Here is a 55609-nt window from a genome sequence, read left to right as displayed (position 1 = left end):
TTAGCGCACACCGGACGTTCATCCAGTGGTAGTCGGGGGTATGCCTGGATGACTCCCCGATGTTGCCCGCGAATGCCTCGATCGGGTTTGACCCGGACCACGCTCCGGGTTGCACGATCGGGTGCATGACACGACTGGACGACTACCGGGCACTCGGCCGCTCCGGGCTGCGGGTTTCCCCGCTGGCCCTGGGCGCGATGACCTTCGGCACCGGCCCCTTCTGCGCGGACGACGACACGGCGCGCAAGATCTTCCACGCCTACGTCGAGGGCGGCGGCAACTTCGTCGACACGGCCGACAACTACAGCGCCGGCCGCAGCGAGGAGCTGATCGGGGAGTTCCTCCGCGACGTCGATCGCGACGACTTCGTGCTCGCCACCAAGTACTCCGGGCCCGAATTCTCGGGCGGTGGCCCGTATTCGGACCCGCGGCGTCGCAGCAACGGCCGCAAGAACATGGTCGCCTCGCTGGAGGCGTCGCTGCGGCGGCTGCGGGTCGACCACGTCGACCTGTACTGGCTGCACGTCTGGGACGGCTGCACCCCGGCCGAGGAGGTCGTGGACGCGTTCGGCGACCTCGTGCGCGCGGGCAAGATCCGGGCCGTGGGGCTCAGCGACGTCCCCGCCTGGTACGCGACGAAGGCGGCGATGCTCGGCGGCCCGCCGGTGACCGCCCTGCAGCTGGAGCACTCGCTGCTCGAGCGGGCGATCGAAGCCGAATACGTGCCGCTCGCCCGCGAATTCGGCATCGCGATCCAGCCGTGGGGCGCCATCGGTGGCGGGTTCCTGTCCGACAAGTACCACCGCGACGGCGCCGGCACCGGCCGGCTCACCGGCGGCGCGGCCTTCCGCGCCCTGCCCGAGGTGCGCTGGGCGATCCTCGACGTCGTCCGCGAGGTCGCCGCCGAGGCCGGCGCGACGCCCGCCCAGGTGGCCCTGCACTGGGTGACCCGCCGGCCGGGGATGCCCGCGCCGCTGATCGGCGCGCGGTCACCCGAGCAGCTCGCCGAGACGCTCGGCGCGCTCGACCTCGACCTGACCGAGGCTCAGCTCGACCGGCTGAGCGCGGTCAGCGCGCCGGAACTGCCGTTCCCGCACGGCATCCTGGCGCGGCTGAACGCGGGACTGCCGAGCTAGCCGCGGCCGCGGTGGCCGCCGCCGCTGTCGTCGGCCACGGTTTCGGCGTGCGGCTCGCCGTCCCGGCAGGTCACCACGACCACGTTCTCCGTCCCGCCGTTCTTGAACTTGACCGACGCCGTGTCGGCGGGACCGCGCGAGTACCCGTCGACGCGGTAACCCGGGGCCGGGCTCCAGGAGTTCAGCGTGACCTGGCCCCCGGCGCAGGTCGCGACGATGCTGCCACCGGGGACCGTCAGCCCGCGCGGCGCCGGGGCGCTCGACGGCGAAGTCGTGGGCGGCGGCGTCGACGCGGTGCTCGAGGGGACGGTCTCCAGCGCGCGGGCGACGTCGTCGGCGGACAACGGCTGGTTCTGCGGGCCGAGGATGCCGGCGCCGACGACGTCGAGGGCCACCGTGCCGGCGCCCGCGGTCACGGCCGCGGCCAGCAGCCAGCCCGCCGCCATCAGCACTCCGCGTCTGTTCACCGGTCCACTGTCCCATCCGGGCGGGTTAAAGCGCGGCTAAGACGTCCCTAGCGTTCGCCGGGAGCCCGGCGAAGCGGCGTCGCGTGTGTAGCCTCCCGAGCATGGCGACCGTGCTGCTCGTCGAGGACGACCCGACCATCCGCACGGCCGTGCTGCGCGCGCTGGGCGAGCGCGGGCACGCGGTGACGTCCGCGCCGACCGCGATGGCCGGGCTGCAGGCGGCCGTCACCGACCGGCCCGACGTCGTGCTGCTCGACCTGGGGCTGCCCGACCTCGACGGCCGCGAGGTGCTGCGGATGGTGCGGGCGGTCAGCGCGGTGCCGATCATCGTCGTCACCGCCCGCGGCGCGGAGGAGGAGATCGTCCGGCTGCTCGACGCGGGCGCCGACGACTACGTGGTCAAGCCGTTCGGCGGGGCCCAGCTCGACGCGCGGATCCGCGCGGTGCTGCGGCGCGCCGAGCCGGAGGAGACGGCGGCGCCGGTGGTCGTCGGCGGCCTGTCGGTCGACGCGCGGACGCGGCAGGCGTCCCTCGACGGCGCGCCGCTGGACCTCACGCCGCGCGAGTTCGACCTCCTGCACTACCTCGCGAGCCGGGCCGGGACGGTGGTGAGCAAGCGCGAGCTGCTCGCCGACGTCTGGAAGCTGCCCTACGCCGGGGCGGACAAGACCGTGGACGTGCACCTGTCGTGGCTGCGGCGCAAGCTCGGCGAGACCGCGCAGGAGCCGCGGTACCTGCACACGGTCCGGCGCGTCGGCGTCCGGCTGGCCGAACCGGGGGCCGGGGCGTGAGGAAGCGGCTCGCGGTGCTGGTCGCGGCCGCGATGTGCCTGGTGCTCGTGGCGTTCCTCGTGCCGCTGGCGATCCTGCTGCGGTCGGTCACCGCGGACCGCGCGGTCACCGCCGCGACGGCGAAGGCGCAGTCCCTGACGTCCCTGGTCGCGACGTCCGACGCGGCGGCGCTGCGGCCGGCGGTCGACCAGCTCAACACGACCGCCGGCCACCCCGTGACGGTGTTCCTGCCGGACGGCACCGTGCTCGGCGCGCCGACCCCGCGCACCCCCGGTGTCACGCTGGCCGCCGCGCAGGGCGGCAGCCTCACCGTCGACGACGCCGCCGGGCGCGAAATCCTCGTCGCGGTGCAGGGGCTGCCGCGCGGGACCGCCGTGGTGCGGGCCTTCGTCGACCGCGCCGAGCTGACGCGCGGGCTGGGCTCGGCGTGGCTGGTGCTGGCCGGGCTCGGGCTGGTGCTGCTGGCGCTCGGGGTGGTCGTCGCCGACCGGCTGGCCCGCTCGATCGTGCGGCCGGTGCACGAGCTCGCGGCGGTGTCGCGGCGGCTGGCCGAGGGCGATCTGGACGCGCGGGCCGTCCCCGGCGGGCCGGGGGAGGTGCGGTCGGTGGCGGCGGCGCTCAACCTCCTCGCCGCGCGGATCCGGGACCTGGTGCGCCAGGAACGCGAGGCGGTGGCCGACATCTCGCACCGGCTGCGGACGCCGCTGACCGTGCTGCGGCTGGACGCCGAGTCGTTGCGCGACGCGGGCGAAGCCGAGCGGATCACCGGCCACGCGGAGAGCCTGGAACGCCAGGTCACGGCGTTGATCGACCAGGCCCGGGCGCGGGACTCGGCACCCGGCTCGTGCGACGCGGCTTCGGTGGTGGGCGAGCGGGCGGAGTTCTGGTCGGTGCTGGCGCAGGACCAGGACCGCGCGGTGACGGTCGAGGTCGCGCCGGGCCCGCTGCCGGTCGCGGCCGGGCCCGCCGAGCTGGCCGCGTGCCTGGACGCGTTGCTGGGCAACGTCTTCGCGCACACGCCGGAGGGAACGGGGTACGCGATCCGGTTGACGGGGACGTCCGAGGGAGCCCGCCTGGAGGTCTCCGACGAGGGGCCGGGGTTCGACTTCGACGACGTCTCACGCGGGGCGAGCGGTGCGGGGTCGACCGGGCTCGGCCTGGACATCGCGCGGCAGACGGCCCGCGCGTCCGGCGGGACGTTCACCGTGACCCGGGAGCCGGGCGCGCGGATCGTGCTGGAGCTCGGGAAGCCGTTAGGGATGCCTTAAGCCGCACGCAGTGCGCCGCTATCGGGCGGTGCGTGAAGCTTCTTTCGTTGACAGGGAACGAAAAGGAGCAGACATGCGCAAGATTCTGGTGATCGCGGCGGCCGGCGCGGCGCTCGCGGTGGGCGGGACGACGGCGGCCCTCGCGCAGTCCGGCGCGGACGACGGCACGCGGGTGCCGGCGAGCGGGCCCTCGGCGGTCACGGAAGCCCCGAGCAGCAGCAGCGAGGTCACGGAAACGAGCCTGCCGGCGCCGAGCACGTACTCGACCGCACCCGCGCCGAGCACGTACGCGACGCGCACGCACGACCTCGGCGACGACCACGGTGGCCGCCGCGCGGAGCCGGGCGATGACCGCGGGAGCCGGCACGCGGAGCCGGGCGATGACCGCGGGGGCCGGGGGACCGAAACGGGCGACGACCACGGCGGTCACGGGAACGAGCCGGGTGACGACCACGGCGGTCACCACGAGGGCGGCGACGACCACGGCGGCCGCCGCTGACCCACTGTCCACCCGGGACCGGACGGAACTTTCCCCATGAAAGTTCCGCCCGGGACCGGGCGCGGAACTTTCATAGGGAAAGTTCCGCGAGAGCCGGGGCGGCACTTTCACGTGAAAGTGCCGCACCGGGTCTCAGGAGCGGGCGGCTTGCGCGACGCGCTCGATCTCCGCGCACCGCTCGGTCCAGAACTCGCGGTCGCGGACCGGCGCGCTGGTCGCCCCGTCGAGCTGCTCCCGCAGGATGTCGGCGTGCCCGGCGTGCCGGGTGGTCTCGGTGAGCACGTGCACCATCACGTTGAACAACATGACGTCCGGCCGGGGCCACCACGGCACGTGCCCGGGGGCGTCAACCGGCAGTGCCTCGATCGTCGCGTCGGCGTGCGCCGCAGCGCGGTGGAACCGGTCGATCACCTCCGCACGCGTCTCTTCCGAGGTCGCCCAGAAGTCCCGGCCGCGCGCCTCGGGGTCGTCCCAGCGGGGCAGCGGCTCGGGGAACGGCCGGCCGAACACCTCGCCCAGGTACCGGGTTTCCCACAGGGCCAGGTGTTTCACCAGGCCGAGCAGGTTGGTCCCGGTTGCGGTCAGCGGCCGCCGGACGTCGTACTCGCTCAGCCCCTCCAGCTTTTCCAGCACGGCCTCACGGGCCTCGCGCAGATCGTCGTGCAGGTACCGCTTCGCGAAGTCGTCGATCACCCGACCAGTTTGCCGGATCAGCCCACGGGCACTCCGCGCACCGCGACCGGCCCCCGCGTCGGGTCCAGCTCGACGGCCTGGTCCACTCCGGACGGCGTCAGCACATCCAGGGCCTTCGGGGCCGTAGCCGGGTCCGCCGCGCAGACCGGCGCCGTCCCGCCCGCCGCGCACAGGCCGAACGTGTACTGCCCCGCCGTCGGCGTGAACGGCCGCGCCTGGTCGGGGGAGTTGCCGTCCTGGCCAGTCAGCACCACCGCGAACGTCCAGCCGGCCGCCGGGGTCCCGAACGCCGACTTCGCGACGCTCACCGTGATGTACCGCGTCGCCTGCGAACCCTGCACCGACGGCGTCGCGAGCGTCGCGCCCGAAGCGTCGACGAGCGCCGGATCGGCGAAGCCCTGGACCTCGATCCGACGGCTCCACGCGTCTTGGGCCGCGATCGTGTAGGCCCGGCTCGGGAACGGCGCGGCGGTCGACGTCGCCGTCGCGGCCGGGTCGTGCGCGTAGATCGTCAGCAGCTGCGCGCCGAGCGGCGAGCCGAACGTCGGCGTCAGGTCGCGGACCTGGGCACGGAACACGAGGTTCGGGCCCGAGTCGATGACCTGGAACCGCTGCAGGTCGAACGCGCCGGCGTGGAAGTCCCCGGCCGTCGGGTAGGTGTACGTACCCGGGCCGTTGTCGTCGCCGTCCGGGTCGGCCGCGTCGAGCAGGACCGTGCCGGTGACGAAGTCCGAGCTGATCGTCTTCTGCGCGTACCCCGTGCCGCCGCCGGAAGTGGCGGCCGCCGTGACGACGTTCGCGCCCAGCGGGGTCGGCACCGTCGCGCCGAACCTCCCGTCCGCCGCGGCCCGGACCGACAGCACCGACGTGGTACCGGTGTCGGTGTTCGAGACGGCCAGGTCGACCTGGCTGCCCGCGGGCGCGGTCCCGGTGACCGCCGCGGTCGCGGTGGACACCGATGCCGGCACGTCGAGCGTGACCGCCAGCGCCGCCGGCGGGGCGTGCGTGACGTACCGGGCGCGGACGTCGGCGGGCTGCTCGGGCAGGCGGCCGTCGTCGAGGGCCCGGGCCAGCCGGACCGACTGCGACTGCGCCCAGCTCAGCGGCGCGACCGAACCGGCGGGCTGCCCCGGCGCGAAGCCGATCGACGCCGTGCGCGGGTCGGAGCCGTAGGGCGACGCGGGCACGGCCGGATTTTCCCACGCCTGCTCGGGAATCAGCCCGGTGCCGCCGGTCTGGGCCCGCATGGCGCGCAGCAACGCCGCCGCGCCGGCGCGGTCGCCGGTCTGCACGGCCTGCTCGCCGCGTTCACCCGCGAGCACCGGCCAGAGGTGGCCGGACCCGGTGTTCGGTCCGGGCCAGGGCGCCCCGGTCGGCGCGCAGTTCGTCGGGTCCGGCTCGTAGCAGTCGCCGTAGCCGTCTTCGCTGCCCGCCGCGGAAGTCCCGTAGCGGTACCAGCCCGGTCCGGTCGGCGTGTCCCGCTTGATCACCCGGTCGACGACGCCGAGCGACGCGGCGACGTCCGGGTCGTTCGCCGGCAGCACGCCGAGGCGCGTCAGCTCGAGGAACCCGGCGTCGACGACCGCGCGCTGATCGGCGTCCACCGAACCGTTGCCGAGGTTGTAGATCCACTCGGAGTTCGGGTCGCCGTTCTTGGTCAGGCGCAGGAAGTACCGGCCGCCGTACGGACCGTTCTGCGTCACGGTCCAGCCCTTGATGCTGCGCTGGAAGTGGTCGGCGGTCGCGCGGTAGACGCGGGCGCGCGCCGAGTCGCCGTTGCGGTCGGCGATCACCCCGGCCGCGACGAGCCCGGCGATCTCGGCGGCGATCGTCGAGGGGGAGTAGCCGCCCTGTTCCTCCCAGCGTTCGGAGCCGAACGCCGGGCCGTGCGCGACGACGAAGTCCGCGGCCGCCCGGATGTGTCCGGTGTAGAGCGTCCGGTCGCGATCGAGCCCGGCCTGCAGTGCCATCAGGATCGGGTACGCGCTCTCGTCGAGCTGGTCGCCGCCGGAGTCGGGCGCCTTCTTGCCGTTCAGCATGGAGTTGCGCGGGAAGCGCCCGTCCGGCTGCTGCTGGCGGGCGAACAACCACCGCACGCTGGCCCGCGCGGTTTCGCGGTCGCCGGCCGCCAAGAGCCCCGAGAAGCTTTCGTAGAGGTCGCGGGCGAAGATCTCGCGGTACGAGCCGAAGTAGACGGGCTTGCCGCCGGGCGCGTCGCCCGCGGAGACGGCCTGCCCCCACGGGCTGCCGAGCGACGCGATCACCGCGCCGGGGAACGTCTTGTCCTCGCTCGCTTTCAGCACGTTGACCGACTGGAAGTACGCGTCGGAATCCTTGCCGTGCACGGGAATCAGCCCGTTGTCGTAGTCGCGCCAGCCGCGCGCGTACTCGCGGTAGCTCTGGTCGAACGGCGTCCGCAGGCTCGCACCCGCGGTCTGCACGGCCGCGCGCGCGTCCGAGCCGAAGCCGAGCGCCAGGGTGACCGGGCGACGCGGCTGCAGGTCCAGCTGCGCGGTCTGCACGACGTTGCCGTTCACCGCCGACGGCGTCCGGTCGGTCAGCCGGTGGTCGCGGTCGAGCTGGGCCAGCCCGTCGCCGGCCGTGCCGGCGAACCCGCTGGACGTGTTCAGGAACCGGCGGTCGGCCCGCAGCGCGGCGGCCAGCGGCGTCCCGTAGTCGCGGGCCGGTGCGCTGGACACCGTGTTCGCGTCGGCGCTGACCAGCGCGGACGTCGCCGCGTCCACCGAAGCCGTGTCCCCGCCGCCGTTGACCGGGCCACCACCGCCGTTGCCGTTGACGCTCGCGTCGAACCGGACGTAGACCTTGAGGTCGTTCCCGGAACCGCGCAGCGGGTCCAGCCGGGTCCGGATCAGCACGCCGGTGCGGGCGGGGTCGGTCAGGTAGTCGGTGACCAGCCGGTACTTGCCGCTGCGCGGGGTCGACGTCACCTCGCACGCCATCCCGCCCGCGCTGGTGCGGACGGTGTAGGTCATGTCCCGCGCCTGCAGGTCGGTGAACGTCCGGCCGTCGGTGACGGCGAACTGCAGCGTCTCGACGTTCGTGTTGTCGATCACCGGCGCGTAGACGTCGGACAGCACGCCGCCCGCGATCGTGAACCACGCCTTGCTGGTGGTGTTCCGGGCGGTGCCCAGGCAGTCCTTGCGGGCCAGGCCGAAGTGCGAGAGCGCGCCCGGTCCCGGGTCCGGGGCCGCCGCGGCGGCGGCCGGGACGGGGAGGAGGGCGGCGGCCAGCACCGCGCACAGCACGAACGACGACGTCGACCGGGTCATCGGCTCATCCGATCACGCCCGCCCGCGGCGCACCAGGTCCGAAAGCAGCAGGGTGGCCGTTACCCGTGATTGAGATATCGAACCGGTGGGTAGCAAACCCACAGTCCCCCGGGGAGGTGAACGTGGAAGAGCACGGAACGGACGGCTGGCGGTACCGCGGCACGATTTCGCCACGGACGCTGCCGAGCTTGCGACGGCACCTGGTTTCGTGGCTGCGCAGACGCGCCGGTGACGAGGTCGGGCGCCAGGCCGACGACGTCGTCCTGGCCTGCTGGGAAGCGATGGCCAACGTGCTGGACCACGCTTACCACGGCCGGCCGGGGCTGATCGACGTCCGCGCGCGGGTCGACGAGGACGTCCTGATCGTCACGGTCGCCGACCAGGGCCGCTGGACGTCGGTGACCGAGCAGTCCGACCGCGGCCGCGGCTTGCGGCTGATCCAGGCGCTGGTGGACGGGCTCGACATGCGTTCGACCGACGACGGCACGGTGATCACGCTGACCTGGCCGTTCCCGGCCCGCCGCACCGCCTGAGCGTCAGTCCCCCGAGGACAGTCCCTCGACGAACCGGGTCGCCACGTCCCGCAGCTTCACGTTGGTGTGCTGGGACTCCGCGATCAGGCGCTTCATCGCGTCGTCGGCGGTGATCCGGTGGGCGGCCATCAAGATGCCCTTGGCCTGCTCGATCACCGCCCGCGAGCTCATCGCCGTCTCGAGCTCGGCGACGCGGCGGCGGGCGTTCAGGTAGCGGCGCGTCGAACGCAGGCCGAACGAGACGATCGTCGTGTAGAGCGCCAGCAGGCGGGAGTCGGTCTCGGCGAAGCCGTGGTCGCCGTAGCCGAAGAGGTTCAGCGCGCCGCCCAGGGTTTCGTCCACGCGCAGTGGTGCCGCGAGGTAACTGCCGACGCCGGCTCCCCGGGCATACGACGTGAACTCGGGCCAGACCGCCCCGGCCGTCGCCAGCGGCAGCCGGACGATCTCACCGGTCTCGGCCGCCCGCAGGCACGGGCCCTCGCCCGCCGCGTACTGGACCCGGTCGATGTCCACGGCTCGGTCGTCGGTGGAGGCGGCCGTTTCCGGCTTGCCGTCGCGGATCGCGGTGATGCTGGCCATGTCGGCACCCGGCACGGCCCGGACGGCTTCGGCGCAGACGGTCTCGAGGATCTCCGTCTCGGACGGCTGGGTCTCGAGCGCGCTCGTGAGGTCCGCCATCGCCGCGGTCAGCTCGTCGAGCTGCTCGGGCGGGATCGGCTCGCCGGTCACTGCGATCACCTCCGTCCGGCTCCTGCGCGAACGATACCCGCGCCGGCGGATCGGGTCGGTGCGGTGGCTCCCGGCCCGGCGCTCGCTGCTGAACGTCGTGGGTCGGACGCCGGGGCCACCTCGCGACGGACGGCAGCACAACCCACCCGACGACCGCCGCTGCCGCAGGCTTACCCCGTCGGCCGGTGGCCAACCCCTCAGCGGATGGTCACTTTCGCGACCTGGGTGAGGCCGGACACGCGCAGGACGCGGTCGAGCAGGCGCGGCGCGGTCAGGCGCAGCTCGTGGTCGGCGGCCTGGTCGAACAGGGCGGCGATGCCGGCGCTGTCGAGGTAGGTCACCCCGGTCAGGTCGACGGTCAGCGCGGCCCCGGCGGCCAGCTCGCGCGCCAACGCCGCGCTGAACTCCGCGGCGTTGCCCATGTCGACCTCGCCGGTCACGGTCAGGATCCGGTCTCCGTCGTCGCCCGCGGAGGCGACCAGCGTGAGTGCCGTGGTCACGAACCGATTCTCCATTCGAGCGTGACGGTGGTGCCGGTCGTGTCGTGCCGGACGGCGACGGCGTCGGCGAGCGCCTCCATCATCGGCATCCCGCGGCCGCGCAGCACGTGGTTGTCCGGGGACGCTTGCTTCCAGTGCCCGCGATCGGTCACCGTGACGACCAGGTGCGTGCCGGCGAAGCGGGCCGACAGGTGCGCGGTCCCCTCGGCACCGGGATAGGCGTGCTCGACGGCGTTCGCGCAGGCTTCGCCCGCGGCGACGAGCACGTCCTGCGCGAGCTCCTCGCCGAGCGAAGCGGTGCCCAGCCACGCGCGCAGCCAGTGGCGGGTCGAGGCGAGGCTGTCCGGGTGCGCCGGGAAGTCCAGCTCCAGCGGCGGCACCGACCGGCGGTATAGCAGCAGCGCGACGTCGTCCTCGTAGCCCTCCGCCGGGCGCAGCCGGCCCATCAGCGTGGCCGCCAGGTCGGCGAGGTCGGCGTCGAGCGCGCCGTGGGCGACCGAGGTGGCCCGGTCGATGCCGTCGTCCAGGGCTTCGCGGCGGCGCTCGACGAGGCCGTCGGTGTAGAGCATCAGCAGTGATCCGATCGGGACGACCGCCGTGGCCTCCGGGCGCTCGGCGGGAACGCGGACCGCGAGCGGCACGCTGCCGCCCGCGTCGAGGAACTCCGCCGAGCCGTCCTGGTGCACCAGGGTGGCGGGCGGGTGCCCGGCGCTGCTGTAGGTGAGCGCGCCGGTCGCGGGGTCGAGGACCCCGCAGAAGACGGTGGTGCACAAGGCACCCGGCAGCCGGTCGGCGAAGCGGTCGAGCGTGGCCAGGGTGTGCGCCGGGCCGTTGGCCTCCAGCAGCAGCGCGCGGCACGCGCTGCGCAGCTGGCCCATCACCGCGGCCGCGGCGAGCCCCCGGCCGACGCAGTCGCCGACGACGATGCCGATCCGGTCGCCGGACAGCGGGACGACGTCGTACCAGTCGCCGCCCACCTCCAGCGGCGGGTTCGCCGGTTCGTAGCGCACCGCGAAGCCGTCGGGCAGCAGGGCCGGGCCGAGGATCGAGCGCTGCAGGGCGATGGCGACCTCGCGCTGGCGGTCGTCGCGGTGGGCGCGGCGCAACGCGTGCGCCAGCGTCCCGGCCAGCAACGCCAGCAGCGTCCGGTCCTCGACGCCGAGCGGGCGGCGCGGATCCGGCTCCACCCAGAGCGTCAGCCGGCCGCCGGGGTGGTCGAGCGTCGCGCCCGCCCCGCCTTCCGCCGGTGTGGCGTGCAACGCGGGGAGGGACCGGACTTCGCCGAGCTTCTCGCGCAGCGGCGCGGCCAGGTCGGTCCAGCGCCGGTCGCCGGTGTCGGTGGACGCCAGTTCCGGTTCGCCGTCGCGCACCCAGGTCACCGCGAGCACGCGCTCGGCCTGCCACAGTTCGCGCAGCAGCTCCAGCGCCGTGCGGATCACCTCGGGCACGCCGCTGACCCCGGTCAGGCGCTGGTTCATCGCGGCCAGCGCGTTCTCCCGCTGCACGGCGTAGCGCTCGGCCGTGACGTCGCGGATCGTACCGACCAACCGGCGGCGGCCCTCGTCGTCGTGCAGCTCGTTGTAGGCGATGGCGGCCCACACCCGGTGGCCGTCGCGGTGGCGCAGCGGCAGCACGAAGCTCCCGGACGGGTCGGTCCGCGACCGCTCGACCGCCTCGGTGACCTGCTGGTGGGCGGCCGGGTCGTCGGCCGGGTCCGGCGCCCACGGGAACGGCGGGGAGTAGGGCAGCCCGGCGGGCCCGTAGCCGATCAGGTCGGTGCACGCGGCGTTCATCTCCACGACCTGCCCGTCGGCGTCGCAGACGAAGAAGCCCTCCTGCATCGACTCGATCATCGCCGCGCGCCAGCGCGAGTGCTGCGTCCGCAGGCGGGCCAGCCGGATGGTCGTGCGGACGCGGGCGAGCAGCTCCCGCGCGGAGAACGGCTTGACCAGGTAGTCGTCGGCGCCCGCGGCCAGCCCGTCGACGGCGGCCTCCTGCCCGGCGCGGGCGGAGAGCAGCAGCACGGGCACCGCGGCGGTGCGCGGGTCGCGCCGCAGCTCGGCGAGCAGGCCGAGGCCGTCCAGCCGCGGCATCATCACGTCGCTGATGATCAGCTCGGGCGGTTCGGCGGACGCGGCGGCGAACGCCTCGACGCCGTCGCGGACCGCGGTGACCGCGTAGTCCTCGCGCAGCAGCCGGGCGAGGTAGTCGCGCATGTCGGCGTTGTCGTCGGCGATCAGCACCCGGGCGCCGGCGGCCGGGGCTTCCCCGGCGGCGGGTTCGGGATCCCCGCCGGGCAGCCAGCGCAGGGTCTCCTGGACGTACGGCTCGACGGTGTCCGCGGCGAGCCCGCCCGCCGACGGCGCCGAGGCGACGTGCTCGGCGGGCAGGTGCCGGGTGCCCAGCGGCAGCCGGATCCGGAACGTCGTGCCCTCTTCCGGCGTGCTTTCGGCGGCGACCGTGCCACCGTGCATGCCGACGAGCTCGCGCACCAGGGCCAGGCCGATCCCGCTGCCCTCGTTCGAGCGCGACCGCGCCGACGGGATCCGGTGGAACCGCTCGAACAGCCGGGGCAGCTCCTCGCCGGCGATCCCGATGCCGGTGTCGGCCACGGTGACCTCGGCGTGCTCGCCGTCGAGGGCAGTGCGCACCCGGACCTCGCCGTCGAAGGTGTACTTCACCGCGTTGGACAGCAGGTTGAGGACGACCTTCTCCCACATCCCGCGGTCGACGTGCACCGGTGTGCCCAGCGGCGGGCAGTCCACGTCGAACCGCAACCCGGCCCGTTCGACGGCGGCGCGGAACACGCTGGCCAGCTCCGCCGTGAACGCCGAGAGGTCCACCGGTTCGAAGCGCGCCTGCATCCGGCCGGCCTCGATCCGCGAGAAGTCGAGCAGGTTGTTCACCAGCCGGCCCAGCCGCAGCGCGTTGCGGTGGATGACGGCGACTTCTTCGCGGACGCGCTCGTCGGCGTCTTCCAGCGTCTTGTCCAGCTCGGCGACCGGCCCGAGGATCAGCGTGAGCGGGGTGCGGAACTCGTGGCTGATGTTGGCGAAGAACGTCGTCTTCGCCGCGTCCAGCGCGGCCAGCTCCTCGGCGCGCCGCTGCTGGGCCTGGTAGGCGAGCGCGCCGTTGACCAGTGCGGCCGTCTGGTGGGCGACCAGCCCGAGGAACGTCCGGTAGGACTCGTCGAGCGCGCGCCCGGCGCTCGCCGCCAGGACGATCACGCCGGTGGCCGCGGTGCCCGGGGCGCCGGGCAGCGGCAGGACCATCGCCTCGGTGGGTGGGGTGGACCAGTCGCCCGCGGGCAGCTCGCCGAACGTCGTCGTCAGGTTGGCGACGGTCCGCGGGGTGCCGTCGGCGAGCACCTCTTCGAGCGGCCAGCCGCCGGTGTGCCGGGCACCGGCGGTCAGTTCGCCGTCTTCCTGGCGGACGTGGATCTCGGAGTAGGGCACGTCCGCGCCGGCCCGCTCGAGCACGCCGGCGACCAGCTCGCAGGCCTCGCCGACCGTGCGGGCGATACCGGCCTGGGCGCCGAGCTCGCGCAGCGTGGCCATCCGGCGTTCGCCGATCACGCGCTCGGTCGTGTCGGTGACCGCGGTGAACACCGCGCGCACGGTGCCTTCGTCGTCGTGGACCGGGCTGTACGAGTAGGTCCAGTAGGTCTCTTCCCAATAGCCGTGCCGGTTCATCGGCAGCAGCAGGTCCTCCGACCAGGTCGCCTCGCCGGTGGCCATCACGCTGTCGAGCATCGGGCCGATGATGTGCCAGATCTCGTCCCAGACCCGCGCGCCGGGCTTGTCCAGCGCGGGGTGCTTGGTGCCGAGCAGCGGCAGGTAGGCGTCGTTGTAGAGGAACCGCAGATCCGGTCCCCACCAGACGATCATCGGGAAGCGCGAGGTGAGGCAGATGCGCACGGCCGTGGTCAGGCTCGCCGGCCACGCCGACGGTTCGCCGAGGGGCGACGACGCCCAGTCGAACTCCCGCATCCGGGCGGCCATCTGGCTGGTGCCCGGGAAGACGGCCCGCTGGCCGGATTCCTCGCCGACGGTCATCACACTCCCGATCACGCGGCCCCGGCCGAGCCTACCCGCCCGGGGAGGGCCCCGCCGCGCGCGCGATCGGGGCACGTCCGGGTGACGCGGCTGAAGGGCACCTTGAGTGCATGTGACGCGCTGAAGGGCACTTTCAGTGCATGTGACGCAAGGAAGGTGCCCTTCAGCCGAGCCAGGTCATCGTGACCGTCGTGCCGTCCTCGCGGTGCACCTGCGCGCTCTGGTCGGCCAGGGTGTCGATGAGCAGCAGGCCGCGGCCGCGCAGCCCGTTCGTCGCGGCGGGCGGGCGCCAGTCGCCGTAGTCGGTGACCGTCACCGTCAGCCGCCCGTTCAGCGCTTCGGCCCGGACGTCGACCGGGCCCGGATCGCCGTTGCGGTAGGCGTGCTCGGCCGAGTTGGCCATCGCCTCGTAACCGGCCAGGACGACGTCCTCGCGGCGTTCTTCGCTGAGGCTGAGCGTGCCCAGCCAGTCCGCCAGGGCTTCGCGCAGTTCCGGCAGCCGGTCGGCCACCGCGGCGATCCGCCGGTGGAACGACGCCGGGGGCGCGGGCGCGCCCGGGGGGAGGGGGTCCGTCATGCTGGGTCCTCTCCGCGGTGGCGCACGTGGATCAGTGCGATGTCGTCGTCGTGCCGGCCGAGGGTCAGCTCGGCGACGAGCTTGTCCCACGCCGTGCCGAGATCGGCCGCGGCGAGCAGCGAGGGGATGCCGGCCAGCAGCCATTCCACGCCGAGGGTGAGGTCGCGGGTGCGGCTTTCGACCAGCCCGTCGGTGTAGAGCACCAGATCCGCGCCGGGCGGGAAGCCGGTGCTGCGCTGCGGGAACTCCGCCCCGACGCCGAGTGGCTGCGCGAGCGCCTCGCCGATCTGCTCCGGCCCGCCGTCCGGGCGGACCAGGATCGCCGGCAGGTGGCCGGCGTTGGCGAAGGTCAGCGTGCCGTCGGCGGGCCGGTGGACCGCGTAGAAGCACGTCACGAAGCTTTCGCCGAACAGCCCGCCGGTCAGCGCGGAGACGTTGCGCAGCACCTCCGACGGCGGCAGTTCGAGCAGGGCGTAGCAGCGGATCGCCGTGCGGACCTGGGCCATCACCGTCGCGGCCGTGACGCCGTGGCCGACGACGTCGCCGATGACGAACGCGGTCGCGCCGGACGGGAGCGCGATGACGTCGAACCAGTCGCCGCCCACCTTGCTCCCGGTCGCCGCGGGCAGGTACCGGGTGACGACGTCGAGGCCGGGCGTCGGCGGCGCGACCGGCAGCATGCTGCGGGACAGCTCCGAGGCCATGGTGCGTTCGCGCTCGTACAGGCGGGCGTTGTCCAGCGCGATGGCCGAGTAGGCGGCGATGCCCTCGGCGAGGTACTCGTGCCGCGCGGTGAACCGGTCCGGCGCGGAGTGGCCGAAGAAGAACCCGCCCAGCACTTCTTCGCTGGTCGGGCTGATCACCGAGACGGCCAGGTAGCTGCACACCGGCAGGTGCCCCTCCGGCATCCCGTGGTACGGCGCGTTCCGCCCGAACCGCGGGTCCTTCGTGATGTCGGGGCTGCGCACGGTGCCGGCGCCGTCGAAGGTCGGCGCGAACACGTCGGTGTTGCGCGGCATGGGAAACCGCTCGAACGCCTCCCGCGGCACGCCCGAAATCGTGTACAGCGTGTAGGACTCGCCGAGCTCGTTCACCAGGTTGTAGAAGAACGCGCCGAACTCGGCACCGGTCGCCTTCGTGGCGGCGTCGGTGGCGTCCTGCACGATCCGGTCGATGTCCAGCTGCGCGGTCAGCTCGCGGCCGGTGGAGTGCAGCGCGTCGAGCACCGCCGCTTCGCCGCGCAGCCGCCGCAGGGCGGCCGCCAGGTGCGCGGTGGCGGCTTCGACCGCCGCGGCGACGGCCGCCGGTGCCCCGGCGACCTCGGCGGTGGTGTGGACCACCGCGTCCCGGCCGTCGCCGGCGATGGCGACGGCCGCGGTGATCGCGCGGCCGGGCACCAGGTCCGCCAGCAGCGCCGGGTCGGTCACGGCCACCGCGACGCGGTCGCCGAGCACCACCCTCGCTTCTTCCGGGTCGAGGAGCCGGACTTCGGTGGGCACCGCGGCGCCGGAGGCGTCGACGAAGGCCCGGCGCACGGCGTCGAGCAGTTCGTCGAACTCCGGGGCGGTCATCCGGCGGCCAGCGCCTCGGCCAGCGACGGGTAGATGGCCAGCTCGTCGGTCAGCCGGGTCAGCTCCAGCGGACGCAGCGTGATCCGGCCGGTGGCCACCACGCGCAGCGGCGTCGGCACCGTCCGCCCGCGGTGGGCCCGCACGAGCTCGGCCATGCCCGCCGACGCCAGGAACGTGACGCCGGTCAGGTCGATGACGAGCACCGCGGGCTCCGTGCGCGCGGCGCGCTCGGCGAGCTGCCGCAGCTTCGGTGCCAGGGCGAGGTCGAGTGCGCCGTCGACGCGCAGCACGGCGGTGCCTTCGCGGTGGTCCAGCGCCACCGTGCCCGCTGAGCTCGCGGCGTCCCCGAGGGTGTTCCCGGTCGCGTCCGTTTCGGCCATGGCGCCCATCCTGCCTGGTCCCCGCCCACCCCGAAAGCGGAAGGGGTGCTGAAACGGCGGCGGCCGCCGGGTACGGGCATGATTGACATCGGTTGAGCAAACAGCCTTCGTGATCACGCGCGCCCTCCGGAGGTTCCGGGGCGCTGCCGAAGGCGAGGAGAAGAACACGATGACGGAGCACATCCACAGTGAGGGCTCGGCCACCGCTGTGCCATTCGGCGAGTTCCGGATCGCCCGAACGGAGCAGGGCGACGCGGTCGTCGTCGAGGTGGCCGGGGACGTGGACACGACCACCGCGCCCGCCCTCGTGCAGGCCGCGGAAGAGGCCCTGGCGGCGGCCCCGCCGCTGCTGGTCGTCGACCTGACCCGGGTGGAGTTCCTCGCCTCTCCCGGGCTGACGGCGTTGCTGACCATCCACCGCGACGCCGGTCCCGGCACCGCGGTCCGGATCGTCGCGTCCGGCCGGGCGACCCTGCGCCCGATTCAGCTGACCGGGCTCGAGGACAGCCTTTCGCTGTTCCCGACCCGCGAGGCGGCGCTGACCGCGTCCTGAGGTCCGTCCCGGCCGGGGTCACCCACCGGCCGGGTCAGCCAGGCGGCGGATGGCCAGCAGGGCGACGTCGTCCTGGGCCGCCTGGTTGCCGATCATCGCGGCCATCAGCTGCGCGCAGACCCGTTCGGGGTCACCGGCGCGCAGGGCCTCCGCCAGCTGCCGCATCCCGGCGTCCACCGGCCGGTCGCGCCGCTCGACCAGGCCGTCGGTGTAGAAGGCGAGCACGCTCTCCGGCGGCAGGTCGAGCACGGTCGTCCGCCGCCGCGGCTCGCCGATGGTCAGCCCGATCGGGGGATCCGGCGGCACGTCCAGCAGCCGGCCCGGTTCGCCGGGCAGGGCCAGCGCGGGCGGCAGGTGCCCGGCGAGCGACAGGGCGATGGTCTCGCGGCCCGGCTCGACGATCCCGTAGGCGACCGTGGCCATCGCGCCGTGCTCGAAGTGGTTGGCCTTGCGGTCGAGCTTGGCCAGCACCTCGTCGGGGTTTTCGCAGTCGAGGGCGTACGCGCGCAGGGCGCTGCGCAGCCGGCCCATGATGACGGCGGCCTCCAGCCCGTGGCCGGAGACGTCGCCCATCACGACGCCGAGCCGGTCGCCGGGCAGCACGAACAGGTCGTACCAGTCACCGCCGAGCCCGGTTTCCGCACCGGGCACGTACCGTGCGCCGAAGGTCAGGCCGGGCACCTCCGGCAGGCTGCTGGGCAGCAGGCTGCGCTGCAGCGCCATGGTGGCGCTGCGGTTCTCTTCGAGCGCTTCGACCTGGATCGCCATCGCGAGGCGGTCCGCGAGCAGCTGCATCGTCGCGACTTCGGCCTCGGTGAACGTCCGCGGCGCGACGGACCCGACGTGCAGCACCCCGACGAGCTCGGGCCCGGCGTTCATCGGCACGCCGAGCATGGCGCGCAGTCCGCGTTCCCACAGCAGGGAGTTCACGACAGTCGTCTCGTCGACGTGGTCGAGGACGACGGGCCGCCGTTCGAACGCCACCCGGCCGGCGAACCCGCTGCCGACCGGCACCCGGACGCCCTGGTGGACCTCTTCCTCGATGCCGGCCGCGGCGAAGGCCACGAGCTGGCGGCCGCTGGGCTGGTACCGCAGCACGGTCGCGGTGTCGACCTCCATGACCTCACACAGGCGCTGCAGGGTCTCGGCGAGCAACTCGGCCAGCCCCAGGTGTTCGGCGGGTACGCCGAGGATCTTCTCCAGCTGCTGCAGCCGGTCGTGGGCGCCGAGACTCCGGGACATGGAAAGACCCTAGCCGGAACTCCTTTGCGCGCCTAACCATCCCGGGTTTCGACGGCGGGTCCCCGCGGGTAACCACCCGCTCGTGAGCGTCGACTTGGACTGGGTGGCCGTGCTGCGCCACGGCCAGAGCACCGGGAACGTGGCCAGGGAAGAAGCGGAGTCGGCGGGAGCCGATGTGATCGACATCGCCGAGCGCGACGCCGACGTGCCGCTGACCGACCTGGGCCGCGAGCAGGCGAAGGCCGCGGGGGAGTTCCTGGCCGAGCGCCCGCCGGACCTCGTGGTCACCTCGACCTACCGCCGGGCCTGGGACACCGCGCTGCTGGCCACGCCGGACGGCGTCCCGGTCGTGCCCGACGAACGGCTGCGCGACCGCGAGCTCGGCGTCCTGGACCTGCTGACTTCGCACGGCGTAGAGGAACGCTGGCCCGACGAGCTGCGGCGCAAGCGGCGGCTGGGCAAGTTCTACTACCGGCCGCCGGGCGGCGAGTCCTGGGCGGACGTCGTGCTGCGGCTGCGGTCCCTGGTGCGCGAGCTGAGCCAGGACTACGCCGGCAAGCGCGTCCTGCTGGCCGCGCACGAGATGACTGTCTTCGCCCTGCGCTACCTCCTCGAAGGCCTGCCGGAGCCCGACCTGCTGCGCGCGGCGAACGCCACCGAGGTCCCGAACGGATCGATCACGGCCTGGGAACGCGACCGCGACGGCGGCTTCACCATGGTGCTGGCCCAGGAAGTCGGCCACCTGCACGCCACCGACACCCCGCCCACGGCGGACGACGATGCCGCCGAACAGCTCTCCTGACCCGGCGCCGATCAGCCCCGCCCTGTTGCGGGAGACGCGGATCGGCACCGACGACCGCGGCACCGTGCTCGTGCTCGGCGGCGCCCGGACGGTTCCGGGCGCACCCGCGCTGTCCGGGACGGCCGCCTTGCGTGCCGGGGCCGGCACGCTCCAGCTCGCGGTGAGCGAGCGGCACGCGGGCGCACTCGGCGTGTCGGTGCCCGAGTCGTCGGTGTTCGGGCTGCCGGAAACGGACTCCGGGGCGATCGGCGGGGACGCCGTCGACCGGCTCGCCGACGTGCTGCCCGGCGCCGGCACGGTCGTGGTCGGCCCGGGGCTCACCGGCGCCGAAGAGACCGAAGACCTGTTGCGGCGCTTGGTACCCGCCATCGCGCCGGACGCCCGGGTCGTGCTCGACGCCTTCGCGCTCGGCGCGCTGAGCCGGGCCCCGGAGCTGGCCGAGCCGCTGTCCGGCCGGCTCGTGCTGACGCCGAACCGGACCGAGGCCGCGTTCCTCGACGACTGCGCCGAGGAAGACGTCGACGACCTCGAGACCGCGATCCGGATCGCGGAGCGCTACGACGCCGTCGTGCTGCTCTTCGGCGTGGTCGCCGAGCCGGACGGCCGCACCTGGCGCGACGGCAGCGGCCACATCGGGCTGGCGACGTCCGGCAGCGGCGACGTCCTGGCCGGCCTGACCGGCGGCTTCCTCGCCCGCGGCGCGGACCTCGCCCAGGCCGCCTGCTGGGCGACGCACGTCCACGCCGTGGCGGGCCAGCGGCTGATCCCGGACACCGGCCGCACCGGATTGCTGGCACGCGAGCTGGTTGCCGAGATCCCGCGGGTGATCGCCGAGCTCGAACGCTGAGCTACCGCTGGGCGGTGGGCCGCACGACGACCTCGTTGACGTCGACGCCTTCGGGCTGCCCGATCGCGTACGAGATCGCGCCGGCGATGGTGTCCGGCGGCAGCGTCACCGCGCGGTAGGTGCGCATCGCTTCCCGCGCACCGGGTTCGGTGATGGAGTCGGCCAGTTCGGACTCGACGACACCGGGCGAGACCGTCGTGACGCGGATGCCGGGTCCGGCTTCCAGCCGCAGGCCTTCGGTGATCGCGCGGGCGGCGTACTTCGTGCCGCAGTAGACCGCGGCCGTCGGCACGACCTCGTGCGCGCCGGTCGAGGCGATCGTCACGAAGTGCCCGGCGCCCTGCCGCGTGAAGTGCGGCAGGGCGGCCGCGATGCCGTGCAGCAGGCCGCGGACGTTGACGTCGATCATCCGGTCCCACTCCTCGACGTGGAGGGAGTCCAGCCGCGACAACGGCATCACGCCGGCGTTGGCGACGAACACGTCGAGCCGGCCGTGCGCTTCGACGGCGGCGTCGGCGAACGCGGTGACGTCCGCGCGGTCGGTGACGTCGAGGCGGTGCACGTCGGCGGTGCCGCCCGTGTCGTGGATCTCCTTCGCCAGCGCGGTCAGCCGGTCTTCCCGGCGGGCACCGAGCACGACGTGGTGGCCTTCGCGGGCCAGCCGCAGCGCGGTGGCGCGGCCGATGCCGCTGCTGGCACCGGTGATGAGAACGGTCTTGCTCACTTGGTTCCTTCCGGGAAGTCGGCGCCGAGGGTGGTCTCGCGCCAGGCGTCGAAGCCGGCCCGCAGGGTGTCGAGCCGGGCGGTGGCGATGTCGTAAGCGGCCTTGCCGAGCAGCAACCGCAGCGGCGGTTCCTCGGCGTCGACGGCGGCGAGGATCGCCTCGGCCGCGCGGACCGGGTCACCGGGCTGGTGGCCGTAGGTGGCGGTGGTCGCCGCGCGGCGAGCGCCGGCCGTCTCGGCGTAGTCGTCGATCCGGATCGCCGACTGCCGCATCGACGGCCCGGACCAGTTGGTGCGGAACGCGGCGGGCTCGACGATCGTCACCTTGATGCCCAGCGGTGCCACTTCGGCGGCGAGGGACTCGGAAAGCCCTTCCACGGCGAACTTCGTCGCGTGGTAGTAGCCGGTGGCCCCGAAGGCGGCGAGCCCGCCGAGCGACGACACGTTCACGACGTGCCCGCTCCGCCGGGCGCGCATGCCCGGCAGCACTGCGCGGGTGACGTCGGCGAGGCCGAACACGTTGGCGTCGAACAGGTTCCGGACCTCGGTGTCCTCGCCTTCCTCGAGCGCGGCGAGGTAGCCGTAGCCGGCGTTGTTGACCAGGACGTCGATCCGGCCGAACGCGCTTTCGGCGCGCTTGACCGCGTCGAGGACCTGCGTGTGGTCGGTGACGTCGAGCGGGAGGGCGAGCGCGCGGTCGCCGTGGTCCGCGACGAGGCCGGCGACGCTCGCCGGGTCGCGGGCCGTGACGACGGCACGCAGGCCGCGGCCGAGCACGGCTTCGGCCAGGGCGCGGCCGAGGCCGGTCGAACAGCCGGTGATGAACCAGTTTTCGGGCATGACGAAGTACTCCGTCCTTCCTGAGACGGCGAAGGGGTGTTTTTCAGCTCGCGGCGAGGCTGCCGAGCAGGGCGAGCGCGGCTTCCGAAGAACTGCCGGGCTCGGCCTGGTAGACGACGAGCTGCTGGCCGGGCGCGCTGTTCACGGTCAGCGCCTCGTAGCTGAGCGTCAGCTCGCCGACCTGCGGGTGGTGGAACCGCTTGGTTTCGTGCGTCTTCTGCCGGATGTCGTGGCGGGCCCACAGCCGGCGGAAGTCCGCGCTCTTCACCGACAGCTCGCCGACCGTCTCGATGAGCCCCGGGTCGTCCGGGTCGATCCCGGCGGCCACCCGCAGGCCGCCGACGGTGTTGACCGCGACGCGCTCCCAGTCCGGGTAGAACCCGCGCGCGTCCGGGTCGAGGAACACCAGCCGGACGAGGTCACCGCTGTGGGTGTGCCCGGCGAACAGCGCCTCGCCGAGCGCGTTGTGCGCGAGCACCTCGAGGCAGCGGCCGAGCACCAGCGCCGGCGTGTCCGGCCAGCCGTCCATCAGGCGCAGGAGGTTCGGGCTGACCTGCTCCCGGCGCCGCGGGCGGCGGCGTTTCGGGGCCGGCCGGGCCAGCCGGTGCAGGTGGGCGGTGGCGTCCTCGTCGAGGGCCAGCCCGTGCGCCAGCGCGTCCAGGACCTGCGGCGACGGGTTGCGCTCCCGCCCCTGTTCGAGCCGGACGTAGTAGTCGGTGCTGACCCCGGCGAGCACCGCGACCTCTTCGCGGCGCAGGCCCGCCACCCGCCGCGACCCGCCCGCGGGCAGGCCGAGGTCCTCGGGGCCCACCTGTTCGCGGCGGGCCCGGAGGAACTCCCCGAGCGTGTTCTCCCTGGCCATGAACTCGACACTAACGCCGATCAGCCACACCTGGGTGGCCGCGGCGCACCCACCCTCAGACCAGCCGGATCGGCTCCTCGTCGTGGTCGGCCCGCAGCAGCGTGGCCGTGGCTTCCCGGCCGTCGACGTCGAACGTCATCACGGCGTTCCCGAAGTGCGGTCCCGAGACGCAGCTCCAGGTCAGCGGCGCCGGCGGGACCCCGACGCGGCGCGCCAGCCACCCGCTCAGCCGGGTCAGCCCGCGCGCCCAGCCGGCCCGGAACAGCCGGTTCATGTACCAGGGCACGGTGTTGTGCACCGGCGAGCAGGTCAGCTGGTGCACCGGCGCGCCCGGGAGGTCGGCGCGCGCCACGTACGCGTGGTGGACGTCGCCCGAGAGCACGTTCACCGACGCCGGGCCGTCGTCGGCCACCCGGGCGATCAGCCGGGTCAGCCGGTCGAACGACTCGCGGAACGCCGGCCAGTGCTCGAGGTCGGCGAGCTGCCGGAACCACTCGGACACCCGCCCGACGAGCCCCGGCCGCGCGCAGAGCCGCTCGTTGACCGACTGGGCGGCCGACAGCGCGGTCGGCATCAGCCACGGCAGCGACGTGCCGATCAGCAGGTGGCCGAAGTCACCGTCGGTCTGCTCCTCGATCCAGCGGAACTCCTCGTCGCCGACCATCGAACGCTCGCCGCCGCCGAGGATCCGCCCGGCGCGCGAGTCGATGACCAGCAGCCGGACCGGGCCGAAGTCGCGCCGGTAGGACCACCGGGTGCCCTTGGCGCCGTCGGCCTCGCGGTCGGCCCGGTCGGCGAACTCGCGCAGCAGCTCCGCGTTGTCCACACCGGACTTGAGCACCTGCTGGAACACCGCGTCCTCGGCCAGCTCGCGCGGACCGAGGTTGCCCAGGTGCTGGTAGACCCAGTACGACACGAGCGCGCCGCGGATCCGCTCCGGCCACCACGACTCGCGGGCCATCTGCTCGCGCCACGCCTGCGAGGTGTTCCAGTCGTCGCGGACGTCGTGGTCGTCGAAGATCATCGACGTCGGCACGGTCGACAGCAGCCAGCGCACCGACGGCTCGCACCACGCCTCGAAGTACAGGTGGCAGTACTCCTCGAAGTCGGCGACCTCGGTGCCGGGCGGCACTTTCGGGTCGCGCCGGCCGGCGAGCCACTCCTGCGTCGCGTCGGTGGTTTCGTCGGCGTAGACCTGGTCCCCCAGCAGGAGCAGCGATTCCGGCCATTCGGCCTCGTCGAGCCCGGCCATCCGGTGGGCGTACGCGGCGAGCGCGTCCGGGCCGAGCGCGTCCTGCTCCCGCGGCTTGCGGCACGACCCGAACACGAGCCGGAACCGCGGATCGCCCGGGGTCAGCGTGCGGATCCGGCTGGGCGGCAGGTCGCTGCCGGGGTCGGGCCAGACGACTTCGCCGTCGAGCCGGACCTCGTACGGCGTGCTGCGCCCGGGTTCCAGGCCTTCGAGCACGACCAGCGCGTAGTGGTGCCCGGAAACCTCGAAGGTCCGCGCTTTCGCTTCCGCGACAAGGACTTCGCACGGACCGTCCGTTTCGACCCAGATCGTCGCCGAGGTGGCGTCGACGTGCCGCAGCAGTGGTCCCAGGAGGAGCTCGGTCATGTCCGGATCCTTTCAGCAGTCGGCGTTACCGGCAGTTCGAACGGGTCCGAAACTTTCCGAAAATCGTTGACCGGTCGCGGGTGGCGAACGAACGATCGTCGCAGCTGCGCCCTGCTCCCGGAAAGGATTGACTCGAGTGCGAAGACTCTTCACCGCCCTCCTCGCCGCGGTGCTGTCGATCGCCGCCGCGATCGTCCTCGTGGTCACGGCGCAGCCCGCGTCGGCGGCCACGCTGACCCGCGTGACCGGCTTCGGCACCAACCCCAGCAACCTGAACATGTACGCCTACGTCCCGGACCACGTCGCCGCCAAGCCGGCGCTGCTGGTCGCCATCCACTACTGCACCGGCTCGGCCTCGGCGGTGTTCAACGGCTACGCGCGTGACTACGTGACGGCGGCCGACCAGTACGGGTACGTCATCGTGTTCCCGGAAGCCACGCGCAGCGGGCAATGCTTCGACGTCTCCTCACCGCAGGCGCTCACGCGCGGCGGCGGCAGCGACCCGGTCGGCATCCTGTCGATGGTCGACTACGCCAAGCAGCACTACAACGTCGATCCCACGCGGGTGTTCGTCACGGGGTTCTCCTCCGGCGCGATGATGACGAACGTCCTGGCCGCCGAATACCCGGACGTCTTCGCGGCCGGCTCGGCGTTCATGGGCGTGCCCGCCGGCTGCTTCGCCACGACCGACGGGTCGAGCTGGAACAGCCAGTGCTCGGGCGGTCAGCTCATCAAGACCGCTCAGCAGTGGGGCGACCAGGCCCGGCAGATGAGCGGCGGGCGCAGCGGCCCGTACCCGCGGATGCAGCTGTGGCACGGCACCGCCGACGACACGCTGCGCTACCCGAACTTCGGGGAAGAGATCAAGCAGTGGACCAACCTGCGCGGGGTGAGCCAGACGCCGTCGTCGAGCGACGCCCCGCAGTCCGGCTGGACGCGCACCCGCTACGGCGGCACTGGGGCGCAGGCGCCGGTCGAGGGCATCAGCGTCCAGGGTGCCGGGCACTCGCTGCCGCAGAACGGGATGGTGGCGTACGCGATCGCGTTCCTGGGCCTGAACAGCGGTTCGACCACGACCACGCCGACGTCGCCGGGCCCGTCCGGCGGCACCACGCTGGGCAGCGCGGCGAGCGGGACCGGACGCTACTTCGGCACCGCCGTCTCGGCGAGCAGGCTCTCGGACAGCGTCTACACGGGCATCCTCAGCCGTGAGTTCTCCATGATCACCCCGGAGAACGAGATGAAGATGGACGCGACCGAGCCCTCGCAGGGCCAGTTCTCCTACTCGGGCGCCGACCGGATCGTCGCCCAGGCGGCGAGCCAGGGCGCCCGGATGCGCGGGCACACCCTGGCCTGGTACTCGCAGCAGCCCGGCTGGATGCAGAGCATGGAGGGCTCGGCGCTGCGCTCGGCGATGCTGAACCACGTCACCCAGGTCGCGAGCCACTACCAGGGCAAGATCTACGCCTGGGACGTCGTCAACGAGGCCTTCGCGGACGGCAGCTCGGGTGCGCGGCGCGATTCGAACCTGCAGCGCACCGGCAACGACTGGATCGAAGCGGCGTTCCGCGCCGCGCGGGCCGCCGATCCGGGCGCGAAGCTCTGCTACAACGACTACAACACCGACGACTGGAGCCAGGCGAAGACCCAGGCCGTCTACCGGATGGTCCAGGACTTCAAGTCCCGCGGCGTGCCGATCGACTGCGTCGGCTTCCAGTCGCACTTCAACCCCAACAGCCCGGTGCCGTCGAACTATCAGACCACGCTGCAGAACTTCGCGAACCTCGGCGTGGACGTGCAGATCACCGAGCTGGACATCGAAGGGTCGGGCACGGCGCAGGCGAACAACTACCGCACGGTCACGAACGCGTGCCTCGCGGTCGCCCGCTGCACCGGGATGACGGTGTGGGGCATCCGCGACACGGACTCGTGGCGGGCGTCGGCCACGCCGCTGCTGTTCGACGGCAACGGCCAGAAGAAGGCGGCCTACACCGCCGTCCTCGACGCGCTGAACGGCGGGACCACCCCGACTCCGACCACCACGCCCACGACTCCGACGACCCCCACCACCCCGACCACGCCGCCGCCGGGCGGGTGCACCGGGACCTACGCCAAGACGGCCGAGTGGAACGTCGGCTTCAACGGCCAGGTCACGGTGACGGGGTCGAACAACTGGGTCCTGACGATCACGTTCCACTCGCCGCAGAAGGTCATCGGCAGCTGGAACTACACCGGGACCTGGGACAGCACCGGGTACGTGCTGACCGCGCGGCCCAACGGCAGCGGGAACGTCATCGGGTTCACCGTGCAGCACGGCGGGAACCTGACGGACCCGTCCGTGAGCTGTTCGGCAGGCTAGAACAACCGGCCGACCTCGTCCGCGGGCGGTTCCTCGAGGCTCAGGAGGAACCGCTTGCGGGTGAGGCCGCCGGCGTACCCGGTCAGGCCGCCGCTGGTGCCGACCACGCGGTGGCAGGGCACGATGACGCTGATCGGGTTCCAGCCGTTGGCGTTCCCGACGGCCTGCGCGGCGCCGGGGTCGCCCAGCTCGGCGGCCAGCTGCCCGTACGTGCGGGTTTCGCCGTACGGGATCTTCGTCAGCAGCGCCCAGACCTGCTTCTCGAACGCCGAGCCACGCGGCGCGAGCTCGAGGTCGAACTCGCGCCGCGTGCCGGCGAAGTACTCGCCGAGCTGGGTTTGCGCGGCCGCGAAGCCGTCGTCGTCGCGGGGACCGAGGTCGGTCAGGCGGGGTGTCCGGAGGTGGCCGTCGAAGTAGACCCCGGCCAGCGCCTCGCCGTCGCCGACCAGGGTCAGCGGTCCGATCGGGGAGGCGGTGACGGCGTGCTTCATGGCGCCAGCCTACGGGTTCAGCCGTCGCTGACCTTCACCGAGAGCGAGTCGACGCTCATTTCGGCGCCGGGCGTGATGTCCGCACCGGGGGAGGTGCAGCCGCAGACCTTGTTCGGGTAGGAGCCGCCGATCGCGACGTCGAAGATGACGAAGAAGCCGTGGTCGACGGCGGCCTTCCAGGTCGCGTCCGAGACCTGGTTCTGCTTGACCGAGAACGTCTGGTTGCCGTCGAGGTAGAAGCGCAGTTCCTCGGCCGCGGTGTCGCGCCGGTCGACGATCACCGAGTAGCTGTGGTAGCCGTCCTGGCAGCCGGCGCAGTCCTGCAGGTCGCTGGTGATGCCGTCCGGGTCGTGGCACTCGCCCTGCCACTGTCCACAGTGGAAGGTGGTGGAGTGCTTGCTCAGCGCGTTGACGTCTTCCATGATGTCCAGCTCGCCGATGCTCGGCCAGTTCGTCGCGCCGACCGGGCGGGCGTCGGCGCCCATCGCCCAGAACGCCGGCCAGTAGCCGAGCCCGTGCTCGGGGGACGGCTGCTTGAGCGTCGCGCTGATCTCCAGCTGACCGCCCGCCGGAGCGGCGAAGTCGGTGCGCTGCGTTTCGATCCGGCCGGACGTCCACTGGCCGGATCCGTCGCGCTGGGGCTTGATCGCCAGGTGACCCTGGCCGTCGTGATAGACGTTGTCCGTCGAGTTCGTGGCGGTTTCGAGCTCGCCGGTGCCCCAGTTCGCCGCGCCGCCGGGGTAGCCGGTTCCGGTGTCGTAGAGCCAGTCCTGGGCGTTCAGGCCGGTGCCGGCGGCGCCGTCGAAGTCGTCCTGGAAGACCGTGGTCCAGCCGGCTTCGGCGTGGGCCGGGGCGGCGGTGAGGGCGAAGGACAACGTGGCGACGAGGGCGGCCAGCCGCTGGGTGGTGCGCATGGGTTCTCGCTTCCTTGGGGGAATCCGGTCGTCCACGACCCGCGAGGCCGTCCACTCTCGCCGCCGGTCCGCGGCCGCGTCAAGGGATGTGCCCGGAAGTACCCGGCACGCGGTACCCGGGGGCAGTCCCGGGTGAGTCCCGTTTGGAATTCGCCGTCACTGGGCAGTGCGCGGGCCGGGTGTGGCGGTGGTCTGGACCTTCTTTCGAAGGGTTGCCAGGTAACGAAATCCTGGTCATAGTTTGTTGGCGTCCACAACGAATCCCGCGAACCGCCCTCGGAAGTCCATTATGGACTCCGCCGTCCCCTCACCGTGGAGGACACCATGATCTCCCGTCGCTCGTTCCTCGGCCTCACGGCCGCGACGCTCGCCACGGCGGTACCCCTCGCGCGGGCCGCGTCCGCCGCGACGCCGGACACGTTCGGCCTCGAGCTGGTGAACAACTCCGGCTCCGGAACCGTGTACGCCTACGTGACCGGCACGACCCCGGACGGCCGGCTCGTGCTGCTGCGCGCCGACGGAACGCCGTACTACCCGGCGTCGCCGTCGGCCCCGACGACCCCGTTGCCGGAGGACTGCGCCATCCCGATCGCGTCGGGAGCGCAGGTCCAGGTGCCCAAGATGGGTGGCGCGCGCATCTACGTCGTCACGGACGCGAAGCTGGACTTCTTCCTGGACCCCGGGCCCAACCTGGTGCACCCGAGCTTCTTGAACTCCGGCGACGCGAACTACGGCAAGAACTGGTCGTTCAGCGAGTTCACGTTCAACGACACGCAGCTGTTCGCGAACATCAGCTACGTCGACTTCGTGGGCATCCCGATGGGCCTGTCGCTGACGTCGGGCTCCGGCACGTCGACGGTCAACGGGCTCCCGGCGGGCGCACTCGACCAGATCGCGTCGGCACTCTCCTCTTTGGGCGGTGAGTGGGCGAACCTGGTGCAGACGGGCGGCGGCGGGAACCTGCGGGTGCTGTCCCCGCACCACCACGCGGCGCAGTTCGGCGGCTACCTCGACGGCTACATCGACCAGGTGTGGCAGAAGTACGCGGGCACGGACCTGGTCGTCGACTCGCAGAACCCGGGCCTGGGCAAGTTCACCGGCCGCGTTTCGGGCGACCGGCTGGTGTTCGGCGCGGAGTCGTTCGCCAAGCCGTCGACGGCCGACGTGTGGAGCTGCGACAGCGGCCCGTTCGCCTTGGCGGCGGGCGCGAGCGACGCGCGCAAGGCGATCGTCCCGCGCCTGGCGGCGGCGTTGAACCGCACGACGTTGCTGGACAACCCGAACCAGCCGACGGACGAGGACCCGGCCCGGTTCTACGGCGGCGACGCGACGAACCACTACGCGCGGATCGTCCATTCGAAACTGCCGGACAACCGGGGATACGCGTTCCCGTACGACGACGTGAGCCCCGGCCCGGACTTCAGCGGAGCGGTCTTCGCGGGTGACCCGCAGGTGCTGACGATCACGATCAACGCGGCCCACGGTTGAGGCAGTGCGAAAACTGTCGGTGGTGACGGCTAGCCTCATGGGCATGAACACGGACGACGCGACGGTCCCGGCGGACCAGCTCACGAAGGGCCAGTGGTTCTGGCACGAGCCGGCGCCGGGCCTGCCCGCGTGGCAGCTGCAGGTGACCTCGGCGGAGCTGCTGGGGGATTCCGTCGAGATCTTCACGACGGACGAGGAGCGGGAACTGGTTTCCTACCCGCGGGGGCGGATGGTGCGGTTGGCCGAAGTCGCTTGAGTGGGTTGTGAGGTAGGACACTCCAGGGGCCGCCGAGCGCCTTGTGCTTCAGCGCTCGGCGGCTCGCGCAGCCGGTGTCTTTCGCACCGCGCACAAGTTCTCCGCGCGAACATCCGCACCTTTGGCCTTGCGTGGCCCAGTTTTTCCGCGATCGCGCACGATCCGCCCGGCCGTATCTCAGGCCGGGTTCTCGTCCCTCAACGCCGCCGGGCGCCAAGTCATGTGGACCGTCGTCCCGTCGGCACCTGATTCGACCTCGGACTGGTCCGTCACCTTGTCGATCAGCACCAGGCCCCGGCCACCCGAGGTGCGCAACCCCGCCTGGCGGGGGCGCGTTGCCGGGATTCCGCAGCCGGTGTCCGTCACGGTCACCGTGACCGCGTCGCCCGTGCGGGCCGCCTGGAGGCGGGCCCAGCCGTTGCCGTCCGGGTAGGCGTGGGCCGCCACGTTCGCCAGCGCCTCGTACGTCGCCAGCGTGATGTCGTGCGTGCTGTCCGGGTCGAGCGGCAGCTCGCCCAGCCAGTGGGTCAGCTTGCGGCGCAACCCTGCCATCTCGTTCGGCAGCGCGGGCGCCAGCTCTTCGAACGTCGAGGTGACCACGGCGCCGGCACTCCTGCGCGCCGGGGGCGTGGTCCTCGTTTGGTCGGCGTCGGCGCTCTCGCCCGTATCGACGCCAGGTTCCGGGGTATGTCGATACACGATCCGCTCCCATCGTCAGCCGCGGGTTCCCCCGTTTCTCGGGCTCCCTTCAGACCTACCCACCGCGACGACGTCTTACCCGTTGTGCTTTGCGTGATGTCGCGCTAACGTAAAAGTGCTCCTCGCGGATGCCGGCCCCTCGGCCGCCCGGAGGAAGCTCTCGGATCCAGGCTCATCGGCCTTCTTCCTCGTACCCCGGCCCTGCCGTTCGCGCGGGCCGGCCACCTCATCAGGAGACACCCATGTCCTTTCACGGAATCCTTGACACGTCAGGGAAAACCCCGTTCGTCCGCACCGGCTACCGGCCGGCGCCGGACGATGTCGCGCTGCCGCTTTCCGTCGTCCGCAAGCACAAGCTGCGCCCGGGCGACGAAATCACCGGCACCGCCGAAGAAATCACCAGCGTCAACGGCGCCGACCCGGCGCGACCGCGTCCGCACTTCGCCGACCTGGTCCCGGTGCACCCGGACGAGCGCCTGCTGCTCGAAACCACCCCGGCGCGCCTGCTGCCGCGCGTCATCGACCTCGTCACACCCCTCGGCAAAGGCCAGCGTGCGCTGGTCGTTTCGCCGCCGAAGGCCGGGAAGACGACCGTGCTGCGTGAGATCGGTCACGGCATCGCGGTCAACCACCCGGAATGCCGGCTCATGGTGCTGCTCGCCGACGAACGGCCGGAGGAGGTCACCGAGCTGAGCCGGACCGTGCGCGGCGAGGTGATCGCGTCCACGTTCGACCGGCCGCCCGCCGAACACGTCGCGGTCGCCGAGCTTGCCGTCGAGCGGGCGAAACGCCTGGTGGAGCGCGGCGAAGACGTCGTACTGCTCCTCGACTCGCTCACCCGTCTCGGCCGCGCCTACAACCTTTCGGCCCGCCCGTCGGGACGCACGCTGTCCGGCGGCGTCGACGCGGCCGCGTTGCAGCCGATGAAGCGCATCCTCGGCGCGGCCCGCAACCTCGAAGGTGGCGGCTCGCTCACGATCGTCGCGTCGGCACTGGTGGAGACCGGTTCGCTGGCCGACACGGTCTTCTTCGAGGAGCTGAAGAGCACGGGCAACGCGGAGCTGAAACTGGACCGCAAGGCGGCCGAGCGCCGCGTCTTCCCGGCGGTCGACATCCCGGGTTCCGGCACGCGCCGCGAGGAACTCCTGGTCACCGCGGGCGAACTGGCCGCGATGCGCGAAGTGCGCCGCGCGCTGCAGGGCCCGCACGCGATCGAGCAGCTGCTCGACCAGCTCCGCAAGACGGGCTCCAACGCGGAGTTCCTCCTCCGCGTGACGGGTGCCGCCCTGCCCGCGGCGGCCTGAGGTCAGTCGTTCCGGCGTTCCCGGAGCTCGCCGATCACCTTCTGGCCGACACCGTCGGCTTGATCGGCGCTGTCCGGCGGATCGCCTTCACCGGGCTCGTAGAGGTTGTCGTCCGCCCGGCCGGGATCCAGGGTGGCGGGCCGCGCGATCTCGGGTTGTTCGTTGGGGTATGACATCTCCGCCCATCACGTCACTGAGGTGGCTGGTAGGGGGTGGCCCGCGGGTAGGACGGCCGTTCGGGCCCGCGATTCAGCGTGGCGACCAGAAAACCCAGCCCTGCCACGAGAACCACGAGCGGCCCGGCGCCCGGCGAAGCGGCCCACCAGGCCAGCCCGCCGGCACCGGCGACCCAGGCCGCGACGAACGTGCGCTTCGCCGTGAGCGGATAGGGCTTCCGCAGTTCGCGAAGAGCGGTCGCGCCGAGCACGAGCAGCCCGGCCGACGCCGCGAGCAGCACGGTCAAGTACACGGAATGCCTCCTTCGAGGACTCGGGTATCGAACAAGCGATTACCCGAACCGGAAGCCGGCACTCCGTGGCGCCGGGCACAGAACGCTCGTCAGCTGCCCCGCCCGGTGGCCTGCTGCAGCTCGTCGATCCGCGCGGAAGCCTGGGCCTTCGTCAACCCCTCCGGCACGTCCTCCCCGGCCTCCTGCGCCAACGTCTGCAGGTACGACTTCTGCGGCCCGGTCATCGGCTCGTCGCCGGTCGTCCAGTCGCTCGGGTCCTTCTCCGGGTTCGGTTCCACCTGATCGGTCACGACATCCTCCAATCGAACATCTGTTCGCCTGGCTCCGACTCTAGCGCAGGGGTCCGACAACCGCCGGTCACGAGCCGGCCGGCGGGGTCGACGGCGCGCCCGCTTCGTGGCCCGGCCTGCCGTGCGTCCGGCGGTCGTCCTTCATCTGCTGTTCGTGCAGGTGACGGCGGCCGTCGGTCAACGACTCGAGCAGTGACCGCTCGAGGTCGCGGCACGCCTTGTAGTAGCCGTCGTCGTATTCCTCGACGATCTGGAACGTCCACCGATCGGGTAGCACGTTGAGCCCGATCAGTTCTTCGTTGATCCGCCGCGCCCAGTCCGCGTGGCCGGCCTTTTCGAGCTTCTCGACGGCTTCGCCGAGGGCCAGGTCCGCGCTTCCGGTCAGCTGGTGGAACGAATAGAGGTGCCCGCGCGCCCGCTCGATCGTCTCGAGCGCTTCGGTGACTTTGCCGACGGCCTCGACCGTCGCGGCGTCGTAGTTGTCGACCATGCGCGGAAGATGCCCCGTTCCGCGATTTCTACACCTCGCGGACCGGGGCACCCGCTCACGCGGTGGGGCGCGTCGCGCCCGCGTACTCCTTCAGCAGCGGCGAGATCTTGACGACGTCGCCGCTGGTCGGGGCGTGCACCATCTTGCCGTCGCCGATGTACATCCCGATGTGGGACACGGGGGAGTAGTACGCGACCAGGTCGCCCGGCTGCAGCTGGTCGCGCGGCACCGACGTGCCGAAGCCCGCCTGCGCCGACGACGTGCGGGGCAGCGAGATCCCGGCCTGCTTGTAGGCCCACTGCATCAGGCCCGAGCAGTCGAACGTGGACGGGCCGGTGGCGCCGTAGACGTAGGCGCTGCCGAGCTTGCTCAGCGCCGCGTCGACCGCCTTCTGCGCGGCCGCGGAGGCCGCCTTGACGGTCGGGGCCTTGCCGCCGGTGTCCTTCTGAGCGGTCTTGTCGGCGGTGCTGAGGGTCTTGCCCTGGGCCTCGATCTGGTCGATCTGGGCCTGGAGGTTCTTCTTCTTGCCTTCGATGTCCGAGGCCAGCTTGGCCGCCGCGTCCCGGGCGTCCGTCGCCCGCTTCGCCGCGTCCGTCGCCGCCTTCTCCGCTTCGGTGGCCTTCGCGGCCGCGCCGCTGAGGTTGCCCATCGCGGCGTTCTTGTCGGTCGCGATGACCTCGAGGGCCGCCGAGCGGTCCAGGAAGTCCTGCGTCGACGTGCCGGCCAGCAGCGCCGACAGCTTGTTCATCTGGACGCCGCTGGTGAACGACGCGCCGGCGAACTTGTCGACCTGCGTCTGGTACTTCTGCTTCGCGTCGATCGCCTGGGCACCGGCGTCCTTGGCCGCGGTGACGTCGGCGGTGGCCTTGTCGAGCTCGCCCTGCTTGGCGGCCAGGTCGTCCTTCGCCTTGAGCAGGTCTTCGTTGAGCTTCTCGGCCTGGGCCGAGAGGTCGCGGTACTTCGCCAGGGCGTCGGACCCGGTGGGCGGGGCCTGGAGGACGGGGATGGGGGCGGCGGTGGCCGGCGGCTGGGCCATGGTGACGACAGTGATCACCGAAGCCGCCGCGAGGGCACCTGACACCACGCGCTTGACGGGATGCGAACGCATTCTCGCGCGGGTCTCCTTTGCTGATCGGCCGCCGTCGGGCACCGGCGGCGAGTCGGGGGCCTCGCCCGGGTCCGGCGCGCGCTCGACCGCAACAGGAAGAGCACGCGATGGGGTCCGGTACCCGCAGGGGGTATCGGCGGCGATCTCGCGTCGCCGTCTCGTCGACGACCGGGGGCCGCGAGATCTCGAACAGGTTACGAAAGGAACACGGCGACGTCCAGGGCTGGCTCTCCGCAACTCTGGGTGACGACGAGAAACACGGCTGGACCAGTGGTTCCCTGATCGGCTGTGGCTGGGATTACACGTCGTGACGGCGGGGTGAATGCCGCTTTTGTACGTCCCTTGTATCCGGTGGCGTGATCCTCGTGGCCGTAGGCGATTCCGACCAGTGGAGGACAGGGATGTTCACGAAGGCCGCCGTGCTGACGGCACTCACCGCAGCGGCGTTCGCCGTGGCCGCACCGGCTCAGGCCGAGCCGGTGGCCACGACGGCGCTGCCCACGGCGAACATGGAGGCCGTGCTGAAGGCGGCCCAGATCGACCCGCGCCGGGCCGACGACACCCAGACGCCGGGCGCGCACGACAGCGTCCTGCTCGTCGAGCAGGCGTTGCAGGCCAAGGGCCTGCTGGCGAGCACCTACGTCGACGGGTACTTCGGCACCACGACGATCACCGCGTACTCGCAGTACCAGAAGTCGCTGGGCTACACCGGGATCGACGCTTCCGGCCTGCCGGGCAAGACGTCGCTGGAGAAGCTGGGCGAGGGCCGGTACACGGTCACGAGCCCGGTTTCGGCGGGCAGCCGGGTCACCTACCACGGCGTCACGCTCAACACGCGCACGAAGGCGATGCTCGTGGCCGCCGAGGGGATCTTCGGGTCGTCGGTCAGCTTGACCCAGGGCTCGTACAACCCCGGCGGCGTCGACGCGTCCGCCGGCACGCACGACGGCGGCGGCGCGATGGACATCTCGGTGTCCAGCCTGTCGTCGGCGAGCCGGACCACCCTGCTGAAGGCGTTGCGCAAGGTCGGGTTCGCCGCTTGGCTGCGCACCCCGGCCCAGGGTTTCGCCTACCACATCCACGCGATGGCGATCTCCGACCCGGACCTGTCGTCGGGCGCCCAGCACCAGACCGGCGACTACTACCTGGGCATGAACGGCCTCGCCGGCCGCGGGGCCGACGACGGTCCTTCGGTTCCCAAGGTCACCTGGGAGGAGTACCAGCGCGGCTGAGGTTTGCACTTCCCGTCCGGGGCGTCTCGTGGTGGCACCGCGAGACACCCCGGTGGTTTGATCGAAGCCACCAAACCAACCTGGGGAGTGGGTCCGATGGACAAGAAGCCGTTCCGGTTCGGCGTGGTCGCGGGTGCGACCGAGGGTGGCGCGAAGTGGCTCCGAACCGCCCGGCGAGCCGAGGAACTCGGCTACTCCACCCTCCTCTGCCCCGACAACCTCAACCTCCCGACGCCCACCGCCGCGCTCGCGGCCGCCGCGGCCGTCACCAGCGAACTGCGGGTCGGGTCCTTCGTCCTCGCCAGCCCGCTGCGGACCGCCCGGGCCGCCGCCTGGGAGTCGCACAGCCTGAGCGTCGTCACCGGTGGGCGGTTCGAACTCGGGCTCGGCACCGGGCTGCCCACCATGCGCCAGCAGGCCGAAGAGCTCGGCCTGCCCTACGGCTCGGGCCAGGACCGGCTGGACTCGATCTCCGAGACCATCGACCACGTCCGGCGGCTCGACGGCGACGTCCACACTCCCGTCATGATCGCCGCCGGTGGGCCCAAGGCGCGGCGGCTCGCCGGCGCGAAAGCCGACATCGTCACCCTCGCCGGGGGCGTGCTGACCACCCGCGAGGAGATGGCCGGGTACGTCGGGGAGATCCGGGCCGCCGCCGGGGAGCGGGACGTCGAACTCGCGCTCAACATCTTCGTCGTCGGGGAGCAGGTGCCGCCGTGGATCCGGGGCTTCATCGGCGTCGACGCCGAGACGCTCATCGAACACGACTCGCTCACCATGCTCCGCGGCAGCGTCGACGACATGGCCGCCGAGCTCGAACGGCGGCGCGAGGAACTCGGCGTCTCCTACGTCAGCGTCAACAGCGCCTTCATCGAGGAGTTCGCGCCGCTGGTGGCGCGGTTGTCGGGGAAGTGAGCGTCGCCGGGTCGGTGTTCGCGCCGCACAGCAGCACCGCGACGCGCTCACCCGGTGACGGCCGGTAGGCACCGGCCAGCAGCGCCGCGAACGCCGTCGCCCCGCCCGGCTCGACCGCCAGGCGGTAGCGGTCCCAGAGCGCCGCTCGCGCGTCGAGGATCGCCGAGTCGTCCACCAGCACCGAGGACACCCCGGTGCGGGTGGCGACCGCGAACCCGATGTCGCCGAGCCGGGAAGCGCCCAGGGAGTCCGCGGCGACACCGGACACCTCGACCGCGACCGGCTCGCCCGCCGCCAGGGCCGCGTGCAACGTCGGCGCCGTGCGCGGTTCGACGCCGATGACCCTTGCCCGGCCTTCGACCGCGGCCGCGACGCCGGCCAGCAGCCCGCCGCCGCCGACCGCGACCAGGATCGTGTCGACGCCGCCCGTCTGCTCCAGCAGCTCGAGGCCGGCCGTGCCCTGGCCGGCGCAGATCTCCGGCTGGTCGTAGGCGTGGCAGAAGAGCGCGCCGCGGTCCGCCGCGTCCTTCACCGCCGCGTCGTAGGCGTCCGCGTACTTCTCGCCGACCAGCTCGACCGCCGCCCCCAGCTGCCGCAGCTTCGCCACCTTGACCGCCGGCGCGTTCGCCGGGACGTAGACCCGCGCGGTCACGCCGAACTCACGGGCCGCGTACGCGACGGCGAGCCCGGCGTTGCCGCCCGACGCGGCCACCACGCCGGCCGCCGAAAGCGAACCGGCGGCGATGATCCGGTTGAACGCGCCCCGCGCCTTGAACGAGCCGGTGTGCTGCAGCTGCTCGAGCTTGAACCACACGTCGTCGCAGGCGAACACCGGCGTCCGGCGGACCCGGCCCTCGATCCGCGCGGCGGCCTGCTCGACATCCGAAGTGCTGATCACGTCCCCAGCATGCGCGTGGACGGTCGTAAGCACCAGCGAGGTCTTCTAGGCTGGCGTTAGCGACGCTTATGGCTGGAGGTCCCCGTGCTCGATGCCCGCCGCCTCGCCCTGCTCGCCGAAGTCGCCCGTGCGGGCTCGATCGCCGCGGCGGCCCAGAAGCTGTCCTTCACGCCGTCCGCCGTCTCGCAGCAGCTGGCGAAGCTCGAACGGGACGTCGGCGCGTCCGTGCTGCACCGCCACGCGCGCGGCGTCACGCTCACGCCGGTGGGGGAAGCGCTGCTGGTCCACGCCGAGACGATCGCCGGGGAGCTGCGCGGCGCGGAAGCCGTGCTCCGCGCGGAGCCGGCGCGGCTCGCGGTCGGCACGTTCGCGAGCGCCGGCACCGCGCTCGTTCCTTCGGTGCTCGCGGAGTTCCGCCGGGCGCACCCGGCCGTCGCGCTGCGGCTGCTGGACCTCGAGCCGCCCGACGGCTACGACCTGGTCCGCTCCCGCGAGCTGGACCTGCTGATCACCCACCGCTACCCGGGCGCGCCACTGCCCGGGGCGCGCGGGCTGACCCGGTCGCTGCTGCGGGCGGAACGGTTCCGGCTGATCCTGCCCCCGGACCACCCGAAGGCCCGTGTCCGCCGGCTCACGCTGGGGTCGCTGACCGGCGAAGACTGGATTTCGGGCAGCCCCGGCGTGCCCAACCGGGCCTGCCTCGACCAGCTCGCCGACGCGGCCGGCGTCACGCTCGGCGTGACCTACGAAACCCGGGACTACCAGGTGATCCTGGCGCTGGTCGAGGCCGGCCTGGGGGTCGCGTTCGTGCCGGAGAGCGTGCTCGAGCGGGCGGGAACGACACGGGTCGAGGTTCGCGACGTCACCGACGCGCGGCCGGCGCGGGACATCTGCCTGGTCCACCACCGGCGGCCGGGCGAGCTGGTCACGGAGATGGTGGACCGGCTCAGCCGACCGGCCGGCCCACGTTCTCGAAGCGCGCGGAAGCCGCTTTGAGCGCGTCCAGGCACGCGCGCACCGCGCCGCGGTCCTCTTCGCCCGCCCGGCAGATCGCGTAGATCGTGCGCGTCAGCGCCGGGCGGGTCGCCAGGATGCGGACCCCTTCCGGCGACTGCTCGCGGGCGAGACGCGGGACCAGCGCCGCGCCGACGTTGCCCGCCACCAGGGCCAGCTGCGTCGGGTAACCGCCGACCGTGCAGCTGATCCGCGGCTCCAGCCGTTGCTTGCGCAGCACCTGCACCAGCCAGTCGTAGCAGCCGGACCCCAGGCTCCAGCCGATCCACGGCAGGTCGTCCACTTCGGACAGATCCACCGTCTTGCGGTGCGCCAGCCGGTGGCCGGCCGGTAGGGCGAGGTCCGCGACGTCGGAGAACAGCGCGATCCGCGTCGTCGCCGGTGGGAGCACCGTCGGGCGGTCCTCCCAGCTCTCCAGCACCGCGACGTCGAGGTCGCCGGCCAGCACGCGGGGCATCGTCTGCTCGGCCTCGCCCTCGTGCAGTGTCACCGCCAGCCGCGGGTGCTGCGCCGCGAGCGTCGCCAGCGCGGGCGGGAGCAGCGCGTGCACCGTCGTCGGGATCGCGCCGACCCGCAGCGGCCCGATGACGTCCTCGCGCAGCAGCTCCAGATCCGACTTCGCCTCGGCTACCTGCGCCAGGATCCGTTCGGCGTGCGCGGCCAGCACCTGGCCCGCCTTCGTCAGCCGCACGCCGCGGCCGCGCGGCTCCAGCAGCGGCTGCCCCGCTTCCCGTTCCAGCTTCGCCAGCTGCTGCGACACCCCCGACGGCGTGACGTGCAGGGACGCGGCCGCCGCGGCGACCGAGCCCTGGGTGGCGACGGCGTGCAGCGCGCGCATCCGCTCGAGTCCGAACACGGTAGTGATCCTACCGAATTCCCCGCACGAACATTCGCTTGTCCTTGACAGTCGTGACCCGCACGCTGGAACCGTGACCACGACCGCCCCGCGCCCCGCGAAGACCACCCCCACGCCGTTCACCGAGCGCTTCGACCCGCGCCTCCTCGCCGCGCTCGGCAGCTTCTGCATCTCGCTGTCGTCGGTCTTCATCAAGGTCTCGCACGCCAGCGGCAGCACCAGCGCGTTCTGGCGCTGCCTGCTGGCGCTGCCGGTGCTGCTCGCGCTCGCCGCGCGGGAACGGCGCAGGACGGGCCCGGCGCCCCGCGTGCTCCTCCCGCTGCTGGCCGGCGTCGGGCTCGGCCTGGACTTCGTGCTGTGGGGCGAGGCGATCCCGCGGGTCGGCGCCGGCATCGCGACCGTGCTGCTCGCCGTCCAGGTGATCATCGTGCCGCTGCTGGCGTTCGCGTTCCTGCGGGAACGGCCGGCGAAGCAGTTCCTCTTCGCCGTGCCCGTGCTGCTCGGCGGCGTAGTGCTGGCCGGCGGGTTCGCCGGGAGCGGCTCGTTCGGCCCGGACCCGGTCACCGGCGCCGTGTTCGCGATGCTCGCCGGCGCCGGGTACGCCGTCTACCTCTTCCTGATCCGGCTCAGCGGCGGCCAGGGTGGGCAAGCGCAGTCCCTGGTGCTGGCGACGCTCTCCGCCGGGGCCGTCGCGGTCGTGCTCGGCGTCCCGAGCGGCACGCTCGACCTGAGCCCGGGCGCGGCGACGTTCGGCTGGCTGGTCGTGCTCGCCGTCGTCGGCCAGCTGATCGGGTGGATCCTCATCTCCGCCGCGCTGCCCCGGATGAGCGCCACGACCGGCTCGACGCTCATGCTGCTGCAGCCGGTCGGCGCGGTGCTGCTGGGCATCGGCCTGCTGGGGGAGACGCCGAGCGTGGTGCAGCTGGTCGGCTGCGCGGGCGTGGTCGCCGCCGTCTGCTTCGCCGGGCGGACGCGCCGCGGATGATCTGCGGGCCGGAGCGGTCCCGGCTAGCGTCACGGGTATGCGTGTGCTGGTGGCCGGGGCTTCGGGGTTCGTCGGCAGCCGGTTGTGCCCGGCGCTGGAAGACGCGGGCCATGACGTCCTCGCGATGACCCGTCACCCCGCGAAGTACCGCGGCGCCGGGGAGCCGGTGCGCGGCGACGTCGCCGACGTCGGGTCCCTGCGTGACGCGCTCAAGGGTGCCGAAGCCGCCTACTACCTCGTGCACTCGCTCGACAGCAGCGACTTCAAGCGCCGGGACGCCGACGCCGCCCGCGCGTTCGCCCGCGCGGCGGCGGACGCGGGGGTGGGCCGGATCGTCTACCTCGGCGGCCTCGGCGACGACGACGACGCGCTCTCGGAGCACCTGGCCAGCCGCCGCGAGGTCGAGCGGCTGCTGGGGGAGACCGGGGTGCCGGTGACCGTGCTGCGCGCCGGGATCGTCATCGGGCACGGCGGGACGTCGTGGGAGCTGACCCGCCAGCTCGTCGAGCACCTGCCCGCGATGGTCACGCCGCGCTGGGTCGGCACGCGCACCCAGCCGATCGCGATCGCCGACGTCGTCCGTTACCTGGCCGGCGTGCTCGACCACCCCGAGGCCGAGGGCCGGACGTTCGAGATCGGCGGCCCCGAAGTCCTGGCCTACCGCGACATGCTGCAGCGGGTCGCGGCGATCGAGGGGCGGCCGCTGGTGATCGTGCCGGTGCCGCTGCTCTCGCCGCGACTGTCCTCGTACTGGCTTTCCCTGGTCACCGACATCGACGTGACGACCGGCCGGGCGCTGATCGACTCGATGACGAACGAGGTGGTCGTCCGCGACGACGCCATTCGCCGGATCGTCGAGTTCGAGCCGATGGGCTACGACGAAGCCGTGCTGCAGGCCCTCGGCGAGCGGGCGAAGAGCCGGCGGCCCGCGTGAGAAAAGGGCGTCTCGCCGGGGTGCTGGCCACGGGGTCCGGGCTGCTGGGCGCGTCCCTGGCCAGCCGGCCGGGTTCGCGGCGGTTCCACGTCCTCACGGCGTCGGTCGCGGCGACCTGGTTCGCCGGCGCCGGGCGGGTGCCCCGCGGCCGCCGGGACGTCGTCCAGCCGGTGCTGGCGGGGGCGGGTGCGTTCGGCGTCTTCTACGGCTGCGCGCTGGTGTCCCGCCGCATCCCGCCACTGCGCCGCGCGATCGCGGGTGTGCTCGACCACGCCCACCGCGGATCGACGCCGTCGGTGGCGGCGACCGCGCTGGTGACCGGGGCGGCGGAGGAGGTCTTCTTCCGCGGCGCGCTGCACGACGCGTTCGGGCCCGGGAAGGCGACGGCGCTGTACGTCCTGTCGACGACGGCGACGCGCAACCCCGCGCTGGTCCTGGCTTCGGCGGTGATGGGAACGTTGTTCACCCTGCAGCGCGGCCGGTCGGGCGGGGTGCAGGCGCCGCTGCTGACGCACGTGGTGTGGTCGGCGCTGATGCTCGCCTTCCTGCCGCGCCTGTTCCCCCCGCCTAACCCGTGATCCCGTCGTAGGCGGCCATGACCACGCCGAGCCCCCGGTCGTAGCCGCCGTCCCAGAGGACCTGGTTCATCACGTACGCCACCACCATGCGGTTTTCGGCGTCGACGAGGACCACCGAGCCACCCCACCCGCCCCACGAACACGTCCGGCCCTCGAGCCGGTAGCCCAGGCCGTAGCGCATCCGCGCGCCGAGCACGCGGTCCTCGCCGTGGAACTGCTCTTCGAAGACCCGCTCGGCCCCGGCCGCCGACAACAACCCGCCGCGGCCCGCGAGGACCGACTGCACCGCGGCGACCGAGCGGGCGTTGCCGAACCCGTTGACGGCCGGCAGTTCCGCGCGCCGCCAGGCTTCGGAGTACGAGTCCGAAACCCCCACCAGGAAGCCCGGCGGCTTGTCGCCCCGGGGGTCGGGGATCAGCGGCGCGACGCGGTGGTCGTGCTCGGCGGCCAGCCCGATGTGGAAGTCGGCGCCCAGCGGCCCGGCCACCTCCTCGGCGAAGAACGTGCCGAGGCTGCGCCCGGTGACGCGGCGGACGACTTCGCCGACCAGGAACCCGAAGGTGACCGAGTGGTACCCGCCCGCCGTCCCGGGCTCCCACGCGGGCGCTTGCGCGGCCAGCCGTGCGGTCACGGCCGGCCAGTCGAAGAGGTCCTCGACCGTGATCGGGCCGGCGAAGTCCGGCAGCCCCGCGGTGTGCCCGAGCAGGTGCCGGACGAGCGTGGTTTCCTTGCCCGCCACGGCGAATTCGGGCCAGTACGCGGCGACCGGTGCGTCGAGGTCCAGCTCACCGCGGTCGGCGAGGACCAGCGCGCACAGCGCCGTCATCGTCTTGGTGGTGGACCAGACGGTGGTGATGGTGTCGCGGTCCCACGCCACCGTGCGGGCGGGGTCGACGTACCCGCCCCACAGGTCGACCACCGGCTCGCCGTCCACGAAGACGGCCACCGACGCGCCGACGTCGTCGGCGTCGAGTGAGGCCGCCAGGACCTCACGCACCTTGCTGAAGCGGTTCTCGCAGTTCCCCCGGAGTTCGGCCACGGCGGCCAGCAAACTCCGTCCGGCGGGAGCGCACCACTCATTTTCCCGTGGCGAACCGTTGTCCGGAACGAGCCAGAACCGGGCGGAAACCTTCACCAACCGGCTCCCGGCTTCCTATGCTGGAGCGAACCCCGGTGCGTGGAGAGGGATGTCGATGCGGACATTGCTCGTGCTGCTGCTCGTGTTCGGTTCCCTGACCCCGATCCCCGCCGAGGCGGCGACGGCGGTGTGCGTGACGTCGTGCGACACGCTCGACCCGTCGCGGGCCGCGCGGGAGAGCTTTCCGCTGCCCGACAAGGTGATCAACGGCCGCGTGCTGCGCCTGCACGCCTCCGACCCCGACGGCATGGCGTGGGCGAGCATCGACAACGGCGTCGCCGGCGACGCCGTCTGGCTCGACCGCTCCTGGGACGCGGGCGCGACCTGGGAAGGCTTGCTGGGCAAGGCGAGCGTCCCCGGTACGTGGACCGGCACCCGCACGCTCATGTACAACCTCACCGATCCGGCGCACCACCGCCGCGGCTGGGTCCGGGCGTGCGGCGACGCGCAAGGAGTCGGCTGCACGGCGTGGATCTACCCGGACGTCTGCGACACCGCGTGCGACCGCACCGCGCCCGGTGCCGGTGACAGCCAGCCGGTGGCGCCGACGACGCTGTTCGGCCGCACGATCCGGCTCCACTTCGACGGCCGGGGCATGGCGTGGGCCAGCCTCGAAGCCGGTGGCGCGGGGGACGAGATCTGGCTCGACCGCTCGTGGGACGCCGGCGCGAGCTGGCCGGACGGCTCGTCGCTGGGCCGCACGAGTGTCGCCGCGGGCGCGGCTTCCACGCACACCACGGCGTTCGCGACACGCGATCCCCGCGGCCGGCTCCACGGCGGCGCGGTACGCGCGTGCGGCCGCGAAGCCACGCACGCCCAAGGCAGCTGCACGGCGTGGGCGCGCCCGGCGACGACCCGCGCGGCCGGCGCGCTCGACGCCCTGATGTGGTCCTACGAGCCGTACACCGCGTGGTGGCCGTCGAGCTGGTGGAACTCGGCGGTCGCGGTGACGGCGGTGGCCGACGCGGGCGGCTTCGACACCGCGCTGGCCCGCACGTTCGACGTCAACCGCGCCGCTTTCCCCGCCGGCGCAAGGAGTTCCGATGCGATCGACGGCGACTTCGTCAGCCGCGCCATCGACGACAGCGCGTGGTGGGGTCTCGCCTGGGTCGCCGTCTACGACCGCACGCACGACGCCCGCTACCTGACCGAGGCGACGACGATCGCGAACTACGTCCACGGGTTCTGGGACACCGGAAGCTGCGGCGGCGGGGTCTGGTGGAACCGCGAGCGCACGTACAAGAACGCCGTCACGGCGGGGTTGTACCTGCGGCTGACCGCGTCCCTGCACAACCGGCTCGCCGGCGACACGGTGTGGGGCCGGCGGGCGCGCACCGCGGGCGACTGGTACGTCGGCAGCGGGCTGATCAACTCCTCGGGTCTGGTGAACGACGGCCTGACGTCGTCGTGCGCGAACAACGGCCAGACCGTCTGGACGTACAACCAGGGCCTCGGCATCGGCGGGCTGCTGGAACTGTGGCGGGCCACCGGTGTCCAGTCCTATTTGGACACAGCGAAGCGGCTGGCGGACGCGGCGATGGCCCGATTGACGTCCGGTGGCGTGCTCGTCGAGTCCTGCGACACCGGCACGGGTTCCTGCGACGACAACCAGAAGCAGTTCAAGGGCATCTTCCTGCGCTACTTCGGCGACCTCGCGACGGCGACGGGGTCGGCGACCTACCGAGCGTTCACGCAGAAGCAGGCGGACGCGCTCTGGGCGAACGACCGCGACGCGCTGAACCGGATCGGCCAGCGCTGGACCGGGACGACGCCGAACGTGACGGACTGGCGCACCCAGGCCTCGGGACTGGAAGCGATCCTGGCGGCCGGATAGCCCCGCACGCCAGAATGGGCGGCGTGCGGATCCTCCTGCTCGCGGCCGTCGCCGTGCTCGCCACCGGGTGCCAGGCCGAGGTCGCGGGGCACGCCGCGCCCACCGGGTTCATCGTCAAGGACGGCACTCAGCTGCGGTTCCGGCCCGTCCTCGCCGAACTGCCGCCGGGGCCGGCGACCGGCTCGGCCGGCGACCGGCAGAGCACCGACCCGGCCGTGCAGCAGGCTGCGGCCCAGGCGTTCGACTGCGCCCAGGGCAAGCCGGATCCCCTCGGCGGCCGCGACGACCCCGCGTTGCCGCTGGTCAGCTGTGACCGCGCGCAAGGCACGAAGTACATCCTCGGGCCCGGCTTCCTCAGCGGTGCGGACGTGAGCCGCGTCGACGCCACCCTCGATCCGCAGACCGGCAGTTCGGTCATCAACCTCAGCTTCACCGCCAAGGGGGCCCGGACCTGGGCCGAGTGGACCGGGCAGAACGTCGGCAAGCAGGTCGCGGTGGTGCTGCGGAGCCGCGTGCTGACCGCGCCGGCCGTGCAGTCCGCCATCACTGGCGGGGAAACGCAGATCACCGGGAAGTTCACGCTGCCCGAAGCGCGGCAGCTGGCCCGCGACATCGCCGGCGGCTGACGCTCAGCAGGTCGGCGGCAACGCCTCCCGGCAGGCTTCGATGTTCGTCTTGTGCGTCGCCTGCTGCAGCAGCTCGTAGAGGGTCTCGCGCTGCTCGTCGCTGAGCCCGCTGAACACCTCGTCCTCGACCGCGGCGAGCGCGAACTCCGCCCGCACCAGCAGCTTGATGCCGACGTCGGTCAGCTCGACGACGTGCCGGCGCCGGTCGACGGGGGAGCGGCGGCGCTCGATCAGGTTCTCGGCTTCGAGGTCGTTGAGCAGCCCGACGACGTTCGTGCCGTCCATCTCCAGGGTCTTCGCCAGGTCCTGCTGGGAGCTGCCGCCCAGGTCGCGCAGGACCGTCAGGGCGATCAGGTGCCGCGGCCGCAGTCCGAGCGGGGTGAGCACCGACTCGCTGCGCGTCTGCAGCCGGCGCGTCAGCTGGCCGAGCAGCGCACCACACCGGTGCGGCGGCTGGTTGACGACCGGCAGCGAGGACATGAGCCCAGTATATGGGCACCTCAACAGTCGATGTGCTATTAATGGTTTGTCCAACACCAACGATCTATGGGCGGCTAACGACATGGCGCACCTCCTCCACATCGATTCGAGCATCCAGGGCGAGCGTTCGGTGAGCCGCGCGCTCACCGCGCGGGCCGCGGCCGCGTGGCGCGCCGCGCACCCGGACGGCACGGTCACCTACCGCGACCTGGGCGCGCACCCGCTGCCCCACATCGACGCGGCGAGCGGGCTGGCCGGCATGGTGCCGCCGGAGCAGCACACGCCCGAGCAGGCGGCGGCGTGGGCGCGGACCCGCGAACTGGTCGACGAGATCAAGGCGGCCGACACGGTGCTGCTGGGCCTGCCGCTCTACAACTTCGGCGCGCCGAGCAGCGTCAAGACGTGGGTCGACCACCTCATCGCACCCGGGCTTTCGGTCGACCACGAGACGCAGACCGGCCTGCTCGGCGGCCGCGAGTTCATCGTGCTGGCCTCCCGCGGCGGCGGCTACGGCGAGGGCACGCCCCGCGAGGGCTGGGACCACGCCGAGCAGTGGCTCCCGCACGGCGTTTCGCTGACCGGCCTCCAGCCGCGGTTCATCACGGCGGAACTGACGCTGGCGCACGTCAACCCGGCGATGGCGGAGCTCATCCCGCTGGCCGACGCCAGCCTGGCCACGGCGGAGAAGATCATCGACGACCTCTGGCTCCCGGCCCGCGTCTGAGGGGGGCGGCGGCCGGCGCTGCGGGGGCCGGTGCGACCGTTCGGCGCGCGATTCCCCGCCTTCGGCGACGACCTCCTGGACCCCCAGCGTCACCACCCGACCCCGGCCGGTACCGTCCCGCCGGAGGCCGGGTGGCAAGATGCCGGGACCCGGACAGTCGACCTGGGCGAGGAAGGTCAGGTTTGAGCGCGCACACCTCCCAGATGGACGATATCCGGCTGGTCGCGCAACCCAGCGCGTTGCCGGTCACGGAACTGTTCGTCCGCCTGATTCTCACCGACTGGTCCCTGCTGCCGATGCTGGAGCACGCGACCGCGACCGCGAGACGGCTCGTCGAGACCGTGATCGACGCCGGCGACCCGCGGTCACCCGCGTTCGTCACGTTGCGGCTGCGGCTGCGCGCCGACGTGCTGTGCGTCGAGGTCGACGACGACGTGCCCGGGCTGCCCGAGCCGAAGGTCGCCGGCCCCGGCGAGCGCGTCGGCGTCACGCCCGGCGTGGGCGGGGCCCGCACCACCTGGTGCGAGCTCGAGCTGCCCGGCGGGATGAACGCCAAGCAGGTGCGCCTGCCGCGGCGGCAAGACCGCCGGACCCTGGTCGACGAGCCCGTCTCCGGCGCCCCGGTGGCGGCGGACCCGGAGGTGCTGGAGCGCCTGCTGACCCGGCTGAGCGGCTGGTCCGGCCAAAGCTGACGTGCGCCGCCGTCCTGTTCTGGTCGTGCTCTACGACGGCGTCCGACTCTTGGACGTCTCCGGGCCCCTGGAAGTCTTCGCCGAGGCCAACGAGCACGGCGGGCGCTACGAGCTGAAGACGGCTTCGCCCGGCGGCGCCGACGTCCGCGCCAACACGGGGACCCGCCTGGGCGCGGACCTCGACCTCGCCGCGGCGGACCCGCGCGGCGCGACCGTGCTGGTGCCCGGCGGGCCCGAGTGGGTCCGCACGATCGCCGACACCGAGCTCGTCGCGCAGATCCGCCGGCTGGCCGACGGCGCGGACCGGACGGCGTCGGTGTGCGCGGGCGCGTTCGCCCTCGCCGCCGCCGGCGTCCTCGACGGCCGCCGCGCCACCACGCACTGGGACCTCACCGACCAGCTCGCCCGCCGCTTCCCGCTCGTGCGGGTGGACGCCGACGCGATCTTCGTCCGGGACGGCCCGGTGATCACCTCGGCCGGCGTCACCTCCGGCATCGACCTGGCGCTCGCGCTGGTCGAGGCGGACCTCGGCGCCGAGGTGGCCCGGCTGGTGGCCAAGCACCTGGTCGTCTTCCTGCAGCGCCCGGGCGGGCAGTCGCAGTTCAGCGTCCGGCTGGAGACGGGCCGCCCGCGCACGGAGGCGCTGCGGGCCGTGCTCGACGCCGTCGCGGCCGACCCGTCGGCGCCGCACACCCTCGACGACCTGGCCGCCCGCGCCGGGGTCAGCACGCGGCACCTGACGCGCCTGTTCCGCGAGGAGCTCGGCCTCACCCCGGCGCGGTTCGTCGAGCGGGTGCGCCTGGAGTTCGCCCAGCAGCAGCTGGAGACGACGACCGAACCCCTCGACGTCGTGGCGCGGCGGTCGGGCTTCGGGTCCGCCGAGACGCTCCGGCGGGCTTTCGCGCGTGGGCTCGGTGTGACGCCGAGCGATTACCGTGCCCGGTTTCGGACGACTGGCGTCGGTTGAGCTGGATTCGCGTCGTGGCGCGGCGGTCGGGTTTCGGGTCCGCCGAGACGTTGCGGCGGGCTTTCGCGCGCGGGCTCGGTGTGACGCCGAGCGATTACCGTGCCCGGTTTCGGACGACTGGCGTCGGTTGAGCTGGATTCGCGTCGTGGCGCGGCGGTCGGGTTTCGGGTCCGCCGAGACGTTGCGGCGGGCTTTCGCGCGCGGGCTCGGTGTGACGCCGAGCGATTACCGTGCCCGGTTTCGGACGACTGGCGTCGGTTGAGCTGGATTCGCGTCGTGGCGCGGCGGTCGGGTTTCGGGTCCGCCGAGACGCTCCGGCGGGCTTTCGCGCGCGGGCTCGGTGTGACGCCGAGCGATTACCGTGCCCGGTTCCGGACGACTGGCGTCGGTTGAGCTGGATTCGCGTCGTGGCGCGGCGGTCGGGCTTCGGCTCCGCCGAGACGCTCCGACGAGCCTTCGCCCGCGGCCTCGGCATAACTCCCAGCGACTACCGCGCCCGGTTCCGGACCACCGGCATCCGCTGAACCGGACCCGCCTCCCGATCCGTGCATCCAGGCAGGGAGAGGACGTGGAGGCGAGGAGGCAGCACCAGTGCGCATTGTCATCGCGGAAGAAGACGCCCTGCTGCGGGAGGGGCTCGTGCTGCTCCTGCGCAGCGAGGGCTTCGACGTCGCCGCGGCCGTCGACCACCCCGGCGACCTCCTGGCCGCCGTCGCGGCCGAAGCGCCGGACCTGGCCGTCGTCGACGTCCGGATGCCGCCGACGTTCACCGACGAAGGGCTGCGGGCCGCCCTCGAAGCGCGCCGGCTCATGCCGGGGCTGGCGATCCTCGCGCTCTCGGCGTTCGTCGAAGACGGCTACGCGGGCGACCTCCTGGCCGCCGGGGGCAGCGGCGCGGGCTACCTGCTCAAGGAGCGCGTCGGCAAGCCCGACGAGTTCCTCGACGCCCTCAAGCGCGTCGCCGCCGGCGGGACCGTCCTGGATCGGGACGTCGTCGCCGTCCAGCTGTCCCGGCCACGGCCCGGTGACCCCGTCGGCACCCTCACCGCGCGTGAACGCGAGGTCGTCGCGCTGCTGGCCGAAGGCCACTCGGTGCCGACGATCGGGCGGCTGCTCGGCATCGGCACCGCGGCCGCCCGAAGGCACGCCGGGGACGTCAGCGCGAAGCTGCGCGTCCCCGACGGTGCCCAGGCGATGCTCAGCTACTTGCGGGCGTGAGGACCTCGGCCTGCTTCTCGCGGTACCGGGCCACGTTGGCGAGCTTGACGTCCTCGTAGCCGCGGACCAGGTCGGGCAGCTCGGCCAGGGCGAGGACCCGGGCGCGGTCGACGTCGGCCGCCGAGAAGGCCTTGAGCACCGTGCCGCGGTAGTCCTCGATCAGCTCGCGCTCCACCCGCCGCACTTCGGCGCGGCCGAACGGGTCGAGCCGCGTGCCGCGCAGCCGGCGCAACGCGTGCAGCACCCGGAACGCCGGGCGGAACCACCGGCCCAGGCTGATCTTGCGCTTCATCCCGAGCGCCCGCAGCACCGGCGGGTGCAGCCGGTAGGCGTACTTCGTGCCTTCGCCGAACTGCTCTTCCAGGCCCGAGGTGAACGCCGGGTCGAGCGAGAGCCGCGCGACCTCGTACTCGTCCTTGTACGCCATCAGCTTGTACAGGTGCTTCGCGACGGCCTCGGTGATCTCCGTCGGCCCGTCCTCCAGCACCCGCACCCGCTCGACGAACTCCGCGTACGCCCGCGCGTACCGCTTGTCCTGGTAGGCCACCAGATCCGGGATCCGGACGTCGAGCAGGCGCGCCAGCTCCGACCCGGGTTCCGCGTGCACCAGCTTCCGCACGGAAGGCTGCGTCACCGGCCGCGCCGGAGCGGGCGTGCTCGCGAGCGCGGAGGGATCGGCGACGAGCTGGCGGCCGCGGCGGAAGGCCTGCAGGTTCGCCGCCACGGCGGTGCCGTTCAGCTCGATCGCGCGCTCGATCACCGCGGCCGGCAAGCCGATCGCGCCGGTCTGGAAGGCCGCGCCGAGCTGCAGCACGTTCGCGAACTGGTCGTCGTCGAACAGCTCTTCGGCCAGGCCACGCGCGTCCAGGGACACCGTGCGCGCGGCCGCGGCCTCCAGCGGCGCGAGGACGCTGCCGGGGTCCGGGAAGGACACCGTCGTGTCGACGACCATCCGGCCGGTCGGCACCTCGGTCGTCGACACGACCGCGGTGGTCCGGGAAGCGTCGGCCACGCCGAGGTTCGCCGCGTCCGCGCCGACCAGCGCGTCGCAGGCCAGGTAGAGGTCGCACTCGCCGGCGGCCAGCTTCGGGGCCTGCTCGACCGGCTCCGCCGTCACCTTCAGGTCGGACACCACCGCGCCGCCCTTCTGGGCCAGCCCGGTCTGGTCGAGCGTGCGGACGTGCCGCCCGTCGAGCACCGCGGCGGTGGCGAGGATCTGCGTCACGGTGACCACGCCGGTGCCGCCGATCCCGGTGATCCGCACGGTGAAGTCCGTTGCGGACGCCGGGGGAGCGGGGATGGCGTCCGCGGCCAGCTCACCGAGCTTGCGCCGCTGCTTGCGACCGGTCGGCACGACGGTGACGAACGACGGGCAGTCCCCGGCCAGGCACGAGTAGTCGACGTTGCACGACGACTGGTGGATCGTGGTCTTGCGGCCGAACTCGGTCGCGACCGGCTGCACCGACAGGCAGTTCGACTTCGTGCCGCAGTCGCCGCAGCCCTCGCAGACGCGCTCGTTGATGACCACGCGGGTCGTCGGCGTCGCCTGCTTGCCGCGGCGGCGCTTCCGCCGCTTCTCGGCCGCGCACTCCTGCTCGTGGATCAGCACGGTGACGCCCTTGATCCCGGCCAGTTCCTCTTGCGTGGCCAGGAGTTCGGTGCGGTCGCGGACGTCGACGCCGGCGGGCAGCTTGCGGCGCCGCAGCTTCGCGGGCGCGTCGCTGGTGATCACGACCTTCTTCGCGCCTTCGACCAGCAGCAGCTCGGCGACCTTCTCCACCGGCAGCCCGCCGACGGCGTCCTGGCCGCCGGTCATCGCGACCGCGGAGTTGTAGAGCAGCTTGTAGGTGATGTTGACGCCGGCCGCGACGGCCGCGCGCACGGCGAGGCTGCCGGAGTGGGTGAACGTGCCGTCGCCGATGTTCTGGACGAAGTGCTCGGCTTCCACGAACGGCGCCATGCCGATCCACTGCGTGCCCTCGCCGCCCATCTGCGTCACGCCGAGGACGGTGCCGACCTGGTCGGGCTCCATGAACAGGGCCATGGTGTGGCAGCCGATGCCGCCGCCGACCAGGGTGCCTTCCGGGACCTTCGTCGACGAGTTGTGCGGGCAGCCGGAGCAGAAGTACGGCGTGCGCGCCAGCAGCGGCACCGAGATGCGCTCGCGGCGACGGCGGCCGCGGAACTCGTCGACCGACGGGATGCCTGCGGGCAGCCGCCGGGCCAGGCCGGCCGCGATGCCGTCCGGGTCCAGCTCGCCGAGCTCGGTGAACAGCGTCCGGCCGTCGCGGTCCTTCTTGCCGGTGACCGCGGGCGCGCCGGGGACGCCGTAGAGGACCTCTTTGAGCGCCGTCTCGATGAACGACCGCTTCTCCTCGACGACGACGATCTCGTCGAGCCCCTCGGCGAACTCGCGGACGATCCCGGGTTCGAGGGGGTGGATCGCGCCGAGCTTGAGCACGCGGATGCCGTGCTGCCGCAGGCTTTCCGCGTCGAGACCCAGGGACCGGAACGCCTGCTGGAGGTCCAGGTAGGACTTCCCGGCGGCGACGATGCCGATCCGGTCGGCCGGGCCGCGCGCGGTGATCCGGTTGATCCCGGCCGCGCGCAGGTAGTCGAGCACGAGCGGCAGCCGGACGGTGAAGAGGCTGCGCTCCAGTTCGGCGAGGCTGGTGCCGAGCAGACGCGAAGTCGGCGTGTGCCGGTACCCCTTTTCGAGCTCCGGAGCGGTCCACTGCGGATCGACGATGGCCGTGCCGGAGGCGTCGGCGACGTTGGCGACGACCTTCAGCGACGTCCACACGCCGGCGAACCGCGACAGCTCGACCGCGTGCATGCCGAGGTCCAGGACGTCCTGGGAGTCGGCCGGGTAGAGGATCGGGATGGCCAGGTCGGCGAGCGCCAGCTCGGACGCGCACGGGACGGTCGAGGACTTCGCGTTCGGGTCGTCGCCGACGAGCGCGACGGCGCCGCCGCGCGGGTCGGTGCCGGCCAGGTTGGCGTGGCGGAGGGCGTCGGTGGCCCGGTCGAGGCCCGGGGCCTTTCCATACCAGAACCCGGTGACACCGCGGCGGCCGCCGGCGCCGGCGACGAGCTGGCTGCCCATGACCGAGGTCGCGGCCAGCTCCTCGTTGAGGCCCGGGCGGTGCACGACGTCGTGCTTCTCCAGCAGCTTCGCGCGGCGGCCGAGCTCGAGGTCGTAGCCGGCCAGCGGCGAGCCCTCGTAGCCGGAGACGAACACGGCGGGGTCGCCGCCGCGGGCGCGGTCGTGGCGGACGCGGTCGAACAGCAGCCGGACCAGGGCCTGCACCCCGCTCAGGTGCACGGTCCCCGCTTCTTTCAGGTACCGGTCCTCCAGCGTGAACGTCTCCACGGCGCGGGCCTCCTTCGCGTCGGTTGTGCTTCGGAGCACACTGCGGCGCGGGTCACCCTCACGCAACAGCCACGGCGGGATCAGGGTGTCACACGCAAAGTTCAGCGTATCCAGTGATGGAGTGGTCCCGTTTTTTGCGTCCGTTTACGCTCGGACGCATGACCGACGACCTGCTCGACGCGACCGACCACGAAATCCTCGGTCTGCTGCGCGAAGACGCCCGCCGCACGCTGTCGGACATCGCCGGCCGGGTCACGCTGTCGACGGCCGCGGTCAAGCGCCGCATCGACCGGCTGCGGGAGACCGGCGTGATCACCGGGTTCACGGTGCAGGTCGACCACGCGAAGCTGGGCTGGGGGATCGAGGCGTTCACCGAGCTGCGGTTCGTCGGGAACACGAAGGTCGCGGAGATCCTGCGCACGACCACGCGGATGCCCGAGGCGCAGGCGGTGTTCACGATCGCGGGCGACCCGGACGCGCTCGTGTGGCTGCGGGTGCGGGACATGGCCCACCTGCAGAAGACGATCGACGAGATCCGCCGCCAGCACCAGGTCACCGGCACGAAGACGTTGATCGCGCTGGAATCCTGGTCGCGGGGGAACTGACGTGCTCGTGACGCTGGCCGAGCGGCCGGACCTCGCCGACGCCGTCTACGCGATCCCCTACCCGCCCGGCTCGCCGGCTTTCATGGCGGGCAGCCTGACGAGCCTGCTGGTGCGCAGGCGCCGGGTGGCGCGGCGCTGGCCGCACCTGGTCGTCGCGCTCCTCGAAGACGGCCGACCGGTGGCGCGCGGGGTCATGGTGCCGTTCCGCGGCCGTGGGACGCTTCCCGCGCGCGGCTGGGACGAAGTGGCGGTGTGGGCCACCGAGGACGCGCTCGACGACGTCACCCCGGACACCGCGTGCGCGCTGGAGATCGCGGTGCACCCGGAGCACCAGGCCCGCGGCCACTCCCGGACGGTCTTGGAAGGCATGCGCGCGGCGGCGGCCGGGATGGATTCGCTGGTGATCCCGGTCCGCCCGCCGGACAAGGCCGCGGTGCCGTCTTCGTCGATGCGGGACTACGCGGCCGAGACGCGGGCGGACGGGTTGCCGGCCGACCGCTGGCTGCGCACCCACGTGCGAGCCGGCGGCCGGATCGAGGGCGTGGCGTCCTGCTCGGCAACGGTCCAGGCGCCTCTCGAGGACTGGCGCCGCTGGACCGGGCTGCCGTTCGCCGACGACGGCCTGGTCCTCGTCCCGGGTGCGCTGGCCCCCGTGTTCGTGTCGACGGTCCACAACTTCGCGGTCTACGTCGAGCCGAACGTCTGGGTGTCGCACCGGGTCGGCTAGCCGCGCAGCAGGACTCCGGAGGTGCGCTCCCGCTCGAAGAAGAACTCCGGCCACTCGAGACCGTCCGGCGGCGCGTCGATCGCGGTCGCCCGCCGGCGCATCTCGTTCAGGTAGCCGGTGTCGAGGAGCGTGCGGGCCGACAGCGGTTCGCGCAGCATGGTGTCGATCGGACCTTCGTACAGGTACGCGTCCACACCGGGGAAACCCTTGCTGCCGGGCGGGTACTCGCGGTTCGTCGGGAAGTACGTCGTGTCGAGCGCTCCCAACCACGAGCCCGCGATCGGCGTCAGCGACGGCCACGCGCCCAGACGCTGCTCCAGCCGGGCGTTGTCCGAACTGAACCCGTAGTGGTCCGCCACGACGTACGCCGCGCCGGGGTACTCGCGTTCCAGCTGGGCGACCGCGCCGCTGCCGCCGTCGTGCTTCAGGTGCCCCAGCCCGAACAACATGAGCGCCTTGCGGTGCTTCTGCAGCACCTGCGTCTTCACCACCGACGTGATCGACGCGTCCCGGTCGTGGAACGGCTCCATGTCCGCCGCGCTGTGGACCCGGCTCCAGTCGATGGGCGGGTCGCCCGCCAGGACGCGGATCTTCCGCTCGGCCGGCAGCTTCGTGTTGACCTGCCTGACCAGGGCGAAGAGCTGTTCGTAGAACAGCGAGAACCCGCAGCTCGGCTGGGTCGTGTCCCGCCAGACGTGACTGATGTCCGGGACGTCACCGCCCGCGATGTAGGTGTCCAGCATCGGCTGGAGGCGGGCGTTCCCGCACTCCACGACGACGTCGTTCACCCGGCCCGGGAAGCGGGGGTCGCGGACGAGGTCGAAGACGAACGGCCCGGGGTCCGGGCTGGACTTCGCGACGATCGAGTGGGTGCCGAAGGCGGCGAGCAGCGCGCCGACGGGATCGGACGGCGGTCGTGGCTTCCCCGCGTCGGCGGGTGCGGCCACCAGCGTGGCGGCCGCGAGCACGGCCAGGACGGTCTTGACCAAGCGCATGAGGGCTCCCCAGAACGGATTACCTATTGTCTTACGACTGTAGGACAACTAGGTCAGCATCCAGCGCCGCCCGGGCCGCTGTCAAGGCCGGGTCAGTGCTTGAACGCCTCCGCGAGCCACCACGAACCGCCGTCGTCGGCGATCTTGGCGTCGATGACCAGCGGTGCGTCGCGCGGTCCCGCGAGCCACTCGCGCACCGCGAAGAGGTCCTCGGCCGACCGCACGGTGACGCCGTCGGCGCCGAAGCCGCGGCCGATCGCGGCGAGGTCGGAGTCGGGGAACCGGACCGTGGTCATGTCGGCGTCGCCGAAGTGGTGGACCTCCGCGCCGTACGCGGCGTCGTTGTAGACGATCACCACCAGTGGCAGGCCGAGCCGGACCGCGGTGTCCAGTTCGGACAGTGCCATGTGGAACCCGCCGTCACCGGTGCCGAGCACCGGCAGCCGGTCCGGGCGGGCGAGTGCCGCGCCGATCGCGGTGCCCAGGCCCAGCCCGATGCTCTGGAACGCCTGCGTGAAGCAGAACCCCTGTTCGTCGGGCACCGACAGGTACGCGCTCGGGTACCCCATGAAGTTGCCGGAGTCGATCGAGACGATCCGCTCGGCGGGCAGCAGCTCGTCCAGGAGCCGGCTCAGCGTCCGCGGGTCGATCCGGCCGCCCCGGGAGAGGTCTTCGTGCTCGACGTCGGCCCAGCGACCGGTGGCGATGCGGGCCGCGACCTCGTCGGAGCGGTAACCCGGCTTCTCCTTCACCGCCGCGAGGACGTCCGAAGCCGTGCTCGCGACATCGCCGGTGACGCCGAGGTCGATCGGCCGGTGCGCGCCCGGCGCGCCCTGGTCGAGGTCGACCTGGACGAGTTTCGCGTGCGGGCTGAGCAGTTTCCCGTGGCGGGTGGTCCACATGTTCAGCGCGCAGCCCCAGCCGACGACGAGGTCCGCGCCGACGATCAGCTCGGCGGCCAGGGGCGAGGCGAA

The 55609-nt window shown here is 72.8% G+C and carries 55 protein-coding genes (1 of these 55 running past the window's edge); 26 read left to right on the top strand and 29 right to left on the bottom strand.

The genetic code is table 11. From position 1 onward, the window contains the following. Positions 1 to 125: 125 nt before the first annotated feature. A complete protein-coding gene (locus BLV96_RS11665; protein ID WP_091389053.1) occupies positions 126 to 1136 on the top strand; it encodes an aldo/keto reductase in 1011 nt (336 codons plus the stop codon). Here BLV96_RS11665 and BLV96_RS11660 read toward each other — a convergent pair. Continuing rightward, complete coding sequence (locus tag BLV96_RS11660; protein ID WP_143050954.1) at positions 1133 to 1603, bottom strand: hypothetical protein; 471 nt, start codon at positions 1601 to 1603, stop codon at positions 1133 to 1135. The genes BLV96_RS11665 and BLV96_RS11660 overlap by 4 nt on opposite strands. A 101-nt stretch (positions 1604 to 1704) precedes the next feature. Here BLV96_RS11660 and BLV96_RS11655 point away from each other — a divergent pair, with 101 nt between their 5' ends. From BLV96_RS11655 to BLV96_RS11645, 3 genes are all read left to right on the top strand, one after another. Continuing rightward, positions 1705 to 2394, top strand: coding sequence for a response regulator transcription factor (locus BLV96_RS11655; protein ID WP_086679129.1), 690 nt, complete (start codon positions 1705 to 1707; stop codon positions 2392 to 2394). Further along, positions 2391 to 3662, top strand: coding sequence for a sensor histidine kinase (locus BLV96_RS11650; protein ID WP_086679130.1), 1272 nt, complete (start codon positions 2391 to 2393; stop codon positions 3660 to 3662). Before BLV96_RS11655 ends, BLV96_RS11650 begins: the two co-directional genes overlap by 4 nt. A gap of 73 nt (positions 3663 to 3735) precedes the next feature. After that, entirely contained in the window at positions 3736 to 4161 is a 426-nt protein-coding gene (locus tag BLV96_RS11645; protein WP_086679131.1) for a hypothetical protein, read from the top strand. 132 nt (positions 4162 to 4293) lie between these two features. Here BLV96_RS11645 and BLV96_RS11640 read toward each other — a convergent pair whose 3' ends face one another. Together BLV96_RS11640 and BLV96_RS11635 are read right to left on the bottom strand one after the other, a co-directional pair. Next, positions 4294 to 4854 carry a DinB family protein gene (locus tag BLV96_RS11640; protein ID WP_086679132.1) on the bottom strand — a complete coding sequence of 187 codons (561 nt, stop codon included), beginning with the start codon at positions 4852 to 4854 and terminating at the stop codon, positions 4294 to 4296. Between the two features lie 17 nt (positions 4855 to 4871). After that, complete coding sequence (locus tag BLV96_RS11635) at positions 4872 to 8144, bottom strand: glucodextranase DOMON-like domain-containing protein (protein ID WP_086679133.1); 3273 nt, start codon at positions 8142 to 8144, stop codon at positions 4872 to 4874. 122 nt (positions 8145 to 8266) lie between these two features. Between BLV96_RS11635 and BLV96_RS11630 the strand changes: the two genes are divergently transcribed. Continuing rightward, entirely contained in the window at positions 8267 to 8677 is a 411-nt protein-coding gene (locus BLV96_RS11630) for an ATP-binding protein (protein ID WP_086679138.1), read from the top strand. Between the two features lie 3 nt (positions 8678 to 8680). On the opposite strand, the gene BLV96_RS11625 is transcribed toward BLV96_RS11630, so the two are convergent. From BLV96_RS11625 to BLV96_RS11600, 6 genes are all read right to left on the bottom strand, one after another. Then, positions 8681 to 9406: a GAF and ANTAR domain-containing protein gene (locus BLV96_RS11625; RefSeq protein WP_086679137.1), complete on the bottom strand. Its 726-nt coding sequence runs from the start codon at positions 9404 to 9406 to the stop codon at positions 8681 to 8683. Positions 9407 to 9603: 197 nt separating this feature from the next. Then, entirely contained in the window at positions 9604 to 9906 is a 303-nt protein-coding gene (locus BLV96_RS11620; RefSeq protein WP_086679134.1) for an STAS domain-containing protein, read from the bottom strand. Further along, complete coding sequence (locus tag BLV96_RS11615; protein ID WP_086679135.1) at positions 9903 to 13961, bottom strand: SpoIIE family protein phosphatase; 4059 nt, start codon at positions 13959 to 13961, stop codon at positions 9903 to 9905. The genes BLV96_RS11620 and BLV96_RS11615 overlap by 4 nt, the downstream gene beginning before the upstream one ends. 163 nt (positions 13962 to 14124) lie before the next feature. Further along, the gene (locus tag BLV96_RS11610; RefSeq protein WP_086679136.1) at positions 14125 to 14538 is read right to left on the bottom strand and encodes an ATP-binding protein; all 414 of its coding nucleotides are present in this window, start codon (positions 14536 to 14538) and stop codon (positions 14125 to 14127) included. Further along, positions 14535 to 16109, bottom strand: a complete 1575-nt coding sequence (locus BLV96_RS11605) for a PP2C family protein-serine/threonine phosphatase (protein ID WP_091389048.1) — start codon at positions 16107 to 16109, stop codon at positions 14535 to 14537. The genes BLV96_RS11610 and BLV96_RS11605 overlap by 4 nt, the downstream gene beginning before the upstream one ends. Further along, positions 16106 to 16489 carry an STAS domain-containing protein gene (locus BLV96_RS11600; protein WP_086683402.1) on the bottom strand — a complete coding sequence of 128 codons (384 nt, stop codon included), beginning with the start codon at positions 16487 to 16489 and terminating at the stop codon, positions 16106 to 16108. Before BLV96_RS11600 ends, BLV96_RS11605 begins: the two co-directional genes overlap by 4 nt. Positions 16490 to 16658: 169 nt before the next feature. Here BLV96_RS11600 and BLV96_RS11595 point away from each other — a divergent pair, with 169 nt between their 5' ends. After that, positions 16659 to 17042, top strand: coding sequence for an STAS domain-containing protein (locus BLV96_RS11595; protein ID WP_086683408.1), 384 nt, complete (start codon positions 16659 to 16661; stop codon positions 17040 to 17042). An 18-nt stretch (positions 17043 to 17060) separates the two neighbouring features. Here BLV96_RS11595 and BLV96_RS11590 read toward each other — a convergent pair whose 3' ends face one another. Beyond that, positions 17061 to 18284, bottom strand: coding sequence for a PP2C family protein-serine/threonine phosphatase (locus BLV96_RS11590; RefSeq protein WP_086683399.1), 1224 nt, complete (start codon positions 18282 to 18284; stop codon positions 17061 to 17063). A gap of 82 nt (positions 18285 to 18366) precedes the next feature. On the opposite strand from BLV96_RS11590, the gene BLV96_RS11585 reads away from it, so the two are divergent. Beyond that, positions 18367 to 19086, top strand: coding sequence for a histidine phosphatase family protein (locus BLV96_RS11585; RefSeq protein ID WP_086683396.1), 720 nt, complete (start codon positions 18367 to 18369; stop codon positions 19084 to 19086). Beyond that, the gene (locus tag BLV96_RS11580) at positions 19064 to 19933 is read left to right on the top strand and encodes an NAD(P)H-hydrate dehydratase (RefSeq protein ID WP_086683394.1); all 870 of its coding nucleotides are present in this window, start codon (positions 19064 to 19066) and stop codon (positions 19931 to 19933) included. Before BLV96_RS11585 ends, BLV96_RS11580 begins: the two co-directional genes overlap by 23 nt. A 1-nt stretch (position 19934) precedes the next feature. Here the strand turns inward: BLV96_RS11580 and BLV96_RS11575 are convergent, their stop codons facing one another. Genes BLV96_RS11575 through BLV96_RS11560 form a run of 4 tightly spaced genes read right to left on the bottom strand, consistent with a single transcriptional unit; the run spans position 19935 to position 23976 of the window. Then, positions 19935 to 20657: an SDR family oxidoreductase gene (locus BLV96_RS11575; RefSeq protein WP_086683391.1), complete on the bottom strand. Its 723-nt coding sequence runs from the start codon at positions 20655 to 20657 to the stop codon at positions 19935 to 19937. After that, entirely contained in the window at positions 20654 to 21496 is an 843-nt protein-coding gene (locus BLV96_RS11570) for an oxidoreductase (protein WP_091389045.1), read from the bottom strand. The genes BLV96_RS11575 and BLV96_RS11570 overlap by 4 nt, the downstream gene beginning before the upstream one ends. Before the next feature lie 43 nt (positions 21497 to 21539). Then, complete coding sequence (locus BLV96_RS11565; RefSeq protein ID WP_086674387.1) at positions 21540 to 22358, bottom strand: helix-turn-helix transcriptional regulator; 819 nt, start codon at positions 22356 to 22358, stop codon at positions 21540 to 21542. A 55-nt stretch (positions 22359 to 22413) separates the two neighbouring features. After that, positions 22414 to 23976 (bottom strand): alkaline phosphatase D family protein, encoded by a 1563-nt coding sequence (locus tag BLV96_RS11560; RefSeq protein WP_086674375.1) that lies wholly within the window; start codon positions 23974 to 23976, stop codon positions 22414 to 22416. Positions 23977 to 24112: 136 nt separating this feature from the next. Between BLV96_RS11560 and BLV96_RS51220 the strand changes: the two genes are divergently transcribed. Then, positions 24113 to 26335, top strand: coding sequence for an extracellular catalytic domain type 1 short-chain-length polyhydroxyalkanoate depolymerase (locus BLV96_RS51220; RefSeq protein WP_086674376.1), 2223 nt, complete (start codon positions 24113 to 24115; stop codon positions 26333 to 26335). Here BLV96_RS51220 and BLV96_RS11550 read toward each other — a convergent pair. Both BLV96_RS11550 and BLV96_RS11545 read right to left on the bottom strand, forming a co-directional pair. Then, positions 26332 to 26826 carry a methylated-DNA--[protein]-cysteine S-methyltransferase gene (locus tag BLV96_RS11550; RefSeq protein WP_086674377.1) on the bottom strand — a complete coding sequence of 165 codons (495 nt, stop codon included), beginning with the start codon at positions 26824 to 26826 and terminating at the stop codon, positions 26332 to 26334. The two genes, BLV96_RS51220 and BLV96_RS11550, sit on opposite strands and share 4 nt — an antisense overlap. A 17-nt stretch (positions 26827 to 26843) precedes the next feature. Further along, positions 26844 to 27740 carry a glycoside hydrolase family 16 protein gene (locus BLV96_RS11545; RefSeq protein ID WP_086674378.1) on the bottom strand — a complete coding sequence of 299 codons (897 nt, stop codon included), beginning with the start codon at positions 27738 to 27740 and terminating at the stop codon, positions 26844 to 26846. A 324-nt stretch (positions 27741 to 28064) separates the two neighbouring features. On the opposite strand from BLV96_RS11545, the gene BLV96_RS11540 reads away from it, so the two are divergent. Both BLV96_RS11540 and BLV96_RS11535 read left to right on the top strand, forming a co-directional pair. Next, a complete protein-coding gene (locus BLV96_RS11540) occupies positions 28065 to 29228 on the top strand; it encodes a glycoside hydrolase family 64 protein (RefSeq protein ID WP_086674379.1) in 1164 nt (387 codons plus the stop codon). A gap of 43 nt (positions 29229 to 29271) precedes the next feature. Then, positions 29272 to 29484, top strand: coding sequence for a hypothetical protein (locus BLV96_RS11535; RefSeq protein WP_086674388.1), 213 nt, complete (start codon positions 29272 to 29274; stop codon positions 29482 to 29484). A gap of 177 nt (positions 29485 to 29661) precedes the next feature. Here the strand turns inward: BLV96_RS11535 and BLV96_RS11530 are convergent, their stop codons facing one another. Beyond that, positions 29662 to 30084, bottom strand: coding sequence for an ATP-binding protein (locus BLV96_RS11530; protein WP_086674380.1), 423 nt, complete (start codon positions 30082 to 30084; stop codon positions 29662 to 29664). Between the two features lie 341 nt (positions 30085 to 30425). Here BLV96_RS11530 and rho point away from each other — a divergent pair, with 341 nt between their 5' ends. Further along, complete coding sequence (rho, locus tag BLV96_RS11525; protein WP_086674381.1) at positions 30426 to 31487, top strand: transcription termination factor Rho; 1062 nt, start codon at positions 30426 to 30428, stop codon at positions 31485 to 31487. A gap of 2 nt (positions 31488 to 31489) precedes the next feature. On the opposite strand, the gene BLV96_RS49795 is transcribed toward rho, so the two are convergent. From BLV96_RS49795 to BLV96_RS11505, 5 genes are all read right to left on the bottom strand, one after another. Further along, the gene (locus BLV96_RS49795) at positions 31490 to 31663 is read right to left on the bottom strand and encodes a hypothetical protein (RefSeq protein WP_167379577.1); all 174 of its coding nucleotides are present in this window, start codon (positions 31661 to 31663) and stop codon (positions 31490 to 31492) included. 14 nt (positions 31664 to 31677) lie between these two features. Further along, the gene (locus tag BLV96_RS11520; protein WP_086674382.1) at positions 31678 to 31956 is read right to left on the bottom strand and encodes a hypothetical protein; all 279 of its coding nucleotides are present in this window, start codon (positions 31954 to 31956) and stop codon (positions 31678 to 31680) included. An 89-nt stretch (positions 31957 to 32045) separates the two neighbouring features. Beyond that, positions 32046 to 32246 (bottom strand): DUF3072 domain-containing protein, encoded by a 201-nt coding sequence (locus BLV96_RS11515; protein WP_086674383.1) that lies wholly within the window; start codon positions 32244 to 32246, stop codon positions 32046 to 32048. Between the two features lie 67 nt (positions 32247 to 32313). Continuing rightward, a complete protein-coding gene (locus tag BLV96_RS11510) occupies positions 32314 to 32736 on the bottom strand; it encodes a hypothetical protein (protein WP_086674384.1) in 423 nt (140 codons plus the stop codon). Positions 32737 to 32791: 55 nt separating this feature from the next. Further along, positions 32792 to 33844, bottom strand: coding sequence for a C40 family peptidase (locus BLV96_RS11505; protein WP_091389041.1), 1053 nt, complete (start codon positions 33842 to 33844; stop codon positions 32792 to 32794). A gap of 401 nt (positions 33845 to 34245) precedes the next feature. Between BLV96_RS11505 and BLV96_RS11500 the strand changes: the two genes are divergently transcribed. After that, entirely contained in the window at positions 34246 to 35076 is an 831-nt protein-coding gene (locus BLV96_RS11500) for a peptidoglycan-binding domain-containing protein (RefSeq protein ID WP_086683941.1), read from the top strand. Between the two features lie 96 nt (positions 35077 to 35172). Then, positions 35173 to 35991, top strand: a complete 819-nt coding sequence (locus BLV96_RS11495) for an LLM class flavin-dependent oxidoreductase (protein WP_086683944.1) — start codon at positions 35173 to 35175, stop codon at positions 35989 to 35991. On the opposite strand, the gene BLV96_RS11490 is transcribed toward BLV96_RS11495, so the two are convergent. Further along, complete coding sequence (locus BLV96_RS11490) at positions 35945 to 36889, bottom strand: threonine/serine dehydratase (protein ID WP_086683946.1); 945 nt, start codon at positions 36887 to 36889, stop codon at positions 35945 to 35947. The two genes, BLV96_RS11495 and BLV96_RS11490, sit on opposite strands and share 47 nt — an antisense overlap. 84 nt (positions 36890 to 36973) lie before the next feature. Here BLV96_RS11490 and BLV96_RS11485 point away from each other — a divergent pair, with 84 nt between their 5' ends. After that, positions 36974 to 37885: a LysR family transcriptional regulator gene (locus BLV96_RS11485; RefSeq protein ID WP_086683949.1), complete on the top strand. Its 912-nt coding sequence runs from the start codon at positions 36974 to 36976 to the stop codon at positions 37883 to 37885. Here the strand turns inward: BLV96_RS11485 and BLV96_RS11480 are convergent. Next, entirely contained in the window at positions 37836 to 38759 is a 924-nt protein-coding gene (locus tag BLV96_RS11480; protein ID WP_091389039.1) for a LysR family transcriptional regulator, read from the bottom strand. The genes BLV96_RS11485 and BLV96_RS11480 overlap by 50 nt on opposite strands. A 73-nt stretch (positions 38760 to 38832) precedes the next feature. Between BLV96_RS11480 and BLV96_RS11475 the strand changes: the two genes are divergently transcribed. From BLV96_RS11475 to BLV96_RS11465, 3 genes are read left to right on the top strand one after another with little or no spacing between them, the layout of a single operon-like run. Continuing rightward, positions 38833 to 39744, top strand: a complete 912-nt coding sequence (locus tag BLV96_RS11475) for a DMT family transporter (RefSeq protein WP_086683955.1) — start codon at positions 38833 to 38835, stop codon at positions 39742 to 39744. Positions 39745 to 39781: 37 nt separating this feature from the next. Then, positions 39782 to 40678 carry an NAD(P)H-binding protein gene (locus BLV96_RS11470; protein WP_086683958.1) on the top strand — a complete coding sequence of 299 codons (897 nt, stop codon included), beginning with the start codon at positions 39782 to 39784 and terminating at the stop codon, positions 40676 to 40678. Beyond that, on the top strand, positions 40675 to 41256 hold the full coding sequence (locus BLV96_RS11465) for a CPBP family intramembrane glutamic endopeptidase (protein ID WP_208608204.1): 582 nt from the start codon (positions 40675 to 40677) through the stop codon (positions 41254 to 41256). The genes BLV96_RS11470 and BLV96_RS11465 overlap by 4 nt, the downstream gene beginning before the upstream one ends. Here the strand turns inward: BLV96_RS11465 and BLV96_RS11460 are convergent. Further along, the gene (locus BLV96_RS11460; protein WP_086683975.1) at positions 41246 to 42295 is read right to left on the bottom strand and encodes a serine hydrolase domain-containing protein; all 1050 of its coding nucleotides are present in this window, start codon (positions 42293 to 42295) and stop codon (positions 41246 to 41248) included. The genes BLV96_RS11465 and BLV96_RS11460 overlap by 11 nt on opposite strands. A 154-nt stretch (positions 42296 to 42449) precedes the next feature. On the opposite strand from BLV96_RS11460, the gene BLV96_RS11455 reads away from it, so the two are divergent. Both BLV96_RS11455 and BLV96_RS11450 read left to right on the top strand, forming a co-directional pair. Then, a complete protein-coding gene (locus tag BLV96_RS11455; RefSeq protein ID WP_086683978.1) occupies positions 42450 to 44228 on the top strand; it encodes a glycoside hydrolase family 76 protein in 1779 nt (592 codons plus the stop codon). 14 nt (positions 44229 to 44242) lie between these two features. Then, positions 44243 to 44854, top strand: coding sequence for a SecDF P1 head subdomain-containing protein (locus BLV96_RS11450; RefSeq protein WP_249026747.1), 612 nt, complete (start codon positions 44243 to 44245; stop codon positions 44852 to 44854). A 3-nt stretch (positions 44855 to 44857) separates the two neighbouring features. On the opposite strand, the gene BLV96_RS11445 is transcribed toward BLV96_RS11450, so the two are convergent. Beyond that, a complete protein-coding gene (locus BLV96_RS11445) occupies positions 44858 to 45334 on the bottom strand; it encodes a MarR family winged helix-turn-helix transcriptional regulator (protein WP_086683964.1) in 477 nt (158 codons plus the stop codon). A gap of 82 nt (positions 45335 to 45416) precedes the next feature. On the opposite strand from BLV96_RS11445, the gene BLV96_RS11440 reads away from it, so the two are divergent. The 4 genes from BLV96_RS11440 to BLV96_RS11425 all read left to right on the top strand — a co-directional run bounded on the left by BLV96_RS11440 (position 45417) and on the right by BLV96_RS11425 (position 48935). Further along, positions 45417 to 46058: an FMN-dependent NADH-azoreductase gene (locus BLV96_RS11440; RefSeq protein WP_086683967.1), complete on the top strand. Its 642-nt coding sequence runs from the start codon at positions 45417 to 45419 to the stop codon at positions 46056 to 46058. 182 nt (positions 46059 to 46240) lie between these two features. After that, positions 46241 to 46750, top strand: coding sequence for an ATP-binding protein (locus tag BLV96_RS11435; protein WP_086683972.1), 510 nt, complete (start codon positions 46241 to 46243; stop codon positions 46748 to 46750). A gap of 1 nt (position 46751) precedes the next feature. Further along, on the top strand, positions 46752 to 47717 hold the full coding sequence (locus tag BLV96_RS11430) for a GlxA family transcriptional regulator (RefSeq protein WP_208608202.1): 966 nt from the start codon (positions 46752 to 46754) through the stop codon (positions 47715 to 47717). Positions 47718 to 48308: 591 nt separating this feature from the next. Continuing rightward, complete coding sequence (locus BLV96_RS11425) at positions 48309 to 48935, top strand: response regulator transcription factor (protein ID WP_086682812.1); 627 nt, start codon at positions 48309 to 48311, stop codon at positions 48933 to 48935. Here the strand turns inward: BLV96_RS11425 and BLV96_RS11420 are convergent. Further along, positions 48916 to 52308, bottom strand: a complete 3393-nt coding sequence (locus BLV96_RS11420) for an indolepyruvate ferredoxin oxidoreductase family protein (protein ID WP_244180170.1) — start codon at positions 52306 to 52308, stop codon at positions 48916 to 48918. The genes BLV96_RS11425 and BLV96_RS11420 overlap by 20 nt on opposite strands. 158 nt (positions 52309 to 52466) lie before the next feature. On the opposite strand from BLV96_RS11420, the gene BLV96_RS11415 reads away from it, so the two are divergent. Further along, on the top strand, positions 52467 to 52913 hold the full coding sequence (locus BLV96_RS11415; protein WP_086682806.1) for an Lrp/AsnC family transcriptional regulator: 447 nt from the start codon (positions 52467 to 52469) through the stop codon (positions 52911 to 52913). A gap of 1 nt (position 52914) precedes the next feature. Then, positions 52915 to 53640, top strand: a complete 726-nt coding sequence (locus BLV96_RS11410) for a hypothetical protein (RefSeq protein ID WP_086682803.1) — start codon at positions 52915 to 52917, stop codon at positions 53638 to 53640. On the opposite strand, the gene BLV96_RS11405 is transcribed toward BLV96_RS11410, so the two are convergent. After that, the gene (locus BLV96_RS11405) at positions 53637 to 54635 is read right to left on the bottom strand and encodes a hypothetical protein (RefSeq protein ID WP_086682801.1); all 999 of its coding nucleotides are present in this window, start codon (positions 54633 to 54635) and stop codon (positions 53637 to 53639) included. The two genes, BLV96_RS11410 and BLV96_RS11405, sit on opposite strands and share 4 nt — an antisense overlap. 92 nt (positions 54636 to 54727) lie before the next feature. Beyond that, positions 54728 to 55609 carry the 3' portion of a thiamine pyrophosphate-binding protein gene (locus tag BLV96_RS11400; protein ID WP_091389036.1) on the bottom strand. Its footprint extends 741 nt past the window's final position, so the window shows 882 of its 1623 coding nt (coding positions 742–1623); the start codon falls outside the window, past its right edge; the stop codon is at positions 54728 to 54730.

This window comes from Amycolatopsis pretoriensis, assembly GCF_900107925.1.
In the GTDB taxonomy this organism is placed as follows: Bacteria; Actinomycetota; Actinomycetes; order Mycobacteriales; family Pseudonocardiaceae; genus Amycolatopsis; species Amycolatopsis pretoriensis.
This window is presented reverse-complemented; position numbering and strand designations above follow the sequence as displayed.

What these genes read in the sequence shown, in the direction of transcription:
- BLV96_RS11545 (WP_086674378.1), bottom strand. Translation starts at nt 27,740, where the DNA reads ATGCGCACCACCCAGCGGCTGGCCGCCCTCGTCGCCACGTTGTCCTTC.
- BLV96_RS11615 (WP_086679135.1), bottom strand. Translation starts at nt 13,961, where the DNA reads ATGACCGTCGGCGAGGAATCCGGCCAGCGGGCCGTCTTCCCGGGCACC.
- BLV96_RS11645 (WP_086679131.1), top strand. Translation starts at nt 3,736, where the DNA reads ATGCGCAAGATTCTGGTGATCGCGGCGGCCGGCGCGGCGCTCGCGGTG.
- BLV96_RS11440 (WP_086683967.1), top strand. Translation starts at nt 45,417, where the DNA reads ATGGCGCACCTCCTCCACATCGATTCGAGCATCCAGGGCGAGCGTTCG.
- BLV96_RS11470 (WP_086683958.1), top strand. Translation starts at nt 39,782, where the DNA reads ATGCGTGTGCTGGTGGCCGGGGCTTCGGGGTTCGTCGGCAGCCGGTTG.
- BLV96_RS11450 (WP_249026747.1), top strand. Translation starts at nt 44,243, where the DNA reads ATGGGCGGCGTGCGGATCCTCCTGCTCGCGGCCGTCGCCGTGCTCGCC.
- BLV96_RS49795 (WP_167379577.1), bottom strand. Translation starts at nt 31,663, where the DNA reads ATGTCATACCCCAACGAACAACCCGAGATCGCGCGGCCCGCCACCCTG.
- BLV96_RS11595 (WP_086683408.1), top strand. Translation starts at nt 16,659, where the DNA reads ATGACGGAGCACATCCACAGTGAGGGCTCGGCCACCGCTGTGCCATTC.
- BLV96_RS11550 (WP_086674377.1), bottom strand. Translation starts at nt 26,826, where the DNA reads ATGAAGCACGCCGTCACCGCCTCCCCGATCGGACCGCTGACCCTGGTC.
- BLV96_RS11560 (WP_086674375.1), bottom strand. Translation starts at nt 23,976, where the DNA reads ATGACCGAGCTCCTCCTGGGACCACTGCTGCGGCACGTCGACGCCACC.
- BLV96_RS11540 (WP_086674379.1), top strand. Translation starts at nt 28,065, where the DNA reads ATGATCTCCCGTCGCTCGTTCCTCGGCCTCACGGCCGCGACGCTCGCC.
- BLV96_RS11405 (WP_086682801.1), bottom strand. Translation starts at nt 54,635, where the DNA reads ATGCGCTTGGTCAAGACCGTCCTGGCCGTGCTCGCGGCCGCCACGCTG.
- rho (WP_086674381.1), top strand. Translation starts at nt 30,426, where the DNA reads ATGTCCTTTCACGGAATCCTTGACACGTCAGGGAAAACCCCGTTCGTC.
- BLV96_RS11510 (WP_086674384.1), bottom strand. Translation starts at nt 32,736, where the DNA reads ATGGTCGACAACTACGACGCCGCGACGGTCGAGGCCGTCGGCAAAGTC.
- BLV96_RS11505 (WP_091389041.1), bottom strand. Translation starts at nt 33,844, where the DNA reads ATGCGTTCGCATCCCGTCAAGCGCGTGGTGTCAGGTGCCCTCGCGGCG.
- BLV96_RS11500 (WP_086683941.1), top strand. Translation starts at nt 34,246, where the DNA reads ATGTTCACGAAGGCCGCCGTGCTGACGGCACTCACCGCAGCGGCGTTC.
- BLV96_RS11455 (WP_086683978.1), top strand. Translation starts at nt 42,450, where the DNA reads ATGCGGACATTGCTCGTGCTGCTGCTCGTGTTCGGTTCCCTGACCCCG.
- BLV96_RS11415 (WP_086682806.1), top strand. Translation starts at nt 52,467, where the DNA reads ATGACCGACGACCTGCTCGACGCGACCGACCACGAAATCCTCGGTCTG.
- BLV96_RS11565 (WP_086674387.1), bottom strand. Translation starts at nt 22,358, where the DNA reads ATGGCCAGGGAGAACACGCTCGGGGAGTTCCTCCGGGCCCGCCGCGAA.
- BLV96_RS11445 (WP_086683964.1), bottom strand. Translation starts at nt 45,334, where the DNA reads ATGTCCTCGCTGCCGGTCGTCAACCAGCCGCCGCACCGGTGTGGTGCG.
- BLV96_RS11665 (WP_091389053.1), top strand. Translation starts at nt 126, where the DNA reads ATGACACGACTGGACGACTACCGGGCACTCGGCCGCTCCGGGCTGCGG.
- BLV96_RS11535 (WP_086674388.1), top strand. Translation starts at nt 29,272, where the DNA reads ATGAACACGGACGACGCGACGGTCCCGGCGGACCAGCTCACGAAGGGC.
- BLV96_RS11605 (WP_091389048.1), bottom strand. Translation starts at nt 16,109, where the DNA reads ATGACCGCCCCGGAGTTCGACGAACTGCTCGACGCCGTGCGCCGGGCC.
- BLV96_RS11495 (WP_086683944.1), top strand. Translation starts at nt 35,173, where the DNA reads ATGGACAAGAAGCCGTTCCGGTTCGGCGTGGTCGCGGGTGCGACCGAG.
- BLV96_RS11600 (WP_086683402.1), bottom strand. Translation starts at nt 16,489, where the DNA reads ATGGCCGAAACGGACGCGACCGGGAACACCCTCGGGGACGCCGCGAGC.
- BLV96_RS11590 (WP_086683399.1), bottom strand. Translation starts at nt 18,284, where the DNA reads ATGTCCCGGAGTCTCGGCGCCCACGACCGGCTGCAGCAGCTGGAGAAG.
- BLV96_RS11655 (WP_086679129.1), top strand. Translation starts at nt 1,705, where the DNA reads ATGGCGACCGTGCTGCTCGTCGAGGACGACCCGACCATCCGCACGGCC.
- BLV96_RS11580 (WP_086683394.1), top strand. Translation starts at nt 19,064, where the DNA reads ATGCCGCCGAACAGCTCTCCTGACCCGGCGCCGATCAGCCCCGCCCTG.
- BLV96_RS11610 (WP_086679136.1), bottom strand. Translation starts at nt 14,538, where the DNA reads ATGACGGACCCCCTCCCCCCGGGCGCGCCCGCGCCCCCGGCGTCGTTC.
- BLV96_RS11570 (WP_091389045.1), bottom strand. Translation starts at nt 21,496, where the DNA reads ATGCCCGAAAACTGGTTCATCACCGGCTGTTCGACCGGCCTCGGCCGC.
- BLV96_RS11635 (WP_086679133.1), bottom strand. Translation starts at nt 8,144, where the DNA reads ATGACCCGGTCGACGTCGTCGTTCGTGCTGTGCGCGGTGCTGGCCGCC.